Annotated in this window: 51 protein-coding genes, 1 tRNA gene and 1 riboswitch (1 of these 53 cut by a window edge); of the genes, 27 read left to right on the top strand and 25 right to left on the bottom strand. The window is 67.4% G+C overall.

All coding sequences use genetic code 11. The features are described 5' to 3' along the window. Both F615_RS0102030 and F615_RS0102035 read right to left on the bottom strand, forming a co-directional pair. The coding region (locus tag F615_RS0102030; RefSeq protein WP_019559505.1) for an ImmA/IrrE family metallo-endopeptidase at positions 1-353 on the bottom strand (353 nt) is incomplete at its 3' end. After that, entirely contained in the window at positions 350-697 is a 348-nt protein-coding gene (locus F615_RS0102035; protein WP_033370878.1) for a helix-turn-helix domain-containing protein, read from the bottom strand. The genes F615_RS0102035 and F615_RS0102030, both read right to left, overlap by 4 nt. A gap of 245 nt (positions 698-942) precedes the next feature. On the opposite strand from F615_RS0102035, the gene F615_RS0102040 reads away from it, so the two are divergent. Next, positions 943-2178 (top strand): hypothetical protein, encoded by a 1236-nt coding sequence (locus F615_RS0102040; protein ID WP_019559507.1) that lies wholly within the window; start codon positions 943-945, stop codon positions 2176-2178. Between the two features lies 1 nt (position 2179). Continuing rightward, positions 2180-3145 (top strand): hypothetical protein, encoded by a 966-nt coding sequence (locus F615_RS0102045; protein ID WP_019559508.1) that lies wholly within the window; start codon positions 2180-2182, stop codon positions 3143-3145. Between the two features lie 264 nt (positions 3146-3409). Here F615_RS0102045 and F615_RS0102050 read toward each other — a convergent pair. Continuing rightward, positions 3410-3485: transfer RNA gene (locus F615_RS0102050), tRNA-Ala, on the bottom strand. 23 nt (positions 3486-3508) lie between these two features. Continuing rightward, positions 3509-4378: an NAD(P)-dependent oxidoreductase gene (locus F615_RS0102055; protein WP_019559509.1), complete on the bottom strand. Its 870-nt coding sequence runs from the start codon at positions 4376-4378 to the stop codon at positions 3509-3511. A gap of 86 nt (positions 4379-4464) precedes the next feature. Between F615_RS0102055 and F615_RS0102060 the strand changes: the two genes are divergently transcribed. Further along, the gene (locus F615_RS0102060) at positions 4465-5319 is read left to right on the top strand and encodes an alpha/beta hydrolase (protein ID WP_019559510.1); all 855 of its coding nucleotides are present in this window, start codon (positions 4465-4467) and stop codon (positions 5317-5319) included. Here F615_RS0102060 and F615_RS0102065 read toward each other — a convergent pair. Next, complete coding sequence (locus F615_RS0102065) at positions 5283-6098, bottom strand: pseudouridine synthase (RefSeq protein ID WP_019559511.1); 816 nt, start codon at positions 6096-6098, stop codon at positions 5283-5285. The genes F615_RS0102060 and F615_RS0102065 overlap by 37 nt on opposite strands. A 194-nt stretch (positions 6099-6292) precedes the next feature. Here F615_RS0102065 and yaaA point away from each other — a divergent pair, with 194 nt between their 5' ends. The 3 genes from yaaA to F615_RS0102080 all read left to right on the top strand — a co-directional run bounded on the left by yaaA (position 6293) and on the right by F615_RS0102080 (position 9051). Beyond that, positions 6293-7069 (top strand): peroxide stress protein YaaA, encoded by a 777-nt coding sequence (gene yaaA / locus F615_RS0102070; protein ID WP_019559512.1) that lies wholly within the window; start codon positions 6293-6295, stop codon positions 7067-7069. A 78-nt stretch (positions 7070-7147) separates the two neighbouring features. Continuing rightward, entirely contained in the window at positions 7148-8020 is an 873-nt protein-coding gene (locus tag F615_RS0102075; protein ID WP_019559513.1) for a 2OG-Fe(II) oxygenase, read from the top strand. Then, positions 8017-9051 (top strand): CaiB/BaiF CoA transferase family protein, encoded by a 1035-nt coding sequence (locus F615_RS0102080; RefSeq protein WP_019559514.1) that lies wholly within the window; start codon positions 8017-8019, stop codon positions 9049-9051. The genes F615_RS0102075 and F615_RS0102080 overlap by 4 nt, the downstream gene beginning before the upstream one ends. Here the strand turns inward: F615_RS0102080 and F615_RS17575 are convergent. Beyond that, positions 9045-10595: a DEAD/DEAH box helicase gene (locus F615_RS17575; protein WP_019559515.1), complete on the bottom strand. Its 1551-nt coding sequence runs from the start codon at positions 10593-10595 to the stop codon at positions 9045-9047. The genes F615_RS0102080 and F615_RS17575 overlap by 7 nt on opposite strands. Positions 10596-10963: 368 nt before the next feature. Here F615_RS17575 and F615_RS0102090 point away from each other — a divergent pair, with 368 nt between their 5' ends. Continuing rightward, positions 10964-11575 (top strand): LysE family translocator, encoded by a 612-nt coding sequence (locus F615_RS0102090; protein WP_019559516.1) that lies wholly within the window; start codon positions 10964-10966, stop codon positions 11573-11575. A 28-nt stretch (positions 11576-11603) separates the two neighbouring features. Here the strand turns inward: F615_RS0102090 and F615_RS0102095 are convergent, their stop codons facing one another. Continuing rightward, the gene (locus F615_RS0102095; protein WP_019559517.1) at positions 11604-12971 is read right to left on the bottom strand and encodes an MBL fold metallo-hydrolase RNA specificity domain-containing protein; all 1368 of its coding nucleotides are present in this window, start codon (positions 12969-12971) and stop codon (positions 11604-11606) included. 79 nt (positions 12972-13050) lie between these two features. Beyond that, on the bottom strand, positions 13051-14505 hold the full coding sequence (locus F615_RS0102100; protein WP_019559518.1) for a DEAD/DEAH box helicase: 1455 nt from the start codon (positions 14503-14505) through the stop codon (positions 13051-13053). Positions 14506-14826: 321 nt separating this feature from the next. Between F615_RS0102100 and ettA the strand changes: the two genes are divergently transcribed. The 9 genes from ettA to ntrC all read left to right on the top strand — a co-directional run bounded on the left by ettA (position 14827) and on the right by ntrC (position 26556). Next, positions 14827-16494, top strand: a complete 1668-nt coding sequence (ettA, locus tag F615_RS0102105) for an energy-dependent translational throttle protein EttA (protein WP_019559519.1) — start codon at positions 14827-14829, stop codon at positions 16492-16494. A gap of 289 nt (positions 16495-16783) precedes the next feature. Further along, a complete protein-coding gene (locus F615_RS0102110; protein ID WP_019559520.1) occupies positions 16784-19171 on the top strand; it encodes an ATP-binding protein in 2388 nt (795 codons plus the stop codon). Positions 19172-19185: 14 nt separating this feature from the next. Continuing rightward, positions 19186-19746 carry a DUF1415 domain-containing protein gene (locus tag F615_RS0102115; RefSeq protein WP_198150858.1) on the top strand — a complete coding sequence of 187 codons (561 nt, stop codon included), beginning with the start codon at positions 19186-19188 and terminating at the stop codon, positions 19744-19746. Then, positions 19743-20642, top strand: a complete 900-nt coding sequence (locus F615_RS0102120) for an EI24 domain-containing protein (protein WP_019559522.1) — start codon at positions 19743-19745, stop codon at positions 20640-20642. Before F615_RS0102115 ends, F615_RS0102120 begins: the two co-directional genes overlap by 4 nt. A 36-nt stretch (positions 20643-20678) precedes the next feature. After that, a complete protein-coding gene (locus F615_RS0102125) occupies positions 20679-21494 on the top strand; it encodes a competence/damage-inducible protein A (RefSeq protein WP_019559523.1) in 816 nt (271 codons plus the stop codon). Between the two features lie 221 nt (positions 21495-21715). Continuing rightward, positions 21716-23134: a type I glutamate--ammonia ligase gene (gene glnA, locus F615_RS0102130; protein ID WP_019559524.1), complete on the top strand. Its 1419-nt coding sequence runs from the start codon at positions 21716-21718 to the stop codon at positions 23132-23134. 209 nt (positions 23135-23343) lie between these two features. Further along, positions 23344-23859, top strand: coding sequence for a hypothetical protein (locus F615_RS0102135; protein WP_019559525.1), 516 nt, complete (start codon positions 23344-23346; stop codon positions 23857-23859). 11 nt (positions 23860-23870) lie between these two features. Continuing rightward, complete coding sequence (glnL, locus tag F615_RS0102140; RefSeq protein WP_019559526.1) at positions 23871-24992, top strand: nitrogen regulation protein NR(II); 1122 nt, start codon at positions 23871-23873, stop codon at positions 24990-24992. A gap of 61 nt (positions 24993-25053) precedes the next feature. Beyond that, positions 25054-26556 (top strand): nitrogen regulation protein NR(I), encoded by a 1503-nt coding sequence (ntrC, locus tag F615_RS0102145; protein WP_019559527.1) that lies wholly within the window; start codon positions 25054-25056, stop codon positions 26554-26556. Between the two features lie 18 nt (positions 26557-26574). On the opposite strand, the gene F615_RS0102150 is transcribed toward ntrC, so the two are convergent. Further along, positions 26575-27339 (bottom strand): exodeoxyribonuclease III, encoded by a 765-nt coding sequence (locus F615_RS0102150; protein WP_019559528.1) that lies wholly within the window; start codon positions 27337-27339, stop codon positions 26575-26577. A 461-nt stretch (positions 27340-27800) separates the two neighbouring features. Between F615_RS0102150 and F615_RS17580 the strand changes: the two genes are divergently transcribed. From F615_RS17580 to F615_RS19840, 6 genes are all read left to right on the top strand, one after another. Then, positions 27801-28139 (top strand): hypothetical protein, encoded by a 339-nt coding sequence (locus F615_RS17580; protein ID WP_019559530.1) that lies wholly within the window; start codon positions 27801-27803, stop codon positions 28137-28139. Continuing rightward, positions 28137-28393: riboswitch (cobalamin riboswitch) on the top strand. It overlaps the preceding gene by 3 nt. A gap of 72 nt (positions 28394-28465) precedes the next feature. After that, entirely contained in the window at positions 28466-29005 is a 540-nt protein-coding gene (locus tag F615_RS0102165; protein WP_019559531.1) for a ZrgA family zinc uptake protein, read from the top strand. A 9-nt stretch (positions 29006-29014) separates the two neighbouring features. Further along, positions 29015-29479: a hypothetical protein gene (locus F615_RS0102170; protein ID WP_019559532.1), complete on the top strand. Its 465-nt coding sequence runs from the start codon at positions 29015-29017 to the stop codon at positions 29477-29479. Beyond that, positions 29476-29799: a DUF2149 domain-containing protein gene (locus F615_RS17585; protein WP_019559533.1), complete on the top strand. Its 324-nt coding sequence runs from the start codon at positions 29476-29478 to the stop codon at positions 29797-29799. Before F615_RS0102170 ends, F615_RS17585 begins: the two co-directional genes overlap by 4 nt. After that, entirely contained in the window at positions 29796-33860 is a 4065-nt protein-coding gene (cobN, locus tag F615_RS0102180) for a cobaltochelatase subunit CobN (RefSeq protein WP_019559534.1), read from the top strand. Before F615_RS17585 ends, cobN begins: the two co-directional genes overlap by 4 nt. A gap of 80 nt (positions 33861-33940) precedes the next feature. Then, positions 33941-34090, top strand: a complete 150-nt coding sequence (locus tag F615_RS19840; protein WP_211211774.1) for a hypothetical protein — start codon at positions 33941-33943, stop codon at positions 34088-34090. Between the two features lies 1 nt (position 34091). On the opposite strand, the gene F615_RS0102190 is transcribed toward F615_RS19840, so the two are convergent. From F615_RS0102190 to F615_RS0102205, 4 genes are read right to left on the bottom strand one after another with little or no spacing between them, the layout of a single operon-like run. Next, positions 34092-34622 carry a dihydrofolate reductase gene (locus tag F615_RS0102190; RefSeq protein ID WP_019559536.1) on the bottom strand — a complete coding sequence of 177 codons (531 nt, stop codon included), beginning with the start codon at positions 34620-34622 and terminating at the stop codon, positions 34092-34094. A 31-nt stretch (positions 34623-34653) separates the two neighbouring features. After that, positions 34654-35535 carry a DMT family transporter gene (locus tag F615_RS0102195; protein WP_019559537.1) on the bottom strand — a complete coding sequence of 294 codons (882 nt, stop codon included), beginning with the start codon at positions 35533-35535 and terminating at the stop codon, positions 34654-34656. A gap of 12 nt (positions 35536-35547) precedes the next feature. Further along, positions 35548-36363: a thymidylate synthase gene (locus F615_RS0102200; protein WP_019559538.1), complete on the bottom strand. Its 816-nt coding sequence runs from the start codon at positions 36361-36363 to the stop codon at positions 35548-35550. A gap of 30 nt (positions 36364-36393) precedes the next feature. Next, on the bottom strand, positions 36394-38181 hold the full coding sequence (locus F615_RS0102205) for an ABC transporter transmembrane domain-containing protein (protein ID WP_019559539.1): 1788 nt from the start codon (positions 38179-38181) through the stop codon (positions 36394-36396). A gap of 37 nt (positions 38182-38218) precedes the next feature. On the opposite strand from F615_RS0102205, the gene F615_RS0102210 reads away from it, so the two are divergent. The 4 genes from F615_RS0102210 (at position 38219) to F615_RS0102225 (ending at position 43172) form a co-directional block, all read left to right on the top strand. After that, positions 38219-38731 carry a MarR family winged helix-turn-helix transcriptional regulator gene (locus F615_RS0102210; protein WP_245558308.1) on the top strand — a complete coding sequence of 171 codons (513 nt, stop codon included), beginning with the start codon at positions 38219-38221 and terminating at the stop codon, positions 38729-38731. Between the two features lie 63 nt (positions 38732-38794). Beyond that, positions 38795-40282 (top strand): efflux transporter outer membrane subunit, encoded by a 1488-nt coding sequence (locus F615_RS0102215; RefSeq protein ID WP_019559541.1) that lies wholly within the window; start codon positions 38795-38797, stop codon positions 40280-40282. A 50-nt stretch (positions 40283-40332) separates the two neighbouring features. Further along, on the top strand, positions 40333-41586 hold the full coding sequence (locus F615_RS17590) for an HlyD family secretion protein (protein WP_051090167.1): 1254 nt from the start codon (positions 40333-40335) through the stop codon (positions 41584-41586). 17 nt (positions 41587-41603) lie between these two features. Continuing rightward, a complete protein-coding gene (locus F615_RS0102225; protein ID WP_083932370.1) occupies positions 41604-43172 on the top strand; it encodes a DHA2 family efflux MFS transporter permease subunit in 1569 nt (522 codons plus the stop codon). Positions 43173-43206: 34 nt separating this feature from the next. Here the strand turns inward: F615_RS0102225 and F615_RS17595 are convergent, their stop codons facing one another. The 8 genes from F615_RS17595 to F615_RS0102265 form a co-directional block, all read right to left on the bottom strand. Beyond that, positions 43207-43914, bottom strand: coding sequence for a hypothetical protein (locus F615_RS17595; protein ID WP_019559544.1), 708 nt, complete (start codon positions 43912-43914; stop codon positions 43207-43209). A gap of 214 nt (positions 43915-44128) precedes the next feature. Then, positions 44129-44923: a hypothetical protein gene (locus F615_RS0102235; protein ID WP_026329956.1), complete on the bottom strand. Its 795-nt coding sequence runs from the start codon at positions 44921-44923 to the stop codon at positions 44129-44131. 32 nt (positions 44924-44955) lie between these two features. Next, on the bottom strand, positions 44956-45342 hold the full coding sequence (locus F615_RS0102240) for a hypothetical protein (protein WP_019559545.1): 387 nt from the start codon (positions 45340-45342) through the stop codon (positions 44956-44958). Positions 45343-45467: 125 nt separating this feature from the next. Then, the gene (locus tag F615_RS19295; RefSeq protein ID WP_051090168.1) at positions 45468-46715 is read right to left on the bottom strand and encodes a S8 family serine peptidase; all 1248 of its coding nucleotides are present in this window, start codon (positions 46713-46715) and stop codon (positions 45468-45470) included. Then, positions 46712-47266 (bottom strand): hypothetical protein, encoded by a 555-nt coding sequence (locus F615_RS0102250; RefSeq protein WP_019559546.1) that lies wholly within the window; start codon positions 47264-47266, stop codon positions 46712-46714. Before F615_RS0102250 ends, F615_RS19295 begins: the two co-directional genes overlap by 4 nt. Before the next feature lie 31 nt (positions 47267-47297). Further along, positions 47298-47864: an RNA polymerase sigma factor gene (locus F615_RS0102255; protein ID WP_019559547.1), complete on the bottom strand. Its 567-nt coding sequence runs from the start codon at positions 47862-47864 to the stop codon at positions 47298-47300. Positions 47865-48233: 369 nt separating this feature from the next. Further along, entirely contained in the window at positions 48234-49310 is a 1077-nt protein-coding gene (locus tag F615_RS0102260; RefSeq protein ID WP_019559548.1) for a lipocalin-like domain-containing protein, read from the bottom strand. Beyond that, positions 49310-51832: an ABC transporter permease gene (locus tag F615_RS0102265; protein ID WP_019559549.1), complete on the bottom strand. Its 2523-nt coding sequence runs from the start codon at positions 51830-51832 to the stop codon at positions 49310-49312. Before F615_RS0102265 ends, F615_RS0102260 begins: the two co-directional genes overlap by 1 nt. A 212-nt stretch (positions 51833-52044) precedes the next feature. On the opposite strand from F615_RS0102265, the gene F615_RS19300 reads away from it, so the two are divergent. Then, entirely contained in the window at positions 52045-52887 is an 843-nt protein-coding gene (locus F615_RS19300; protein ID WP_019559550.1) for a GGDEF domain-containing protein, read from the top strand. Here the strand turns inward: F615_RS19300 and F615_RS0102275 are convergent. From F615_RS0102275 to F615_RS17610, 4 genes are all read right to left on the bottom strand, one after another. Then, the gene (locus F615_RS0102275) at positions 52860-53636 is read right to left on the bottom strand and encodes an oxygen-binding di-iron domain-containing protein (RefSeq protein WP_019559551.1); all 777 of its coding nucleotides are present in this window, start codon (positions 53634-53636) and stop codon (positions 52860-52862) included. The two genes, F615_RS19300 and F615_RS0102275, sit on opposite strands and share 28 nt — an antisense overlap. Positions 53637-53749: 113 nt before the next feature. Then, positions 53750-54418: an ABC transporter ATP-binding protein gene (locus tag F615_RS0102280; RefSeq protein WP_019559552.1), complete on the bottom strand. Its 669-nt coding sequence runs from the start codon at positions 54416-54418 to the stop codon at positions 53750-53752. Further along, positions 54415-55353 (bottom strand): tRNA (adenosine(37)-N6)-dimethylallyltransferase MiaA, encoded by a 939-nt coding sequence (gene miaA, locus F615_RS0102285; protein ID WP_019559553.1) that lies wholly within the window; start codon positions 55351-55353, stop codon positions 54415-54417. Before miaA ends, F615_RS0102280 begins: the two co-directional genes overlap by 4 nt. Next, a protein-coding gene (locus F615_RS17610) for a multidrug effflux MFS transporter (protein ID WP_019559554.1) crosses the window boundary here: on the bottom strand, positions 55350-56038 show its 3' portion. 574 nt of this gene lie beyond the right edge of the window; only the last 689 of its 1263 coding nucleotides appear in the window; its start codon lies beyond the right edge, outside the window; the stop codon is at positions 55350-55352. The genes miaA and F615_RS17610 overlap by 4 nt, the downstream gene beginning before the upstream one ends.

Genomic DNA, 56038 nt, shown 5'->3' on the forward strand with positions numbered 1-56038 from the left:
CTGTCCTTGTCGCAGTTGAAACGCGACTGCTGGTCGCGGTGCAGGACGAAGTGGCCCAGCTCGTGCGCAATGGTGAATCGCTGGCGCTGCGGGCTGACCGTGCCGTTGTAGGCGATACCCCAGACTTCAGGGTCATCAGGGTCCCGCGCCAGCAGGCCCTCGAAGGCATCGTCGTTGAACTGCACCGGCGGACGAATCTCCCGAACCCCTTTGCCGTAGGGCGTGGTCGGCAGCATCTGCCGCACGACATCGAGATCGACGGTCTCGGGCACGTCTGCGCCATACCAAGCCCGCAACCAGTGGTGGACTTTGTTGGCGGCGATCGCGCCGTTGAGGGCCGGGGGCGTGTTCACCTTTTGCTTTCCGGCAGATCCTTGTCCGGGAAGATGATCTTCAGCGCTTGGCGCACCCGGTCCTTCTCAGCTTCGGTCATGCCGGCGTACGCCCGGAAGAAAGCCACATCTTCAGGGCTGGCCTCGGGAACCTGGGGGATGGGCTCACCCATGATGTCTTCCATCGTCACGCCCAACACCCTGGCCAGCGCCTGCACGCGCTCGGCCGAGGGGCGTTGACCCTCCTTCATCTCCAGTTCCCAGATGTAGGCCTTGGTGCAGCCGACCGCGTCGGCGACTTGCTGCAAGGTCAATTTCTTCGCCTCGCGGAATCGCCGCAGGCGAGATCCAAACGCGGAAGCCATGGCGATGCCCCGTCTCGAATCACGGGAAGTGTTGGAATGCGATCCGACAGTATAGCCCTGTGATACCAAACGCCGCTAGATGTGCCATGCAGTTTGACAAGCGGATCAGGCCGGGACACAATCGCGCTGTATCACGCTGCTTTACTTTGGCGTGACACAAGTTCAGTCAGCCGTCGCCGGCCCGCGTGCCCGAAGCCTCGGTCAGCAGACCTCCGACGTCACCTCAAGGAAAGGACCGAGACGCGATGAAGAAGACCTATGTCGACGTGCTGCAGGCGCTGCCGCCGGATGAGACGCTGCACCAGTTTCTCGCCAGCCATGGGCTGGCGGTGCCGCCAGCGCTCGATGCACAGCCGCACGAGCCGCCGAACCGGGCCGTGATTGAAGCCATCATGACGTGGGGCGACACCTCGGCGCGCGACCGGCTGACGGCCGAGCTGGTGGCCAGCGTCGCGCTGGGTGATGCCGCGGGCGGCCAGGCGATGTTCGAGGCGGCGCTGTCCGATCCCGCCGTGGTGACGGGCCTGGCGTTGTGCCAGAGCGACCTGCATCGCTCGTTCTGGCTGTACGTGCGGCACCGGGCGCTGTTCGAACGCGCCAGCGATCTCGATTTCTGGGCGCACCACAGCGCCCAGGCGCAGCAATACGACTTGGGAGTGCGGCGCCCTGCGATCCCGACGGACGCCGCACTGGCCGGTCTGCGTCGAGCGATCTCGGCCTACTACCAGCGCGAGCGCCAGTGCGGCGAGGGCTGTGTGGCCTATCTCGTGCCCAGGAGCCCCGGCATCCACCTGCTGACGGTGCACGTCAAAGACCTGGCCGAGCTGCGCCTGGAGTTCGAGGGCGTGGTGTTGAAGCAGCGCGTGGGCAACCCGAACATCCACATGGTGTTGGAGTACGCCGAAGCCACGGGCGTGGTGCGCACCCTGGCGCGCGGCGGTCACAAGGTGCAGCAGATGCTGGTGGAGGCCTTCGCCGAGCATGTGCTCGGGGTGAAGGCCACGCCCGAGCGTATCAAGGCCCCGGCGCTGGACTTGTCGGCGCTGCGCACGGGCTTCGATGTGCCGGAGGTGTTCGAGGACGGCTTCTCGCTGGTGCAGCTGAAGTCGCTCACGCTGCTGAGTCCGGAGGGAGATCTGAAAATCGAGTGCACGGCCATGCAGGCCAGTCAGCACCGCTCGGTGCATGAACTGCTGCGCGATCAACTGCCGGGCCCGCTGGAAGGCCGCTGGGCGGTGCTGGCGGCTCAGATCAACCTGTACTACCCTCCCGAGCCAGGGCGCACCCGGGCGCGCGTGGTGCCCATCGAGGTCACGAGCCGCGGGCGGCTCAACCTGCACCAGTTCGATGCCAAGCTGCAAGCGCAGCTGGAGCGCTACCTGGTACGCATCGGCATCCTGCGCCCCGGCCAGACCTTGAGCGCACAGGAGGCACCCTTCGCCGCGGGCACGGTCAGGGCGACGACTCCCGAGGACGCGTGAGATGTCGGCACACGAGGGCTGGCAGTTCGTCTGCCGGCTGTTCGCCGCGGGCATGCCGGTGCTGCGCGCCACCCTGTCGCCGCGCGAGGTGGCGCTGCTGCCGCACCTGGGCCGCGCGATCCAGGCGGCCGTGACTGATCAATCTTGCGTGCTGTGCCCGCATTGTGCGCTGCATCGGGCGCCGGTGTTCGGCGACGGGCGCGGCGGACGCTTGTGCCGCTGCCCGGACTGCGGGCCGGTGCCGGTCTCGCCGCAGGACGGCGCAGCGCTGCGGTTGAACGAGGACTGGCTGCGCCAGAAGCTGCGCCTGGCCCTTGCGATCGACAGCCGCGACGGCATCGACGACCTTGGTGACGGCGTGTGGCGGCTGGGCGAATCCCGGCGCGCGCCGGTGCTGCTCGCACGCGACATCGTGAGGCTGTGGCAAGAACCAGCGCTGCTGGATCGGGTGCGCGTGACCGGTGGCGACGTTCGGGTGATTACACCCAAACCGCGCGAAACGCGCGGTGCGCCCTTCGGGCCGGGCGTGCAGTGGTGGGCGTTGGAAGATCGCTTCACCCTCTACGGTGGCGGCATCGCGCTCATCGGCCTGCCGGGTGAGCCGCCAGACCCGCAGGCCAGCGATCCAACGACGCCAGTGAAGGGGCCTTTCTCGGCGGATTTCCGCTGGGTCACGCTGCCCGACTGGCCGCACGGCCCGATCCGGCTGACCGAGGCTCAGGCAGCAGTGTTCGAGGCCCTGTGGTCGTTCAAGGGGGAGCCCCGCACCGCCGAACAGGTCATGCGGCGTGCCGGGCTCGACAGCGCCAAGCCCATCGACGTGTTCAAGGTCAAGACGCGCGACAAGGGCAAGCCGGAAGCCGAAGGGCCACTCGTTGCATACCGGGCCCTCGTCCAGGTCGTGCAGGGGCGCCCGGGGCTGTACTCGATGCCCTGTGCTGCAGCATTGAGCCCCGTGCAGGCTTGATGCCTTGCTCATCCAAGCACGATGGACAACCGCTGGCCGTGACGCACGCGCAAGTCATTGACGTACGAGGCCGCCTGCGTGCGCTTCCGCCAAGAAGTTGGCGCCGGTTTTGAGAGAAGAGAGAGCAAAAGAGAGTCGAACTGGGCGACTTTCGGGCGGTGCGGCTTCACTGCGTGGCACACGCAGATCGGCCCGCAGCCCCGCGTGGTGTGGCGGAACCCGGAGACGAAAACGCCCAACCGATAGAGGTTGGGCGTTGAAAAGTGGTGGACCGAAGGAGGATCGAACTCCCGACCTCTGCATTGCGAACGCAGCGCTCTCCCAGCTGAGCTATCGGCCCGATGAGCCCAAGATTTTAGCAGATCATTTCATGCCGTTGCGACGGGCGAGTTCGACGAACAGGGCGGAGTGGTCATATTCGGACAGACCATGGTCCACGCCGTCGGCGTACAGCCTTGCGAAGAGTTCGGTGATGGGCGCTTGAAAGTCCAGCGCGCTGGCGGTGTCCAGGGCATTGCGCAGGTCTTTGAGCTGCACGCTCATGGCCGCACGCTTGGCGAAGTCTCGTTCGATCATGCGCTGGCCGTGCACCTCGAGGATACGGCTCTCGGCGAAGCCGCCACGGATGGCCTCGCGCACTTTGGCCATGTCGGCGCCGCCACGGGCGGCCAGCAGCAGGGCCTCGCTGACCGCGCCGATGGTGATGCCCACGATCATTTGATTGGCCAGCTTGGCCAGTTGCCCGGCGCCATGGGGGCCGACGTGGGTGGCGCGTCCCAGTGGGGTAAAGACGGGTTGAGCCCGTTGGAAGTCGGCTTCATGACCGCCGACCATGATGGCCAGGGTGCCTGCCTGTGCGCCGACCGTGCCGCCGGAGACGGGCGCATCGAGGTAGGCGCAGCCGCGCTCGGTGATCCGGCGGGCGTGGTCGCGCGCCTGGGCCGGCTTGATGGAGCTCATGTCGATGACCAAGGTGCCGGGCTTGAGCACCTGGGCCACGCCCTGACCGAAGAGCACCGCCTCGACCGCGTCGCCGTTTTCGAGCATGGTGATGACGATGTCGGCCTCGCGCACGGCCTGCGCCGCGGTGTGGGCCACCCGGGCGCCGTGGGCGGCCAGGCGCATGGCTTTTTCCAGGGTACGGTTCCAGGCCGTGACGGCCAAGCCCGCCTCACGCAGGCGCTGAGCCATGGGCAGGCCCATGAGGCCGATGCCCAGCACGGTGATGTTCATGGCGGCAGGTCCTCTGGTGCAAGGAAGCCAATCAGTATAGAAAGTGGGCCAGTTCTCCACCAGGTCCCTGTCACAGGAGCAAGTGCATGCGTTTTCCGCCGGATCCACAGTGGCTCGAGGGGCAGTACAACAACCGGGCGCGGATTCCGGAGCATGCGCAGATCTTCGCCCGGTGGGCGCAGGATTCCGCGTCGGCGCGCGAGCGCTACGCGCCGGTGTTGGACCTGGCCTACGGCGCCTCGGCGGCCGAGACCCTGGATGTTTTCATGCCTCGGCGCCACGGCGCGCCGGTGCTGGTGTTCATCCATGGCGGCTGGTGGCGGGCCTTGGACAAGGCCGATCATTCCTTCGTCGCCCCGGCGTTCGTGGAGGCCGGAGCATGCGTGGTGGTGCCGAACTATGGGTTGTGCCCGGCGGTGACGATCGAGACCATCACGTGGCAGATGGTGCGTGCGCTGGTGTGGACTTGGCGCCACATTGCAGCCTACGGAGGCGACCCGCATCGCATCGTGGTGGCCGGTCACTCGGCTGGCGGCCATCTGACGGCGATGATGCTGTCGTGCCGTTGGCCGCAGGTGGCCGTCGACCTGCCGGCCGACTTGGTGAAGGCCGGTCTGTCGATCTCGGGGGTGTTCGACCTGGAGCCGATTCGCCTGACGCCGTTTCTGCAGGCCGACTTGCGCCTGCGGCCGCAGGACGTGGCACGCCTGAGCCCGGCGTACTTTCCGCCGCCGGGGAGCCCATTGTGGGCCACCGTGGGGGCTTTGGAGAGCGAGGAGTTCCTGCGCCAGAATCGCCTGATCCGCCAGCGTTGGGGCCGGCGTGCGGTGCCGGTGTGCGAGACCATCGCCGCAGCCCATCACTTGAACATACTGGACTCGCTGGCCCGGCCGGGCCAGCGCCTTCATGCGCTGGCACTGGAGATGCTGGGTCGGGTGTGAGCCGCCAGGGCGCCGCCAAGCAACTCGTGCAGCGCATCGGGGTGTTCGATCTGCCAGCCGGGCTCGGCCAGCAGGGTGGCCCACGCGGGGCCAGCGGGGGCCTGCAAGGTCAAGGGTGTCCCGCTGACGGGGTGGTGCAGCCTCAAGCGGGCCGCGTGCAGCCACAGCCGACTCACGCCCAGGCGGGCGGCCCACCAGCGGTTGTGGTCGCCTTTGCCGTAGGTGGCATCGCCGATGAGCGGATGGCTGATGTGCTTGAAGTGGCGGCGGATCTGATGCTGGCGACCCGTCTGCGGCTCCACGGCCATCAGGGCATAGCGGGCCGTCGGATGCGGGGGGAGGGGGCTGGCGCATTCCAGCCGCGCCAGGCGCTGGTAGCGGGTGAGGGCCGGTTGCGCATCGGTGGATCGACCGCGGTCTATGCGGGGCGCAGCCTCATCGAGGCGTCGCAGCGGGTGATCGACCTCGCCGCAGGTCGCAGGCCAGCCTCGCACCAGCGCGAGATAAGTTTTGCGCACCTGCTGCGCTTCGAATTGCCGGGCCAGGGCGCGGGCGGTGTCGGGATCCAGGGCCATGAGCAGCACCCCTGAGGTGCCGCGATCGAGCCGGTGCACGGGGTAGACCATTCGCTTCAGGTGATGGCGCAGCCACTGCAAGGCGAATTGCGATGCCTCGGCGGCCAGCGCCGAGCGGTGCACCAGCAGTCCGGGCGGCTTGTTCATGGCCACCAGGTACTCGTCGTGATACAGCAGGGTGGGGGTGTCGCACGGGGTGGACATGCGGGCGATTGTGCCGCGGCATCGGCGGCACCAGCGGCTGCAGGGCGTGCCGCACCGGCGCCGTGCGCCGGGGTCTCGGCTCAGGTCGCCGTCCACGCAGTACCAGCGCCCTTGCTCGCACACGGATCGGCGCGGCTCGTGCAGGCTGGTAATCTTGCTGCGTTCATCGTTCACAAGTCTTTCTCGCTCGCCCGATGCTGTTCCTGTTGTCGCCTGCCAAGACGCTCGACTATGAGACTCCCGCGCATGTGACTGCGCACACCCGCCCTATCTTCGTGGACGAAGCCGCCGAGCTGATCGAGGTCTTGCGCCGCAAGACGCCGGCCGAGATCGCCGAGTTGATGTCGCTCAGCGATGCGCTGGCCACGCTCAATGTGGGCCGCTATGCGGCCTGGTCCAAGCGCTTCACGCAGGCCAATGCCAAGCAGGCCGTGCTGGCTTTCGACGGGGACGTGTACGAGGGCTTGCAGGCCCGCAGCTTGAGTGCGCAGGCGCTGGATTGGGCGCAGCAGCACTTGATCATTCTCAGTGGTCTGTATGGCGTGCTGCGTCCGCTGGACCTCATGCAGCCGTACCGCCTGGAAATGGGCACTCGCTTGGCCACCTCGCGCGGCAAGGATTTGTATGCCTTTTGGGGCCCGCGCATTGCCGAATACCTCAATGAACGGCTGAAGGCCGATGCCTCGCCGGTGGTGGTCAACTTGGCCTCCGAGGAGTATTTCAAGGCGGTGGATCTCAACGTGCTCAAGGCCCGCGTGGTGCATTGCGTGTTCCAAGACTGGAAGGGCGGCGCCTGGAAGATCATCAGTTTCCATGCCAAGCGTGCCCGTGGTCTGATGGCGCGCTACGCCATCGAAACCCGCGCGCGCCTGCCCGAGCAGTTGCAAGGCTTCGACCTCGAAGGCTATGCCTATGACGCAGCGGCCTCCGATCGTGATCGCTTGGTCTTCCGGCGGCGCGTGGCCTCGTAGCACAATCGGGCCCAGGGACCACGCGCAAGCGAGTACGCACCCGGGCCGCAGATTCGGGCACGGGTGTCAGGGGACACCATGAGTCAAACCATCACAGCCGAACTTCGCCAGTGGATCACGCAGCAGGTGGCCGCCGGCCATGGGCCCGAGGCGGTGCTTCAGTCGATGATGGCCAGTGGCTGGCAGGAGGACGTGGCCTTGCAGGCGCTGGAGCAAACGCTGGAAACTTTCCTGCGCGAGCGGGGTATCGATCCGCAAGCCGTCTACGAGCGCGGCACCGCGGCGCTGCATGACAAGCCGGTGCCTGGGCCATCGCTGCAAGGCGATCCCACCGAGATCGACCTTGGCGACGCCCAGGTTCAGGTGGTCATGCGCATGGAGTCGCCGAGGGTGGTCGTGTTTGCCAACTTGCTCAGCGCGCAAGAGTGTGACGAGCTCATTGCCCTGGCGGCGCCCCGCTTGGAGCGTTCGCTGACGGTGAAAACCGACACCGGCACCAGTGAAGTCAACCCGGCGCGCACCAGCGATGGCATGTTCTTTCAGCGCGGCGAGTTCCCCTTGTGCGATCGCATCGAGCAGCGCATCGCACGGCTGCTGAATTGGCCGGTCGAAAATGGTGAAGGGCTGCAGGTGTTGCGCTATCGGCCCGGAGCCGAGTACAAGCCCCACTATGACTATTTCGACCCAGCCCAACCCGGCACGCCCACCATCCTCAAGCGTGGCGGCCAGCGCGTGGGCACGCTGGTGATGTACCTCAACACCCCTTTGGGCGGCGGCGCCACGACGTTTCCCGACGTGAAGCTTTCGGTGAACCCGGTCAAGGGGAGCGCGGTGTTCTTCAGCTACGCGCTGCCGCATCCGTCCACCCAAACCCTGCATGGCGGCGCGCCGGTGCTGGCTGGCGAAAAATGGGTGGCCACCAAGTGGTTGCGTGAGAGGCGTTTCGAGTGAGCGCCAGTGACGACGACCTGCCCCTGGCCGGCGTCCGGGTGATCGATCTGACCCGCTTGCTGCCCGGGCCGTTCGCCACCTTGCACCTGCGCCGCCTGGGGGCCGACGTCCTCAAGATCGAGGCCCCTGGGACGGGCGACGAGGCCCGTTGGATGTTGCGCTCGGTCCAGGACGTGGCCCAGGGGCGGCCCAGCCTCTTCTTCCGTTGGCTCCATGAAGGCAAGCGCCTGCATCGCATCGACCTGACCCAGCCGGCGGGCCGCTTCGAGCTGCTGGACCTGGTGCGCCAGGCCGATGTGCTGGTGGAAGGATTTCGTCCGGGCGTGATGGACAAGCTCGGCGTGGGCTGGTCGGTGCTGCGGGACGTCAACCCGCGCTTGGTGATGGCCTCTATCAGCGGGTATGGCCAAACAGGCCCGTTTGCGCGCAAGGCGGGGCACGACCTCAACTACATCGGCTATGCCGGGGTGCTGGATCAGATCGCCACGCGCGAGGGCCAGTTGGCCATTCCGAATTTTCAGATCGGCGATCTCCTGGGCGGCACGCAGGCGGCGGTGTCGGGCATCCTGGCCGCGCTGCTGGCGGCTCAACGCACTGGCCGAGGCCGTCATGTGGACGTCTCGATGACCCATGCCGTGTTCGAACACAACCTGTTGGCGCGCTTGGCGGTGAGTGCCACGGGCCGCACGCCCTTGCCCGGGCGCGACCTGCTCACCGGCGGCGTGCCGTGCTACAACGTCTATCGCACCAGCGACGACCGCTGGATGGCCGTGGGGGCTTTGGAGCTGAAGTTCTGGCGCAAGACCTGCGAGGTGCTGGGGCATCCGGAGTGGGGGGATCGCCACTGGTCGCTGGGCCAAGAGATCGGCGGTGAGGACGCGATGGCCCTGCGCGAAGCCGTGGCGGCCGTGTTTGCCACGCGCAGCCAAGCGCAGTGGACGGCCGCCTTCGAGGCCGCCGACTGTTGCGTGAGCCCGGTGCTGCGCATGGACGAGGCCATGCGTCATCCCTTGTTCATGCAGTCTCAGTAATCGCGGCGCTTGCCGACGGGTTTGCCCGCCCGTGGCTTGATCCCGAAGGGCTTGCCACCGGAGGCGGGCCGGCCGGCCCAGGCCTTTTTCTGGCCCCAGGGCTGCTCGTCACCCGAACCACGGGCTGGCCCCCGCGGCTTGCGGTCGCCCAAGGAGGCGGTGTAGGCCACGCTGCCGCGGCCTGGGCTGTGGCTGCGCGGTTTACTCGGGTGACTTGGGCGGCCATCGTCGCGCCCGGGGCAGGCCGCGGAGGCGCCAGGCTCGCGCTGCGGCGCCTCCCACGGGGCATCCTCACGGCGGCGGTGAGCTCGTGGCTTGAAGCCGGCCTTGCCCATGCCGGGCCTCCAGCCTTCGGGCTTTTTGCGCTCCACGGGCGGCGCGGCTTGAGGTTCCAGTCCGGCGATGGTGGCTGCCTCGATGCGCTGAGTGGTGAAGCGCTCGATGCGGCGGATCATGCCGGCGTCGCGGCGCTCGGCCAGGGTGATGGCCAGGCCGTTGCGGCCGGCACGGCCCGTGCGGCCGATGCGATGCACGTAGTCTTCGGCCTTCATCGGCAAGCCGTAGTTGATCACGTGGGTGATGGTGGGCACGTCGATGCCGCGCGCGGCCACGTCGGTGGCCACCAGCACACGCAGCCGACGCTGACGCAAGCCTTGCAGCACGCGATTGCGGCGGCCCTGCGGCATGCCCCCGTGCAGCGCGGCCACGGCATGGCCCATCTCGCCCAGGCGGTCGGCCAGCAGATCGGCATCGCGCTGCGTGCTGGTGAACACCACGGCCTGGTCCAGTTCGCGCGTGGCCAGAATGTGGTCGAGCAGGGCGTTTTTGTGGCTGAGGCTGTCGGCCCAGTGCAGGCGTTGCTCGATGTGCGCGTGCGTGTCGGTGTGCGAGGCCACATCGATGCGCCGCGGCTCGCGTGTGAGCTGCTGCGCCAGGCCGCCCACATGGCCGGCGAAGGTGGCGCTGAACATCAGGGTCTGGCGCTGGACGGGCAAGGTGTGGGCGATGGCGCGAATGTCGTCGATGAAGCCCATGTCCAGCATGCGGTCGGCTTCGTCCAGCACCAGCATTTGCACATGGTCGAGCACGGCCGCGCCGCTGCCCAGGTGGTCGAGCAAGCGGCCCGGGGTGGCGATCAGCACGTCCAGCTGGCCGCGCAAGGCCTTGAGTTGAGCGGCATAGGGCACGCCGCCCACGACGGTGGCCACACGCAGACCCTGCACATGGCGGCCGTAGCTCGTGCAGGCCTTGGCGACTTGCAGGGCCAGCTCGCGGGTGGGGGCCAGCACGACCACGCGCGGGCCGCGAGCCTTGCCCTGGTCACGCCGTGTCGTGTGGTGGCCGCGCGCGGCCAGGATGCCTTCCAGCGCGGGCAGCACGAAAGCGGCGGTCTTGCCGCTGCCCGTCGAGGACGACACCAGCAAGTCGTGGCCTTCGAGCGCGGCCGGAATGGCGCGGCTTTGCACGTCGGTGGGCTGGGCATAGCCAGCGTCGTCGAGCGCTCGTTGCAGGGCGGGGCTCAGGCCCAGGGAGGAGAAAGTCATGACGGTTCTTTTCAAGGCACAGCCTGCCGCCATGGCGCCAAGCCACGGCCAGACAGGCAAGACGCTGGCACCGACGCCAAGCGTCAAGAAGACATGTCGCAGGTCAGGGGCGGCACCTGCATGGCATACGCAGGTCACGGGCCTCGAGTCGGTGGATTGCGACGGCATCGCCGCCAACCGGGACTCAAGACACCGGGCATGCCGCCCGGGGCGCTGCGCAGGCGCCCTGCCTGAAAAGGTCAGAGGGGATGAACGACGCGCTGCATTGCTGCAACGCACAAGACCCATTATGCCCGAAGTGGCGCCCCCGCGCTCGCGGGCCCTGCAAGCTGTCGTATCCTGCAGTTTGAACGACGCAAGGCACGGTCATGGATTTCCACGTTTGGCTCCTCTACACCCTGGCAGCGCTGGGGCTGTCATTGTCACCGGGCCCCAACGGGCTGCTGGCCCTCACCCATGGGGCGCTGTACGGCCGGCGCCGCACGCTGTACACCGTCGCCGGTGGGTCGCTCGGTTTCGTGGTGATCATTGCGCTGTCGCTGTTTGGCATCGGCGCGCTGCTGCAAACCTCGGTCGTGTGGCTGACCGTGCTCAAGTGGGTGGGGGGCGCTTATTTGGTGTGGTTGGGTGTGCAAGTCTGGCGTGCGCCGCCGATCGGCCTGTCAACGCCGGTGCGTGCCGAGCAGCGCAGCAATGCCTCGCTGTTTCGGCAAGGAGCCCTGTCGGCCCTGACCAATCCCAAGGGCATTCTGTTTTTTGCGGCTTTCCTGCCGCAATTCATCGACCCGCAGCGCAGCTTGTTGATGCAGTTCGTGGTGATGGCGGGCACTTTTGCGGCCATCGAGTTCGTCACCGAGGTGTTCATCGCCAGCGTGGCCCAGCGCGTCAGCCGTTGGCTGGCGCGTGTGGGGCGGGCCTTCAATCAGGCCTGCGGCGGCCTGTTCATGGCCATCGGCGCAGCTTTGCCCTTGCGGTCCTGAGCACCACGGCCCCACGGGCGCGACGCGGTCAGCTTCCACCCCAGGCGACGCAAGCCTGGTGGTCGGGCACGCTCACACGCCAACCAAGATCGTCCTGGATGCGGGTGCGCAAGGCATCGGCGGCCTCGGGCTCGCCGTGCACGACATACGTGTGCGCCGGCGGTGTGCGCAACTGGCGCAGCCAGTGCATCAGTCCTTGCGCATCGGCATGCCCTGAAAAGCCTTCGATGTGGCGCACCTCGGCCTTGATGGGCACGTATGCACCGTGGATCTTGACTTCGGTGGCGCCAGCGATCATCTTCGCGCCGCGGCTGCCACCGACCTGGAAGCCAGGGAAGACGATGAGGTGCTGCGGGTGCGGCGCCATCACTTTGAGATGGTGCAACACGCGCCCGCCGGTGGCCATGCCGCTGGCCGACAGCACGATGCGCGGATAGTGCAACTGCGTGAGGGCTTCGGAATCCTGGGGGCTGGTCACCAGCGTCACGCCTTCGCACATGTGTGCGATGTCCTCCGGCGGCACGCGCAGCAAGGCTTTGTGGCGTTCGTACAGCTGCGTGGCTTCGGCGGCCATGGGGCTGTCGAGGAAGACGGGCACTTGCGCCGGGATTCGTCCGGCGCGCTTGAGGCGGTGCAAGGCCAGCAGCAGCGCCTGCGCGCGCCCCACGGCGAAGGTGGGCATCAAGACCGATCCGCCGCGCCGCAAGGCGCCGCGGATCGCTTCGCCCAAGACTTCGAGGACATCCCCTGCAGGATGCAGCCGGTTGCCGTAAGTGGATTCGATCAGCAGCACGTCGGCTTCGTGCACGGGCTGCGGCGGGGGCATCAGCAGGTCATCGTCGCGTCCCAAGTCGCCAGAGTAGACCAGGCTGCGGCCCCGACACCGCAGCGTGACGGCTGCAGCCCCCAACAAGTGGCCGGCGGGGGTGAATTGCACCGTCACCCCCGGATGCAGCTCGACCTCTTGCCCGAAGGGCAGGGGATGAAGCCGGCTGACGGCGCGGCGCGCGTCGTCCACGGTGTACAGGGGCTGGGCCGGGCGGTGTTTCGAGTCGCCGTGGAGATTGGCGCGACGTGCGTCTTCTTCTTGCAAATGGGCGCTGTCCAGCAGCAGCACCTCGGCCAGATCGCAGGTGGCCGGCGTGGCGAACACGCGGCCACGAAAACCCTGCTTGACCAGGGCCGGCAAATAGCCGCTGTGGTCCAAATGCGCATGGCTGAGCACCACCGTGTCGATGTGGCTTGCTGGCACCGGCAGCGGCGACCAGTTGCGCTCACGCAGGTTCTTGTAGCCCTGGAACAGGCCGCAATCCAGCAAGATGCGGTGTGAGCCGGTATCGACGAGGTGCTTGGAGCCGGTGACCGTGTCGGCGGCGCCGAGGAAGTGGATGTGCATGCAGACCCCCTTGGTGAGGGCATGCTAGCGGCTCTCGGCACACTTCGGGCTTGACCTGCGTCAAGCCTGGGCTCGGCCCTCAGCGGCGCGGCTTGCCACTCAAGAGGGCTGCTGACTGAGTCGGGCGGCGGGCTTGACCGGCGGCGGCCTGGGGCGAGCCCGATGGCAGCGCTGCGGCTGGTTTCACGGCGGCAGCCCCATGGGGGCTTGGGCGCGCCGCCTGGGCCCGCAGCGGGCCGCTGGCCGGTCGGGCTCGCGCCTCATGGTGCGGGGGGCGGGTCGCGTCCGATCGGGCCGGGCCTTCGCTGCGGCTACGGTCTCGACGGCCGGCGCCCAGACCCCCATGCAAAGTCATGCGGCCGAGTTTGATCGGCTGGGGCCGGGCGTTGGGGTCGGGTTCGAAGCCTGGCACCAGCTCGCGCGGGATGGGGCGCTTGATGAGCCTTTCGATGTCACGCAGAAAGCCTTCCTCGTCGACACACACCAGGGAGATCGCCTCGCCCTGCGCGCCGGCACGGCCGGTGCGCCCGATGCGGTGTACGTAGTCTTCAGGGACGTTGGGCAACTCGTAGTTCACCACATGGGGCAGCTGGTCGATGTCGATGCCGCGTGCGGCGATGTCGGTGGCCACCAGCACTTGCAGCTCGCCGCGCTTGAACTCGGTCAGCGCCTTGGTGCGCGCGCCCTGGCTCTTGTTGCCGTGGATGGCCATGGCGGTGATGCCTTCCTTCACCAGAAACTCGACCAGCCGGTTGGCCCCGTGCTTCATGCGGGTGAAGACCAGCACCTGATGCCAATCGTTCTGCTGGATGAGGTGGGCCAGCAGCTCCTTTTTCTTGTCGCGATCGACCGGATGGACCTTCTGTTCGATGGTCTCGGCCGTGGTGTTGCGCCGCGCCACTTCGATCACCTGGGGCTGGTTGAGCAGCCGCTCGGCCAGGGCCTTGATCTCGTCGGAAAAGGTGGCCGAGAAGAGCAGACTCTGCTTGTGCTTCGGCACGATGGCCAGCACCTTCTTGATGTCGTGGATGAAGCCCATGTCGAGCATGCGGTCGGCTTCGTCCAACACGAAATACTCGACCCGGCTCAGATCGAGCGTGCCTTGTTGGTGGTGGTCGAGCAGGCGGCCCGGGGTGGCCACGAGGATGTCCACGCCGCGCTTGATCGCATCGATTTGCGGCTGCATGCCCACGCCGCCGAACATCACCATGCTCTTGACGCTGAGGTACTTGCCATAGGTGCGCACGCTTTCTTCCACCTGGGCTGCCAGTTCGCGGGTGGGCGTGAGGATGAGTGCACGGATGGCCCGGCGGCCCTTGTCGTCAAGCGGGGCAGGGTCTTGAGAGAGTTTGTGCAGCAGCGGCAATGTGAAGCCGGCGGTTTTGCCGGTGCCGGTTTGGGCGCCGGCCAGCAAGTCGCCGCCGGCCAGGATGGCAGGAATGGCTTGTTGCTGGATCGGCGTGGGGTGGACATAGCCCTGCTCGCGCACGGCACGCACAAGAGGCTCGGCCAGGCCGAGATCGTCGAATCGCATGTGAAGTGAGGCTCCCTCGGGGGAGCGGGGATCGGCCTGTCACCACTCTGGAGGAGGGCGCCAGTCGGCAAGGCAGATGGAAAGAAAACGTCGGAAGCGACCGCAACGCCTGGACTGGAATCGACGTTGCAGCGCCGCATTGTAGCGGCAAGCGTCCCGCACGGGCGCCTGGAGGCGCGGGTCGAGGCGCCGCCCATGACCTCGGGTCGATGGGCTTGTCACCGGTGCTGCCGCCGGCCGTGCCAGTTGCGGCGACAATAGCGCAGTTGCGCGGCTGCTCCGCGCTTTGCTTTTTTCGCATCCACAGCCTCAGGACAGACCATGGCCCAATACGTCTTTACGATGAACCGCGTCGGGAAAATCGTGCCTCCGAAGCGGCAGATCCTGAAGGACATTTCCCTGTCCTTTTTTCCGGGCGCCAAGATCGGTGTGCTTGGCCTGAATGGTTCGGGCAAGTCCACGTTGCTGAAGATCATGGCCGGCCTGGACAAGGACATCGAAGGCGAAGCCGTGCCCATGCCGGGCATCAAGATCGGCTACTTGCCTCAAGAGCCCGAGCTCAACCCGCAGCACACCGTGCGGCAGGCGGTCGAGGAAGGCATCGGCGGCGTGCTGGCGGCCAAGAAGCGGCTGGAGGAGGTCTATGCCGCCTATGCCGAGCCGGATGCCGATTTCGACAAGCTCGCGGCCGAGCAGGCCGAACTCGAAGCCATCATCGCCGCAGCCGGCGCAGAAAACACCGATCTGCAGCTCGAGCTGGCGGCCGATGCGCTGCGCCTGCCGCCCTGGGATGCCCAAATCAGCACCTTGTCCGGCGGCGAGAAGCGCCGCGTGGCGCTGTGCCGCTTGCTGCTGAGCCAGCCCGACATGCTGCTGCTGGACGAGCCCACCAACCACCTCGATGCCGAATCGGTGGAATGGCTGGAGCAGTTCCTCCAGCGCTTTCCTGGCACCGTGGTGGCCATCACCCACGACCGCTACTTCCTCGACAACGCGGCCGAGTGGATCCTCGAACTCGACCGAGGCATGGGCATTCCCTACAAAGGCAACTACTCCGAGTGGTTGGAACAAAAAGAACGTCGCCTGGAGCTCGAACAGAAACAGGAAGACGCTCGCATCAAAGCGATGAAAGAGGAGCTCAAGTGGGTGCGCTCCAATGCCAAGGGCCGGCAGGCCAAGAGCAAGGCGCGTCTGGCCCGCTTCGAGGAGCTGAGCGACGTCGAATACCAAAAGCGCAACGAGACCAACGAGATCTTCATCCCGGTGGCCGAGCGCCTGGGCAATGAGGTGATCGAGTTCAAGAATGTCTCCAAGAGCTTCGGCGACCGACTGCTGATCGACAACCTCAGCTTCAAGGTGCCGCCGGGGGCCATCGTGGGCATCATCGGCCCCAACGGCGCGGGCAAGTCCACGCTGTTTCGCATGATCCAAGGCACGGAGAAGCCCGACTCCGGCGAGGTGCTCATCGGTCAGACCGTCAAGATGGCCTACGTGGACCAAAGCCGTGAGACCCTGGACGGCGACAAGACCGTCTGGGAGGACGTCTCCGGCGGGCTGGACAACATCGTGGTGGGCAAGTTCGTGATGCCCTCGCGTGCCTACCTCGGCCGCTTCAACTTCAAGGGCAACGACCAGCAAAAGCTGGTGAAGAACCTCTCCGGCGGTGAGCGCGGCCGCTTGCACTTGGCCAAGACGCTGGCCAAAGGCGGCAACGTGTTGCTGCTGGACGAGCCCTCCAACGACCTGGACGTCGAAACCCTGCGCGCGCTCGAAGAGGCCCTGTTGGAGTTCGCCGGCTCGGCGCTCGTGATCAGCCACGACCGCTGGTTCCTCGATCGCATTTGCACCCACATCCTGGCGGCCGAAGGCGACTCCCAGTGGTACTTCTACACCGGCAACTACCGGGAATACGAGGAAGACAAGAAACGGCGTCTGGGGGAGGAAGGGGCCCGCCCGCACCGCCTGCGCTACAAGCCCATCACCCGCTGAGCCGCCGCGCTGTGGCCGCGGCTGCGGGCTGGCGTGGTCGCCTGGCCGCCTGAACACTGCGTGGCGCGATCTTCGCACCGATGGCTCGGTGACCCCGTTCGGGGTGTCGCGCAACTCAAACGCGGGGCGCCACGCAGCGCCAGACGGTGCTACAAGCATGTTTGGACATGAGCATTTCCCGTGCGGGCCCGCGCCCGCCTGTCCCAAAGCCGTGACAGAGTTTCGCCAGCCGTCTGAGCCCCAGCGGCCGTCTCCAGCAGCGGTCGCAGGACTGCCGCCGCAGCTGCTGGTGGCCGCTTTGCAGCGCAGCCGCTGCCTGGCCTTGGTGGCCGACGCCAGCGGCCAGGTGGTGTGGTTCAACGACGCCTGGGCGGCGTCGCCGGCGATCGAGCGGTTGCGTGGGCGCCCTTGGGCTGAGTGGCTCACCTCGCATGGCCATGCCGAGCCCTCGCCGCAAGTGCAGTCGGCGCTGGCCGCCCATGAAGCCTTCACGGCCGAGGTCGAATGGCGTTTGCCCGACGGGCGAGCGTGGTGGCAGCGGGTGGAGGCCACGCCCTTGGACGAGGGCGGGCGCTTCCTGGGCTACCTCGCCGTGGCCTCGGACATCACCGATTTGAAGTTGGCCGAGCACGATCAGCGCGCCATGGCCGCGCGCTATCGCCGGGTGATGGAGAGCACCCATGACGGCATCTGGGAGCGCGATCTGCGCACCAACCAGAGTTGGTACTCCCCGCGCTACAAAGAGATCATGGGCTTTGCCGATCACGAGCTGCCCAATGACCGCAACGTGATGAATGCGCGCATCCATCCCGACGACATGGAGGCCTTCACCGTGCCTTACGAGCGCGCTTTGCGCGAAGGCGGGCAATGGCACTACAGCGTGCGGGTGCTGCATCGCAACGGCAGTTGGCGCTGGCTGCGTTGCCGAGCCCGGGCCTGGCCTGACGAGACCGGCAAGCCCGCGATCCTGGCCGGTGCCGTGACCGACGTGACCGACGAAATGGAGGCCGTGGAAGCCTTGCGCCGGCACCGCGGCCAGCTCGAGGCCGTGGTGCGCGAAAGGACGGCTCGACTGGAAGCCGCACGCGCGGAAGCCGAACGGGCCAACCGCGCCAAATCGATCTTCCTGGCCAACATGAGCCACGAGATCCGCACCCCGCTCAACGGGATGCTGGGGATGACCGAACTGGCCTTGCGGGTGGCCACCACCGAGACTCAGCGGCGCTACCTGGAACTGGCTCGTTCCTCGGGCACCAGCCTGCGGGCCATCATCGATGACATCCTCGACTTTGCCAAGATCGAAGCCGGCAAACTCAGCCTCGACGAGGTGGAGTTCGACCCTGGCGAGCTGATGGCCGTGACGCTGCGCTCGATGTGGCCACAGGCGCATGACAAGGGCTTGGCGGTGCATTTCGACTGCCGCGGGCCGGCTTTGCGTTTGCTTGGCGATCCGGTGCGGGTGCGGCAAATCGCCACCAATCTGCTGTCCAACGCCCTGAAGTTCACGGTTGCCGGGCAGGTGCGCTTCGTGGTCGAGGTGGAAGGCTCGCCGGGGGCCTCGTGCAGCCTGCGTCTGGAGGTGACCGACACCGGCATGGGCATGGACGAGGCCACCCTGGAACGCGTGTTCCATCCCTTCGAGCAAGCCGATGCCTCGGTGTCGCGCACGGTCGGGGGCACGGGGTTGGGGCTGTCCATCGTGCGCAGCCTGTGCGAGCTGATGGGCGGGCGTATCCAGGCACGCAGCCAGTTGGGGGTGGGCTCGACCTTCGAGGTATGGCTGCCATTGAAAGCCGTGCCGGCCGATGCGGCCGAGCCGATCGACGAACCCTCGGCCGCGGGCGCCTGGGCCTGGGTGATCGGCTGTGCGCCGGACGATCCGTTGGGCGATCGTTTGGGCCGTTTGGGCTGGCAGGTCCGATGGCTGGACGACCTGGCGCAGGCGCTTGCGCCATCCGACCCCGTCGTGGCGCCTGAGTTGGTGATCGTGGTGCACGAAGCGCGCGAGCCCCTGTGCGAGACGGCTTTGGTGGACTTGCGTGCGCGCCTGCGCGACAGCGAGATCGTGGTGCTGGTGCCGCCCCACGGCAGCCAGGACATCGGCAGCTTGGAGCCCGAGCGTGGACAGGCGTTGGGCGTGAAGGTCTACATCGCCCCGCTGAGCCCGGCCGACTTGCGCCAGCTCACGCGCAACCATCCAGCAGCGGCCACGTTGGCGCCTGCGGCGGCGCCGTCCACCCCCTTGCCGCTGGCGCGTTGGCGCGGCGCGCGCTTTCTCGTGGTCGAGGACAATGCCGTCAACCAAGTGCTGGCCGCCGAGATGCTGCGGCTGTTGGGCTTCGAGGTCGAGGTGGTGTCTGGCGGGCAAGAAGCACTGGAGCACTGCGAGCGCCACCCCCCCGATGCCGTGTTGATGGACGTGCAAATGCCTGGGCTGGACGGGCTGGAGACCACCCGCCGCCTGCGCCGGGCGCAGGCCGAAGGCCGCTTGCCACCCTTTCCCATCATCGCTGCCACCGCGCATGCCAGCGATGCGGACCGCCGGGCTTGCCTGCTGGCGGGCATGGACGGGTATATTGCCAAGCCGCTGGATCTGCGCCTGATGCGTTCGGAGATCCGCCGCGTGCTGCTGCACGCCGCCGGCGACGATGGCAACAGCCCCGAAACCCGTTACTGAACCCGTGACTGAGCATGACCGACCCGATGACCGAGGAGCAGGTGATCGCCCGCACCCGCCACTGGCTGGAGCGGGCCGTGATCGGGCTGAATCTGTGCCCCTTTGCCAAGGCGGTGCATGTTCGTGGCCAGATCCGCTGGGTGGTGAGTGCGGCCACCACGACCGAGGCGCTGTTGCAAAACCTGCGTGCCGAATTGCAGTGGCTTGCGCAAGCCGATCCGGCGGCGGTGGACACGACCCTGCTGATCCACCCGCATGTGTTGACCGATTTCCTCGACTTCAACGATTTCCTCGACGATGCCGAGGCCGCCGTGGCCGAGCTGGGGCTCGAAGGGGTGCTGCAAGTGGCCAGTTTCCACCCCGACTATCGTTTTGCCGGCACCGAGGCCGAGGACATCGCCAATGCCACCAACCGCTCGCCCTATCCCACCTTGCACCTGCTGCGCGAAGCCAGCATCGAGCGGGCGGTGGCCGCGTTTCCCGCGCCGGAAGCCATTTACGAAGCCAACATAGCCACGCTGCGACGGCTGGGCCCACAGGGCTGGGCCCGGCTGATGGACGATACCGACTCATGAGCCTGATCCTGGACGCATTCTGGCGCGCGCTGGCCTACTGCCTGCACCCGCGCGTCATCCTGTTGTCACTGGCGCCGCTGCTGCTGACGGCCGGTCTGTGTTTCGTGCTGGGCTGGTTCTACTGGGAGGCCGCGGTCGATGCGGTGGATGCCTGGCTGCGAGGCTGGGCCCTGGTGAACAGCTTCACGCTGTGGTTGGAATCGATGGGCGCCACCGGCCTGCGTGCGGTGATGGCGCCATTGATCGTGGTGGCGCTGGCCGTGCCGGTGATCGTCGTGGTGTCGCTGATGGCCGTCTCGGCCCTGATGACGCCGGCCTTGGTGCGCCTGGTGGGCGCTCGACGCTTCCCGCAGCTGCAGCGTCGCCAAGGCGACTCGTTCTGGCGGTCCCTCCTGTGGATGCTGGGGCACACCCTGGTGGCACTGGTCGCCTTGGTGATCAGCCTGCCGCTGTGGCTCATCCCACCGCTGGCGCTGGTGTTGCCGCCGCTGATTTGGGGCTGGCTCACCTACCGTGTGTTGGCCTTCGATGCCTTGGCCGACCATGCCGAGCGCGCCGAGCGCCGCGCCCTCATGCGCGAACACCGCTGGCCCTTGCTGGGCATGGGCTTGCTCAGCGGCTACCTTGGGGCTGCCCCGGCCTTGCTGTGGGCGCTGGGCGCCTTGGCCTTCATCCTGGCGCCGCTGCTGGTGGTGGTGTCGGTGTGGCTTTACACCTTGGTGTTTGCGTTTTCCTCGCTATGGTTCATCCACTACGCCTTGGCGGCGTTGGAGCGCCGGCGCCACCAGGCCGATCCCTGCGTTGCGTCCGTCGAGGCCCCCGCGGTGTCGCCTCCCGAGGCCGTGCCTGGGGCGGGCCGGCTCGAGCCCCCCGCAGGGCCGGGGACGCCGGACTGAGCCCCCAGCCACCCCCATCGATCCACGAGGGTTTTCATGGACTTCGGACTGATCATCGTTGGCGACGAGATCCTCTCGGGCAAGCGCCAGGACCAGCACCTGCCGCGGCTGTTGGCGCTGCTGTCGCAGCGCGGGCTGGCGCTGCGCTGGGCCCGGTACGTGGGTGACGACCCGCCGCGCCTGGAGGCCGCGCTCAAAGACGCCTTTGCCAGCGGTGATGTGGTGTTCAGCTGTGGGGGCATTGGCGCGACGCCCGATGACCACACCCGCCAATGCGCCGCGCGTGCGCTGGGCGTGCCGCTGGCGTTGCATCCCCAGGCCAAAGCGCTCATCGAAGAGCGCATGCGCGACCTGGCGCGCGAACAAGGGCAGCCCTTCGAACCCGATCGGCCCGACAACGTCCACCGCCTCAACATGGGCGTCTTTCCCGAGGGGGCGACGATCATTCCCAACCCCTACAACAAGATTCCCGGCTTCTCCGTGGGGCATGTGCATTTCTTGCCGGGTTTCCCGGTCATGGCCTGGCCGATGATGGAATGGGTGCTGGACCATCGGTACCGGCATCTCTTCCATGCCCGCCCCCGATCGGAGCGCTCGGTCATCGTCTACGGCAGCATGGAGGCCACCCTCACCCCGTTGATGGAGTCCATCGAAGGGCGGCATCCCCAGGTGCGGGTGTTCAGCCTGCCCAGCGTCGATCATCCCGAGCACGGTCGGCACATCGAACTCGGGGTCAAAGGGCCGCCCGATGCGGTGAATCCAGCCTATGCCGACTTGCTGGCCGGCCTGCGGGCACTGGGCGTGTCATTGGGCCCCGAATTGGTGCGAGACGCGGCCGCGACCAGCCCTTGATTGGTGCATCTCATTGCACTATTGTGGTGCCTTGAGGGCGCCATGCCCCGTGGCGGTCGAGGGAGGTCGCGGGGGGGCGGTCAGGGAGAGGGCTGCGACCCGTTGTCGTGCCGACGATGCACCGGAATGCGTCGGTCTTGGCATGCTTTCTGCTAAATTGCCCGCGCGGGCCGTGCTTCGGCCTCCCCTTTCCCCTCACACACATCCGCTAGGAGCATTTGATGGCCAACAAGACGGTCGCCGACGTGATGAAGATGGTGAAGGACCACGAAGTCAAATTCGTCGACTTCCGCTTCACCGATACCCGTGGCAAGGAGCAGCACGTCACCGTGCCCATCTCGGCCTTCGACGAAGACAAGTTCACGTCGGGTCACGCCTTCGACGGTTCCTCGATCGCCGGCTGGAAAGGCATCGAGGCCTCGGACATGCTGCTGATGCCTGACCCCAACACTGCCAACATCGATCCGTTCTACGAAGAGCCTACGCTTTTCATGACCTGCGACGTGATCGAGCCGGGCGACGGCAAGCCCTATGAGCGCGATCCGCGCTCGCTGGCCAAGCGGGCCGAGGCCTATCTGAAGTCCTCTGGCATCGGCGATGCGGCCTACTTCGGTCCGGAGCCCGAATTCTTCGTGTTCGACAGCATTCGCTGGAACGTGGACATGTCCGGCTGCTTCGTGAAGATCGAGTCCGAAGAAGCGGCTTGGAACACCGGCAAGGAGTACGAGCACGGCAATACCGGCTACCGTCCCACCGTCAAGGGCGGCTACTTCCCGGTGCCCCCGGTCGACTCCGGTCAGGACCTGCGCTCGGAGATGTGCCTGATCCTGGAGCAGCTGGGTGTTCCGGTGGAAGTGCATCACCACGAAGTGGCCAACGCCGGCCAAATGGAGATCGGCACCAAGTTCAGCACCCTGGTGCAACGTGCCGACTGGCTGCAGCTGCAGAAGTACGTGATCCAAAACGTGGCCCATGCCTATGGCAAGACGGCCACCTTCATGCCCAAGCCCATCGTGGGTGACAACGGCTCGGGCATGCACGTGCACCAGTCGGTGTGGAAAGACGGCAAGAACCTGTTTGCGGGCGATGGCTATGCCGGCCTGTCGGACTTCGCGCTGTACTACATCGGCGGCATCATCAAGCACGCCCGTGCCCTCAATGCCATCACCAACCCGACCACCAACAGCTACAAGCGTCTGGTGCCGGGCTTCGAAGCGCCGGTCAAGCTGGCCTACTCCAGCCGCAACCGTTCGGCGTCCATCCGCATCCCCTACGTGGCCAATCCGAAGGGGCGCCGCATCGAGGCCCGCTTCCCGGACCCCATGGCCAACCCGTACCTGTGCTTCGCGGCGCTGCTGATGGCCGGCCTGGACGGCGTGGAAAACAAGATCCACCCCGGCGAAGCCGCCACCAAGGACCTGTACCACCTGCCGCCCGAGGAAGACGCGAAGATCCCGACCGTCTGCCACAGCCTCGACCAAGCGCTGGAGTACCTGGACAAAGACCGTGCCTTCCTGACCAAGGGTGGGGTGTTCACCGATGCCTTCATCGATGCCTACATCGAACTGAAGATGCAAGAAGTGACGCGCTTCCGCATGACCACCCACCCGGTGGAATTCGACATGTACTACAGCCTGTAAGGCCAACCGACGGCTCTTGCGAGGGAGCCGCTTGCGTGACGAAGGGTGGCATTTGCCACCCTTTGTCGCTTTCCAAGGCAGGCATGGCTGGACCCTGATGCCGCAGATGCCCGATACTGCAGGTTTGGCGACGCCGCAGACGAGCCGTGAACCCGGCGGCCGAGCCCAGGTCTATTCAGACGACAGAACAGCCCGTTCGCACTGACCTCATGCCACGAATCGACTTCTGCCGCTTGCTGGTGATGGCCGCCTGCATCACGTCTGCTGCGCCAGCCTGGTCGCAGACGGTCTACCGTTGCCCAGGCAACCATTTCACCAATGCCCTCACGCCCAAAGAGGCCGAGGCCAAAGGCTGTCGCGTGGTCGAAGGTGGCAATGTGACCATCGTGGAGTCGCGCCGGCCGCCCCCCGCGGCGGCCCGGCCCTCAGGCGGTGGCACGAGTTCGGCTGCGGCTTCGCCCGGCCCGCGCATCGACCCCAACGAGCAGCGGGCCCGTGACAGCGATGCCCGGCGCATCCTGGAGGCCGAACTGCGCCGTGAGGAGGAAGCCTTGGCTGCATTGCGCAAGGAGTACAACAACGGCGAGCCCGAGCGTCGCGGCGACGAGCGCAACTATCAGAAGTATCTCGACCGTGTGGCGGCTTTGCAGGCCGACATCGCTCGCAAGGAGGCCGACATCGCCTCCATCCGCCGTGAGTTGGCCCGGCTGCCGGCTGCGCCTTGAGGTCCAGGTCCTTGGCGGAGTCCTCTGCCCGCGTTGCCTCGCCTGATGGCGCCGATGTTGCCCAGGCACTGTCGGCCCATGTGGCGGCGTTCGACCAATTGGCCACCATGGTGGCCTTGGTGCGCACCGATGGCAGTTGCCGCTTCGTCAATGCGGCCTTCGAAACCGTGCTGGGCTTGTCCCGACGCAGCATGCTGCGTGGTTCGCTGTTCGACTGGTTTGTCGAGCCCGATATCGTGCGCGAGACCGTCGCGGCCGTGGCCCGCAATGAGTTTTCCATCAGCCGCTTCGAGACCCAGTTGCGGCGCCCACCGGGTGCGGCGACCACCGAATGGCTGCCGGTGCACGTGATCGTCACCCAAACCGACGAGCCCGAGCAGGTGTTGGTCGAATTGGTGGAGATCGAGCAGCAAACCCGGCAGGACCGCGAGGAACGTGCGCTGGACCAGGCTCAAGCCACCAAGGAGCTGATTCGCAACCTCGCTCATGAGATCAAGAACCCCTTGGGGGGCATCCGTGGGGCCGCCCAGTTGCTGCAAATGGAGGTCGAATCCAAGGGCTTGGCCGAATACACCCAGGTCATCATCCACGAGGCCGACCGCTTGCAAGCCCTGGTCGATCGCCTGCTCGCGCCGCACCGCAAACCCCATGTCGTGGGCGATGTGAACGTGCATGAAGTCTGCGAGCGGGTGCGGTCGCTGATCCTGGCGGAGTTCCCGCGGGGCCTGACCGTGCGGCGCGACTACGACATTTCCATCCCGGAGTTCCGGGGCGACCGTGAGCAGCTCATCCAGGCGGTGCTCAACATTGCCCACAACGCCGCCCAGGCGCTCAGCCAGCGCATCGCCGCGGGGGATGCCTGCATCACCTTGCGCACCCGTATCGCGCGCCAAGTCACGATTGGCAAGCAGCGCTATCGTCTGGCATTGGAATTGCATGTCCAAGACAACGGCCCGGGCGTGCCCGAGTCGATCCGTGATCGCATCTTCTTCCCATTGGTGTCGGGGCGCGAAGGCGGATCGGGTTTGGGGCTGACGCTGGCGCAGACTTTCGTGCAGCAACATCAAGGCACGATCGAATGCGAAAGCGAGCCTGGGCACACGGTGTTCAAGATCCTGATTCCTCTGCCCTGAGCACAATCCGGGAGGGGCTCAGGCCCACAGACCACAGGCGAGGAGCGCAGGCGGCAGCCCTATGAAACCCATCTGGATCGTTGACGACGACCAATCCATTCGCTTCGTGCTGGAAAAGGCCCTGGCACGCGAGGCCCTCCCGGTGCGCAGCTTCACCAACGCGCGCGACGTGCTGGCCGCGCTGGAAGACGATGAGCCGCAAGTGTTGGTGTCGGACATCCGCATGCCCGGCGGCTCGGGGATCGACTTGCTGGCACGGGTCAAGGAGCGTCATCCGGGGCTGCCGGTCATCATCATGACGGCCTTCTCCGATTTGGACAGCGCCGTCTCCGCCTTCCAAGGCGGGGCGTTCGAATACCTGCCCAAGCCTTTCGATCTGCCCAAGGCCGTGGAGCTGATCCGCCGCGCGGTGGACGAAAGCTTGCGTGAGGAGGTGCGCGACGAGCGCTTGGCGCAGGTGCCCGAGATGCTGGGCCAAGCCCCAGCGATGCAAGACGTCTTTCGCGCCATTGGTCGCCTCAGCCAGAGCAATGTCACCGTCTTGATCACGGGCGAAAGCGGTTCGGGCAAGGAACTGGTGGCGCGTGCGCTGCACAAGCACAGCCCGCGCGCCAGCGGGCCCTTCATCGCCATCAACACTGCGGCCATTCCGAAGGATTTGCTCGAAAGCGAGCTGTTCGGCCACGAGCGTGGGGCGTTCACCGGCGCGCAGACGACACGGCGCGGCCGCTTCGAGCAGGCCGATGGCGGCACGCTCTTCCTCGACGAAATCGGCGACATGCCCTTCGACCTGCAAACACGCCTGTTGCGCGTGCTCAGCGATGGGCAGTTTTATCGGGTCGGGGGTCACAACCCGCTGCGCAGCAATGTGCGGGTGATCGCCGCCACGCATCAAAACTTGGAAGAGCGTGTCCGGCAGGGGGTGTTCCGTGAGGACTTGTTCCATCGTCTCAACGTCATTCGCCTGCGCCTGCCGCCACTGCGTGAGCGGCGCGAAGACATTCCCACGCTGGCACGCTACTTCTTGCAAAAAAGCGCCAAGGAATTGGGGGTGGAGGCCAAGCGCATTTCCGATGCGGCGCTGGAGCGTTTGCTCAGCTTCGACTTTCCGGGCAACGTGCGTCAGCTCGAAAACATCTGCCACTGGCTCACCGTAATGGCGCCGGCGCAGGTCATCGAGGCCAAGGACTTGCCGCCTGAACTGCTGGGCGAGGCCACGCTGTCGCCCAAGCCGGCGGTGTCGGTGCTGCCGCCGGTGCCGCCCAGCGCGACGGCCGTGGTGGGCGCTGGGGCCACTGCCGCAGTGCAGCCCCCAGCGCCTGGCGAGGCGGCCAGCGCCCCGGCCGGTGACTGGCTGCGCGATTTGGAGCGCGAAGCCCGCGATCTGCTGTTGGCCGGGCAGCCCAATGTGTGGGATACCTTGAGCCGCCGCTTCGAGGCTCGGCTCATCCACACGGCGCTGGAGCTGACGCGCGGACGGCGTATCGAGGCGGCTCAGAAGCTGGGCATCGGGCGCAACACCATCACCCGCAAGATCCAGGAACTCGGTCTGGACGAGTCATGAGGGGCTGACCGCGAGCCGTCAGTCCAGGTGGGCCAGCACCGGGGCGTGGTCGCTGGGGCGCTCGTTTTTCCGCGGGGTTTTGTCGATGGTGCAAGCCCTCACCCTGGGCTTGAGCGCTTCGCTGACCAGAATGTGGTCGATGCGCAGGCCCTGGTTCTTGCGAAACGCCAAGTTGCGGTAGTCCCACCACGACCAGCTCTTGGGCGGCTGCTCGAAGAGCCGGAAGGCATCGTGCAAGCCCAGGGCCAGTAGTTGGCGAAACTGCTCGCGTTCTTCGGGCGTGCAATGGATCTGTCCGGCCCAGGCGACCGGGTCGTACACATCGCGGTCTTCGGGGGCGATGTTGTAGTCGCCCATCAGCACCAGCCGCGGGTGGCGGCTCAATTCCTCGCGCACCCAGTCGCGCAAGGCGCGCATCCACTGCATTTTGTAGTCGAACTTGTCGGTGCCCGGGGCCTGTCCGTTGGGGACATAGGCCCCGATCACGCGCAGCTCGCCCACCGTGCCGGCGATGACGCGGGCCTGCTCGTCGGCAAAGCCAGGGATGTTGCGCACCACGTCTTGGGCGGGCGTTTTGCTCAGCAAGGCCACGCCGTTGTAGGTCTTTTGGCCGAAACACTGCGCGCAGTAGCCGGCCTGTGCAAATTCGGCGTGCGGAAACTTGTCATCGGTCAGCTTGGTTTCCTGCAGCACCAACACGTCGGGCTGCTGCTGACGCAGCCAGTCCAGCACCTGGGGCAGGCGCACGGCCAGGGAGTTGACATTCCAGGTGGCAAGTTGCATCGGGTGTGGGGTGCAAGAGGTGGGACGAGGAGTTTAGACGCTGCACACCGAACCGCAACCGGCCTCGATGGCCGCACTGCAGCGCCCAAGACGTGGACGGTCTGGCCGCGCCGTCCGAGCCAGCACCCGGCGCTGGCCCCCATGCAAAGCGAGCCCATGCCCCAGTCATGACCGAGGCCAGTGGCGCCGGCCCACGATGAGGGGATCAAAAAGAAGCCTGATCAAAAAGAAGCCTGGCTACCAGACGGGTGTGCACCCGCCTTTGGCTGGCCAAAACGATCAAGGGCTTGCAGCCCCGGATCGCCCCACGATGACCGGCGTCGGGGCCCTGCTGAGGGCAGGGCGATGACTTGACGTGCAGTATAAACACAAATGAGAATCGTTCGCAAGTTATCTGGGGTTCTGCGATGGCCTCTTGGACGCCGAGGGTGTCCGCGGCCTCATGAATGGGAGAGTCAGCCATGGTCGACGTGGGAACGCTGGCGCAAGAGCATCGCGCCTTGGTGGCCTTGTATGGGCAGGTTCAAACCCGCTGCAGTGCGCAACTGCGGGAGCAGTCGCGGCGGATCCAATGTTTGGAGGCCGAGGTGATGCGCTTGCGCGCTGCCGTGATCGTGCAGCAAACGGCCTTGGCCATCGCGCAAGAAGAGCGCCGTCAGTGGGAAGCCGCGCTGCCAGGCTTGCCGCGGCGCATGGAGCTGAGCCGGCGCATCGAAGGCCTGGTCCAGCACCTGCAGTCTTTGTTGCGCGAACGCTCGCGCGCGGCATGGATGGTCATCGATCGACCCGGTCCGGGCTGATAGGATACGACGGTCGGTGCTCGCAGTGCAGTTCATGCGCTGCAGTTCAACGGGAAGCTGGGGGGTGCCGTCCCATGCCGGTCGCACCTAACCAGCGCTGCCCCCGCAACGGTAAGTGGACGGAGACCGTGTCCTTGCTGGCACGCTCCAGCTTTCATCTGGCAAGCCACTGGTGATGCGCCTAGCGCATCGCCGGGAAGGCGATGAAGGTTGCATCCACCAGCCCGGATACCGGCCAACAGGGTGGCCCGGCCAATGTGCTGGGCCGTGAGGCTCATGCACCGTCGGGGAAGGCGGTGAGAGCGGATCTCTTTGCAGCGACCGTCATGTTCGAGTCGTTTCGTCGCGCGCGTCGGGTGTCGCGCACCGGAGCCCGTCTTTGCGCGGGGCTGTCTTTGGTGCTTGCCTCCACCGTCTGGGCGCATGGCAGTCACAGCCACGGCCATGGTACGGTGCGTCTGGTGATAGAAGGCCACCACCTGACGGCCAGTTTCGATGTGCCGTTGGAGAGCTTTCTTGGCTATGACTACCCGCCGCAGGGCGCCGAGCAGGAGCAGGTGTGGCGGGCCTTCAAGGCCCGACTGCAGGACCCGACCCAGTTCATTCAACCCGCTGCCGAAGCCGACTGCCGCGTTCTGGGCCATGACCTCATGCCCGAGCTGACGCAGGCCGACCCGATGGGCGACATTCCCAACATCGTGTACCGCGTGCAGTTTCGCTGCCACCGTCCCGAGGCGCTGCAAGCGGTGGTGTTCACCGCGTTTGCCGATCATCCCGGCTTGAAGCAGTTGCGTGTGCAGCTCATCACGCCGCAGGGGCGCAAGACGGTCACGGTGCGCCCGCGCTTTCCGGCGCTGACGTTCTGAGGGGGACACATGCTGGAGCTGGGTTTCCTGCACATCGTGCAGTGGTTGCTGACGCCGGTGCTGGTGTTGTTGGCTTGTGCCTTGGCCTATGCCTTGTGGATGACCGGGGTGGTGGCGATGGAGGCTTGGCAGCGCCGCGTGCGGGGCTTTGCCTTGTTGCGCGGTGTCGATGCCTTGACGCTGGAGGAATTGGAACTGCAGGCCTTGGCCCGTGTGGAGCCTTTGCGGCTGCTCAGTCGGGTCACGCCCATGCTGGGGCTGATCGCCACCATGATCCCCTTGGGCCCGGCCTTGCAGAGCGTGGCGCATGGGGATGGACGTGCGGCCTTGTCGGTGTTCAGTGGAGCATTTGCGGGCGTGGTGTTGGCGTTGACGGCCGCCTCTTTGGGCTTGGTGCTGCATTCGGTGCGCCGGCGCTGGCTGCTGGCCGAGCTGCTGGCGGTGAAGCGGGCGCGCGCGCAGGAGGGGGCATGAGCCTGCGCCATTTCGAGGTCTTCGACGAGGACGACGATCCGATGTCGTCGGCCATCAACCTGGTGGACGTGTTCTTGGTCTTGGTGGTGGCCTTGCTGATTGCCGTGAGCATGGCTCGGCAGCATGAGGCCATGGCCGAGGGCGACGCAGCGCCGGACCTCGTGGTGCGAGAGCCGGGCCGGGAGGTGCGCTATCGCGGCAGCGGCTCGACCGGCGAAGGCCAGGGGGTACGCGCCGGCGTGGCTTATCGGCTGCGCGATGGCAGCATCGTCTATGTCCCTGAAGTCGCGTCCGCCCCGGACGCGTCAGCGTCCCGATGAGCGTCTGGCACCGTTGGCTGCACGTGGTCGCGCTGGGATGGGTCTGTGGGCTTGGGCTTGGCAGCGCGGTGCAGGCGCGTACCTTGCTGTGGGTGACGATGGAGGTGACGCCGGCGTCTCGCACCGCGCAGGTCGAGCGTGTTGCGGCCGAGCGCGGCTGGCAGGTGCTGCACCTGGACCATCCCTTGCGGGACGACCCGGCCCGCGAGCCGGCGCAACGGCAGGCCATGGCCGAAGCGCTGGAGCGCGCCGACCTGGTGTGGGTCGATGCGCCGCATGCCACGGTGCTGGGGCGGCTGCAGCGCTCGTTCGGTGCGCTGTTCGATGCGCATGCGCGCCAGCACCCAGGTCGTCTGGTGTGGATCCTCGCGCACGAGCCCGCCGCCACCGTCGCCGAGGACGTGGGCGGCCGCATGGCGGCTTATTTGCGCGCTGGCGGGAGGGCGAACCTGCGTCATGCCTTGCAGTTGGGTGAGGCTTGGTTGGACTGCGGTGGCTGTGATGTGGCGGCGCTCGCGTCGGATCTGCCCGCGCCGCAGGCTTGGCCCTTGCGGGGCCTTTATCACCCGCAGGCGACGGGCTTTTTCGCCGATGTCCAGGAGTGGCGCCGCTGGCGGGGCGAGCGCGGGCATCGAAGCGAGGTGGCCGTGCTGGTGCATCGTCATCACTTCATCGACGGGGACACCGTCTGGCTGGACCGCTGGTTAAAGCTCTTCGAGGCCCAAGGCCTGGATGCCTATGCCGTCTTTGGTCAGCAGCTCGATGCCGGCGGGCTGCGCGATGTGCTGGGCGCCGCACCGCCGCGCTTGGTGGTCTTGCATCAGATCAGTTCGCAGTCGGCGGCCCTGCAGTCCTTGTTTCAAACCTGGGACGTGCCGGTGCTGGCCACGCAGCCTTATCGGCATGGCCCCACCGGTGCCTGGGAGCGCGACCCGACGGGTCTGAAATTGTCGGATGCCCCGTTCTATCTGGTGCAACCCGAGGCGGCCGGCGCGATCGACCCGGTGGTGGTGACGGCCCATGCCGATGGGGGGCGGCAGGTCGAGTTGATCGAGCGCCAGGCTCAGGCGGTGGTGGACAAGGCGCGGCGCCTGCTGGCGCTGCGCGACACCCCGGCAGCGCACAAGCAGCTCGTGGCCATGGTCTACAACTATCCGCCCGGTGGCAGCCACTTCGGGGCGTCGTTTCTCAATGTGCCGCGCAGCTTGGAAGTGGTGAGCACCGCGCTGGCCGAGGCGGGCTACGCGGTGCGGCCGACCCGCGAGGCCGAGTGGATCGAGGGGCTGCGTCCGCTGTTGCGGGCCTACTATCCAGAGGCGGATCTGATCGACTTGCTGCGCAAGGACCAAGCCGCCGCCTTGCCGCTGCGCGAGTATCTCGCCTGGTGGCGCACGCTGCCCGAGCCGGTGCGTGCGCGCATCGCGGCCCGCTGGGGCGAACCTGCGGCCAGTCGTTATGTGGTGTCCTGGCGGGGCGAGCCGGTGTTCGTGATTCCCCGCATGCGGGCCGGACACTTGTCGGTGCTGCCGCAGCCGCCGCGCGAAGAAACCTTGCGTCATGGTCAAAACCCCTTCATGCATCGCAGCCGCGAGCCCGTCTCACACCATTACCTGGCGGTTTACCTATGGGCTCGACAAGCCCATGCGGTGATCCACTTCGGCACCCACGGCACGCAGGAATGGGCCAATGGCAAGGCGCGCGGGCTGGACGTGCATGACGATGCGCTTTTGCCACTGGGGGACGTGCCCGTGGTGTATCCCTACATCGTCGACAACCTCGGCGAGGCGCTCACCGCCAAGCGCCGGGGCCGCTCGTTGTTGGTCAGTCACCGCACGCCGGTGCTGTCCACCACCGCCTTGTCGCCGCCGATGGCACAACTGCATGAGCTGATGCACGACTGGGCCATGGCCGATGCCGGTCCGACGAAACAGCACATCGGCCAGCGCCTGGTGGACTCGATCGTCGAGCATCGTTTACACCTCGACTTGAAGTGGACGGTCGATCAGCTGCATGCTCGCTTGGATGAATTCCTCGAAGTGCTGCACCCGTGGTTGGACCAGCTGGCCCATGCCAGCCAACCGCAGGGCTTGGCCGTGTTCGGACGCGCGCCTGAGGAGTCCGCGCGGCGCGCGATGGTGCTGCAGGCGCTGCGCACCCCGCTGCTGGATGCGCTGGGCGAGGACGTGGACGAAACCTTCCTGATCGATCATCGGCAGCTGGCCCAGTCGCGCCCGATGCGCTGGCTGGATGTGGCGCTGCGCGATGCGCAGGCCGCCAGCCAGCTCGATCTGCGGCCAACGGCTCCGCCCAGCACCGTGCCCAACCGGGCGGCCGTGCATGCCATCGACCGCGAGGCATTGCGCGCGCTGGCCGAGCAGGCGCAGGCGTTGGACCGGCTCTATGCCACCGAGAATGAACTCAACGGCCTGCTGGCCGCGCTGGAAGGGCGCTTCGTGCCAGCCGCCTATGGAGGCGATCCGCTGCGCAACCCCGACAGCCTGCCCACCGGGCGCAACCTCACCGGGTTGGACCCCAGCCGCTTGCCCACACGCCAGGCCTACACGGTGGCGCAAGTGCTCTTTGAGCAATGGCTGGCCCAGTGGCGCCAGGCCCATGCGGGGCGTGCGCCCCGGCGGCTCGTGTTGTCCCTGTGGGCCGGCGAAACCCTGCGCCATCATGGGATCATGGAGGCGCAGGCCCTGGTGGCCTTGGGTGTGCGGCCGGTGTGGGATGCCGCAGGGCGCCCCACGCGCGTGGAGGTGATTCCCGATGAGCAACTGGGGCGGCCTCGGGTCGATGTCCTGCTCAGCGTCACGGGGTCTTATCGCGATCAGTTTCCGGCGCTGATGGCCCTGATCGATGCCGCGGTGGCGCAGGTCGGCGCGGCCGACCCGGGCGGTGTGGTGGCGCAGCACAGCCAAGCCGTGGCCGATGAGCTGCAGCGCCAGGGCGTGCCGGCGGAACGAGCACAGCGGCTGGGGCAGGCGCGCGTGTTTGGCAATGCGATGGGCGACTACGGCACGGGGCTGAGCGAGGCCGTCCAGGACGACCGGTTGCAAGCGCGGGACGATCGGCTGGGTGAGCTGTTTTTGCAACGCATGGGGCAGCCTTACCTCGGCGGAGAGCCCGTGCCGGACATCGACGCGATGCAGGCTGCGCGCGCCTTTGGGGCGCAGTTGAAGCGGGCCGATGCCGCGATACTGTCGCGCAGCTCGCATCTGTACGGCATGGTCACCTCCGACGACCCGTTCCAGTACCTCGGTGGACTGGCCGCGGCGGCCCGTCGGGCGGGCCGATCGGAGCCCTTGCCCTTGTTCGTGCACCAATTGCACAACGCCGATGAGCCCCATGCCCAGACGGCCGCGCAGAGCGTGGCGCTGGAGATGCAATCGCGCTACCTGCATCCTGGATGGGTGAGGGCGCAGAAGGACGAGGGCTACGCGGGTACCTTGCAGGTGCTCAAGGCCGTGCAGTTCCTCTGGGGCTGGCAAAGCGTGACCGAAGGCGTGGTGCGCCCCGACCATTGGCAAAGCCTGCACGAGGTGTATGTGAAGGACCGGCTGGGGCTGGGCGTGGCCAGTTGGCTGCGCAGCCATCCACAGGCCTATGCCCAGGTGATCGAACGGTTGATCCAGGCGCAGCGGCATGGTCACTGGACGCCCGATGCGGCCACCAGCCGCGCACTGGCCGAGCTTTATCGTGAGCTGACGCGCCAAGCGCCCTTGTACCAGGAGCTCGCCGGCGTGCGCGCCTGGGTGGACCGTGCCCTGACGGCTGCGGCCGCGCATGGCGCGCGAGGCGTCTCCCGCGGGGCCGAAGCCGCCTCGGTGCAGCCCATGTTGCAGCCCATGTCGGCGCCGCCGCAGGCTGCACCGGCCGCGGCGGATGCCACCGCCACGTGGGTGCCGGTCAAGGGTGAGAGGCTGGAACCCGTGTCAGGGCCATCGCAGAGCCCGGCCGAAGCGCTGACGGCTTGGCTGGCACTGATGCTCATGCTCGGCCTGGTCTTGGGTGGCGCTGTGCAGCAGTGGCAACGCGCAAGGCGGACCTACGCCGTCTGACGTATTCCGAAGCTCTTGGTCCTTCATCACGCTGGGGTTGCTGGCGTGCCACGCCGCTGGATCGTGGGGGGCGCCAGTTGGTGCAGCTGAATACGGCGCTGGTGCTGGTGACGCACGATGACGACATCGCGACTGCGGTGTCGTCGCGGGTGTTGCGCTTCGGCGAATCCGGCTGGGCCGAAGTCCCTGCAGCGAAGGCCGCCGCGGCCGAACCCGTGGGCGCCATCTGAATCAGGGCTCGTCGGGCACGGGGGGCGGGCGGCGCTGGTAGGTCACGAAGTGGTAGCGCCAGCCTTCGGGCGAGGTATGGGTTTCGCGTGCGACTTCGGTGAAGGCTGCGCGGTCCCAGACGGGAAAGTAGGTGTCGCCCTCGAAGTCGTGGTCGATCTCGGTGAGGACCAGCTCGTCGGCCCAGGGCAGGGCTTCGGCATAGACCTGGGCGCCGCCGATCACGTAGATCTTGGTGGCGTGCTTGAGGAGCTCCAGCGCAGCTTCGAAGGAGGGGGCTTCCTCGATGCCTGGGGCTTCCCAATGGATGTTGCGGGTGATGACCACGTTGCGCCGGCCTGGCAGTGGCCGACCGATGGACTCGTAGGTTTTGCGCCCCATCAGCACGGGGCAGCCCATCGTGACCCGCTTGAAGTGCTGCAGGTCTTCGGGCAGATGCCACGCGAGCTGGTTGTTGCGACCGATCACGCCGTTGCGCGCCACGGCGGCGATGAGGGCGATCTGCGGGCGGTCCGATGGAAGAGCTTGGCTCATGCCTGCATTGTGACCTGAGCCGGGCCGGACGTCATCGCATGCGCGTGCGAGCTGGTAACAAGGCACTGCCGATGGCCACCATGATCAGCCCGGCGGCGGCCAGGTCGGGCCAGTGCGGCACTTCGCCCACGATGAGAGTGGCCGAGCCGGTGCCGATCAGCGGCACGGCCATGATGGAAAACGCACTGGCCGCCGGCGGCAGGCGGCGTGCCATGCCGAACCAGATGATTTGCGCAAAGCCGTAGTTGATGGTGGCGCCCCAGACGAGCGACCACCACATCGGCGTGCTGAAGCGCCAGTGCGGCGCGGGCTCCATCACCGGCGCGAGGATCCAGAAGGCCACGGAGCCCATCCCCATCATCCACACCGTGAGGGCCTCGGTGGGCATGGTGCTGGTCGTGCGGCGCATCAGCACGGTGCCCAGGGCCCAGCTGAAGGCGGCGATTTGCATCCACACGATGCCCACCGGCCGGCCCGCCAACACGGTGAACTCTTGCGCCACCAGCAGGCCCACGGCTGCCGCGCCACAGACCACGCTGAGAAAGATCCGGCGGCCGAGGCGTTCGCCAAAGAGCAGGGCGGCGATGAGCACCGTCCAGATCGGCATCGTGAAGCCCAGAATGGCCGCGCGGCCCGAGGCCAGCTCCTGCACCCCCAGGATGGAGAACAGGTGCCAGCCCAGGATGTTGGGCAACGCCAGCCAGGCGATGCGGGTGAATTCGCCGGGCGGCAGCGCGAAGCGCACGCCGCGCCAGCGGTAGAAGGCCAGCAGCATCAAGGCCCCGCCGGTCATCGTGACGGCGCGAAAGTACAGGGGCGAGAGTTCCCGCAGCGAGAACTTCATCATCGGCCAGTTCAGCCCCCACATCAGCGTGAGCAGCACCAGCGCGCCGAGCTGGCGACGGGTCAGCATGACCGCGGGGGCTCAGACGGCCACCGGCGCCTTGATGGCCGGATGGTGTTGGTAGTCCAGCACCTCGAAGTCCTCGTACTCGTAGTCGAAGATCGATGCCGGTCGGCGCTTGAGGCGCAGCACCGGATAGGGATAGGGCGTGCGCGACAGTTGCAGCTCGACCTGCTCGAAATGGTTGTTGTAGATGTGGCAGTCGCCGCCGGTCCAGATGAACTCGCCCACCCCCAGGTCGCACTGCTGGGCCAGCATGTGGGTCAGCAAGGCATAGCTGGCGATGTTGAAAGGCACGCCCAGGAAGATGTCGGCGCTGCGTTGGTAGAGCTGGCAGCTCAGGCGGCCTTGGGCCACGTAGAACTGAAAGAAGGCATGGCACGGTGCCAGCGCCATTTTCGGCAGATCGGCCACGTTCCAGGCGCTGACGATGATGCGGCGCGAGTCGGGGTCGGTCTTGAGCTGCCGAACCACCTCGGCGATCTGGTCGATGTGGCCACCGTCGGGCGTGGGCCAGGAGCGCCACTGCACGCCATAGATGGGGCCGAGATCCCCATCGGCGCGCGCCCATTCGTCCCAGATGGTCACGCCGCGCTCTTGCAGCCAGCGCACGTTGCTGTCGCCACGCAGGAACCACAGCAGTTCCAGGATGACGCTTTTCAGGTGCACTTTTTTGGTGGTCACCAGCGGGAAGCCTTCGTTCAGGTCGAAGCGCATTTGGTAGCCGAAGACGCTGCGTGTGCCGGTGCCGGTGCGGTCGGTCTTGGCCACGCCGTGGGTGTAGACGTGGCGCATGAAGTCTTCGTACTGGGTGCGGATGGGGCGAGCGGGGGTCATGGGCGGCTGGGTGGGGGGCGAAACCACCGATTATCCAGGGTTCGCATTGGCCAGTTGCAGGGCGGCCAGCTGCGCGTACAGGCCGCCGCGTGCGATCAGTTCGGCATGCGTGCCGACCTCGACGATGCGCCCCTGGTCCAGCACCACGATGCGATCGGCACGTTGCACGGTGGATAGGCGATGAGCGATCACCAGCGTCGTGCGGCCACGCATGAGTTCGTCCAAGGCGGCTTGCACCAGGCGCTCGCTTTCGGCGTCGAGGGCGCTGGTGGCCTCATCCAGCAACAGCAGGGGCGGGTTCTTCAATAGGGCTCGCGCGATGGCCAGGCGCTGGCGCTGTCCGCCGGACAAGCGCACGCCGCGCTCGCCCAAGAACGTGAGATATCCCTGCGGCAGCGCGCGCAGGAACTCGTCGGCATGGGCGGCACGGGCGGCCGCCATCACTTCCTCATCGCTGGCCTGGGGCCGTCCATAGCGGATGTTTTCCAGGGCATTGGCGGAAAAGACCACGCTGTCTTGCGGCACCCAACCGATGCGCGCGCGCAGTTCGTGCAAGGCGATGTCGGTGATGGGCACACCGTCGATCTCGATGCGTCCCTGCTGGGCATCGTAAAAGCGCAGCAGCAGCTGAAACAGCGTGCTCTTGCCTGCCCCACTGGGCCCCACCAGGGCCACGGTTTCCCCGGGGTGCACCACGAGGCTCACGTCCTGCAGGGCGGGCGTCTGCGGGCGCGACGGGTAGGCGAAGCGCAGATGCTCCAGCCGGATCGAGGAGCCGCCGCGCACGGCAGGCAGGCCGCGCGGGGCTGCCGGGTCCTGGATCGGTGAGCGGGTGGCCAGCAGCTCCATGAGGCGCTCGGTCGCGCCGGCGGCGCGCAGCAAGTCGCCCCAGACCTCGGCCAGCACGGCCACCGAACTGACCAGCAGCACCACGTAGACCACCGTCTGCCCCAAGTGGCCCGGGGTGATTTGGCCGGTGAGCACTGCCTCGGTGCCTTGGTACAGCCCCCAAAGCAAGGCGCCGAAGGTGCCAATGATGATGAAGGCCACCAGCACGGATCGTGCCTGGGTGCGCCGCACCGCCGTGTGGAAGGCCTGCTCGGCCGCATGGCCGAAGCGACGGGCTTCATGCGCTTCCTGCGTGAAACTCTGCACCACGGTGACCGCGTTGAGCGTTTCGGCGGCGATGGCGCTGAAGTCGGCCACCCGGTCTTGGCTGGCGCGAGACAGCTTGCGCACGTGCCGGCCGATCGCCAGCGCAGGCAGCACCAGCAGCAGCAACAGGCCCAGCACCTGGGACATCACGTGAGGGTTGGTGACGATCAGCATCACCAGCGCCCCGCATCCCATCAGCAAGTTGCGCAAGCCCATGGACAGGCTGGAGCCCACCACGGTTTGCACCAGCGTGGTGTCGGTGCTCAGGCGCGAGAGCACTTCGCCGCTGCGCGTCGTCTCGAAGAATTCGGGGCTTTGGCCGATCACGTGCCGATACACCGCGGCACGCAGATCGGCCGTGATGCGTTCACCCAACCAGCTGACCAGGTAGTAGCGTGCGGCCGAGAACAGGCCCAAGGCCGCGCCGACGGCGAACAGTTCGGCGAAATGACTTTGCAGCGCCAACAAGCGCTGCGGCCCCGGGGTGTCCACCAGCCCTTGGTCGATCAGGCCGCGCAGGGCCATAGGCAACACCAGGGTGGTCAGCGCTGCCAGCACCAGAAAGCACGCTGCGGCGGCCACACGTCGGCGGTAGGGGCGCACGAACGGTGCCAGCTGGCGCAAGGTGGACAGGCGGCGTACGGCCGGGGTGGGGGTGTTCATCGGAGGAGGGGATGCCGCGGGCCGGCAAATACTTGCCTTGACATTGATTGCTTATGCAAATATTATAGTGATCATGACGGACGGTTCGCCTTCCGAGGCCAATTTTTACAGTGTCGAGCGGTACAGCGCGCAAGACAGCATCGGCTATTTGATGCGCATGGTGCTGGCTCGCGCCGGTCAGGCGATCGACCGCCGCTTGGCCCAGCATGGTTTGACCCATGCGCAATGGGTGCCCTTGATTCGCATCCGCACATGCCAGACGCCCACGCTGGCCGAGTTGGCGCGGTCGATGGACGTGGATCCCGGGGCCATGACGCGGATGATCGATCGGCTCGAAGCCAAAGGTTTGTGCCGTCGCGTGCGCTCCACCGAGGATCGGCGCGTGGTGCACTTGCAGCTCACGGCCGAGGGTGAGCGTCTGGCCGACGCAGTTCGGCCGGTGTTGGTGGAGGTGATGAATCGCTTGCTGGCCGGCTTTTCGCCGCAGGAATTCGAGACGCTGAAGCGGTTGTTGAACCGTATGCTCGCCAACGCGCAAGCCCTGCAGTAGGGGCCGGTGGCGCAGGGTGAGGCCTTTTGTTCGCCGATATAGTTGCCTATGCAAACAAAGCCCATGCAAGTTTTGAAGCGGCCCCGGGCTCGCCCCTGGGGGGCCGGGGCGGCGCTGTGGAGTGCCGCCGTCTTGGTGGCATGCGCCAGCCCGGCCGGGATCGAGCCCAGCGCTCGGCTGGTGCAGGCCGAGGCCTTGGGGGTGCCTGAGGAGGGCGCGAGGGCGGCGCTGTCGGATCGCTGGTGGCAGGACCTGGGCGATGCGGCGCTGGACGGCTTGGTGGCCCGTGCGATCGAGGGCCACCCGAGCCTGGGCATGGCGCGCGCCCGTCTGCGCGGCGCCTGGGCGGCGGCCCAAGCGGCGGATGCGGCTGGCGAGCCGCAGCTGCAAGCCGGCTTGGAGGCAACGCGCCAGCGGTATACCGACCATGGCATGGTGCCGCCACCGCTGGCCGGCTCGATGGCCACCAGCGCCACGCTGCAGCTCAGCGGCGCGTGGGAGATCGATTTCTTCGGCCGACACCGTGCAGCGCTGCAAGCGGCATTGGGGCAGGTGCGTGCGGCGCAGGCCGAAGCAGCGGCCGCGCAGCTGTTGCTGACCTCGCAGGTGGCGCAGACCTATGTGCAGCTGGCCCGTTTGCTGGCGCAGCAGGAGGTGGCACAACGGGCCTTGGCGCAGCGAGAGACGGTGTTGCAGCTGATTCGGCAGCGTGTGGCGGTGGGGCTGGACAGCCAGGTCGAATTGGCTCAGGGCGAAGCGGCCTTGCCCGAGATGCGGCAGCAGATCGAAGCCTTGGACGAGCAGATCGCCCAGACGCGCCATGCCTTGGCGGCGCTGACGGTGCAGCCGCCCGAGGCGCTGGCCCGGCTGGCCCCGCGTCTGCAGGCGTTGCGAGAGCCGGTCGTGCCCAGCGTGATTCCTGCGGACTGGCTGGGGCGCCGGCCCGATCTGCAGGCCGCGCGCGAGCGGGTGGAGGCGGCCGTGCAGGAGGTGGCCGTGGCGCGGGCGCAGTTCTATCCCAATGTCAATTTGGTGGCCTTTGCCGGGGTGGCGTCGCTGGGGCTGGACCGCTTGCTGCAAGCCGGCAGCGCGCAGTACGGCATCGGTCCGGCCGTTCGATTGCCGATCCTGGACGGCGGGCGCTTGCGGGCACAGTTGCGCGGCAAGACCGCCGAGCTGGATGCCGCCGTCGAGGCGTACAACGCGGCCTTGCTGGAAGCGCTGCGCGAGACGGCCGACCAGATCACGGCGCTGGGCGCGATCCAGCGGCAACAGGCCCAGCAGCGCCAGGCACAACTGGCCGCCGAGACGGCATTCGAGCTGGCTGTGCAGCGCTACCGCGCCGGGCTGGGCACCTTGCTGACGGTGCTGTCTGCCGAAACCCATGTGTTGACGCAGCGCCGGCTTGCGGCCGATCTGCAAGCGCGAGCACTGAGCGCGCGCATTGCTTTGGCTCGCGCCCTGGGCGGAGGCTATCACGCCCCTGCGGCCGCACGATCAGCCGACGCATCCGGCGGCGCCGAGGCGCCGCCGCCGGGGGCCTCACGCTGAAACGGGCGTGTTCTTCCTCGCTGCAACTCTTTCATTCAGGACTCATCTCGATGAACGCGACACACGAAGAAGCACCTGCCGCACCGGTGGGTCGTGGCCCAGCCCGCCGGCGTGGGCTGATGGCGGTGGCCCTGGCGGTGGCGCTGGCCGGCGTGGCCTGGGCCGGCTACGACATGGCCGTGGCCAGCCGCTACGAAAGCACCGACAACGCTTATGTGCAAGGCGATCTGGTGCAGATCACGCCGCAAGTGGCCGGCACCGTGCTGGCCATCCATGCGGAGGACACCGAGATGGTGCGTGCAGGCCAGCCGCTGGTGGACTTGGATCCGGCGGACATGCGGGTGGCGCTGGAGCAGGCCGAAGCCCAGCTGGCGCAGACGGTGCGTGAAGTGCGCATGCTCTTTGCCAACGATGCGGCGCTGCAAGCGCAGATGGCTTTGCGCGAGGCCGAACTGGCGCGTGCTCGCACAGAGCTGGCCCGTGTCCAGCAGGACATGGACCGCCGCATGCCGCTGGTGGTCACCGGCGCCGTGGGCAAGGAGGAATTCGAGCATGCCCAGGCGCAGGCCCAGGCCGCACACAGTGCGATGCTGGCGGCGCAGGCCGCGCTGAACGCGGCGCGCCAGCAGTGGCAGGCCAATCGGGCCTTGACCGAAGGCACCGACGTGGCCTCGCATCCCACGGTGCAACGCGCCGCTGCCCGTGTCCGCGAGGCCTATCTCGCCTACAAACGGACGCAGCTGGTCTCGCCGGTGGACGGATATGTCGCCAAGCGCAGCGTGCAACCGGGGCAACGGGTGCAGCCGGGGGCTGCCTTGATGACCGTGGTGCCGCTGGCTCGGGTGTGGGTGGAGGCGAATTTCAAGGAAGGCCAGCTGCGGCGGCTGCGTCTGGGCCAGCCCGTCACGTTGGTGTCCGACGTGTATGGCAGCCAGGTGTCGTATCACGGCAGGATTGCCGGTCTGGGGGCGGGCACCGGGGCGGCGTTTTCGCTGCTGCCGGCTCAAAACGCGACGGGCAACTGGATCAAGGTGGTCCAGCGGGTGCCGGTGCGCATCGTGCTCGACCCGCAGGAGCTGGCCCAGCACCCCTTGCGCGTGGGTCTGTCGATGGAGGCCACGGTGGATGTCTCCAAGCAGGACGGCCCCATGCTCGCACAGGCCGTGCGCCGTGAGCCGGTGGCTCGCACCGCGGTGTTCGACGAGGTGGAGGCGCAGGCGCAGGCCGAGGTGGAGCGCATCATCGGCCAGCAGCTCGGATCGGCCCGCCGCAGCGCAGGCCACACCTCCGGGGCGCATTCCTGATGCCTGGCCAAGCCCCCATGGATCGAGCGTCCCCCACCCCACCAGCTGCGCCTGCGCCGCTGTCTGGCGGCGCGCTGGTGCTGGGCACGGTCGCGCTGTCGCTGGCGACCTTCATGAATGTGCTGGATTCCTCGATCGCCAACGTCTCTTTGCCGGCCATTGCCGGCGATCTGGGCGTCAGCCCCAGTCAGGGCACGTGGGTGATCACCAGCTTTGGTGTGGCCAATGCGATTTCGGTGCCGTTGACGGGCTGGCTCACGCAGCGTTTGGGCGCGGTGCGCCTGTTCACCGCCAGCGTGTTGCTGTTCGTGCTGGCCTCGTGGTTGTGCGGCTTTGCGCCGTCATTGGAATGGTTGATCGCCTGTCGGGTGCTGCAAGGGCTGGTGGCCGGGCCCATGATTCCTTTGTCGCAGACGCTGCTGCTGTCGAGCTACCCTGCGGCGCGCTCGGGCATGGCCTTGGCGATGTGGTCCATGACCACCTTGGTGGCACCGGTGATGGGACCGCTGCTGGGCGGATGGATCACCGACAACCTGTCCTGGCCCTGGATTTTCTACATCAACGTGCCGGTGGGGCTGGCTGCTGCGGCGGTGACGTGGCGCTTGTACGCCCGCCGCGAAACGCCCACGCGCAAGCTGCCCATCGACGGCATCGGTCTGGCGCTCATCGTGCTATGGGTCGGGGCCCTGCAATTGATGCTGGACAAAGGCAAGGAGTTGGATTGGTTTGCCTCGCCGCAGATCGTCTGGCTGGCTGCAGTGTCGGTCGTCGGGTTGGCGGTGTTTCTGGTGTGGGAGCTCACCGCCGAGCATCCCGTGGTGGATTTGCGCCTGTTCGCGCGGCGCAACTTCATGTTGGGGTCGATCACCTTGGCCGTGGCCTACGCGCTGTTCTTCGGCAATGTGGTGCTGCTGCCATTGTGGTTGCAGCAATTCATGGGCTACACCGCCACGGCCGCCGGGATGGCGCTGGCCCCGGTGGGGGTGCTGGCGATCGTCTTGTCGCCCTGGGTGGGCCGCAACGTGGGCAAGATCGACCCGCGCCGGCTGGCCAGCGTGTCCTTCTTGCTGTTCGGCTTGGTGCTGTGGATGCGTTCGCATTTCACCACGCAGACGGACCCGTGGCACATCATCGTGCCCACCCTCATCCAAGGTGCGGCCGTGGCGTTCTTCTTCATTCCGCTCAATGCCATCGTGCTGTCCGGGCTCGGGCCGGATCGCATTCCGTCGGCGTCGGGCCTGAGCAATTTCGCGCGCATCACCGCCGGCGCGATGGGCACCTCCATCGCAACGACTTTGTGGGACCACCGCGCCGCGCTGCATCATGCCCATTTGGTCGAGCAGCTCACGCCGGACCATCCTGCCTATATCGAGGCCGTGGGCCGGATGAGCGAGGCCGGGCTCAGCCCGGCACAGATCGCGCTGCAGCTGAACCGATGGGTCGACCAGCAGGCCTACACCCGCGCCGCCGATGACATCTTCTACGGCTCGGCGTTGCTCTTTCTGGGGCTGCTGGCGCTGCTGTGGTGGACGCGGCCGGTGCGACGCTCGGGTGGCACGGCGCCCGTGGGCGATGCGGCGCATTGAGCCGCGCGCGCGGCAGGAGACGCCACCTTGGGCATCAAGGTCCCTGGAGTCTGCCGCCTCGACCCACCGGCCCTTGGGCTTTTTGCGGCACATACTGCCGTGCGGCGATCACGAGCTTGTTGTAGGCGTCCAGAAAAGCGGCTGCGACGATCTTGCCCTGTGGCGTTGCGGCATAAGCGTTGATGCCGCCGATGAGGCCACCCAACAAGCCCACGCCCATGCCCAGATCGTAGTTTTTCGCGCTGCCTTGGGCCGCGATGATTTGTGCGCCACTGGCGTTGTCCAGCAACAGCAGGGTTGTCGATGCGCCCAGCGCCTGGACTTGGGCGGAGGTGTCCACCTTGTTGGAACCCCGGCCGAACAAGCCTCCCAACCCGGTGCTCAACGCAAAGCCTGAGGGTTCGGCAAACGTCACCGAAGGCACGAGGGTGTAATCGGCGGCCAGCAAGGTGCCACCGGCCTGTGGCGGCGGCTCGGCCTGGCCGCTGTGCGGTGGCCTGGACCCGTCGGACCGACGGGTCAGGCCTGCCTGGTTGAGCTGCCGCTCGAAGTCCACGTTGTTGTAGGCGCGCCCGCGCTCGACGACGATGAAGCAGTTGGACTGTTGCACGATCATGCGCACGATGGGCACATAGGGGTCGCCGGTGTCGGTCAAGCCCACGGTGCCCAGCGGCTCGGCACAGCGTTGCAGTGGCTCGGCCGCGGCGATCGCCTTTGCACCGCCAGCGGCGCCTTGGGTCATGGGATCGTCGCCACCCAGGACGGGGGAGGTCGAGCATCCGGTCGCAAGCATTGCGAGGGTCAGCGCGATGACCGCCCGCCGCGCGCTGGCTGCCACAGGGCGGCAGCCCCGGTCCGTGAGATTGGGCGATTCCTTCATGGATGCGTACTCGAGTGGATGCGTACCTGAGCAGGCCTCCCCTCTGGACGCCGTCGAGGCGCCCAGAGGAGGGGGATCACGGCTTGAAGTTGGGCTTCACACAGCAGCCGCTGACCACCAGTTTGGCATCGAGCACCGCCGAATCATCCTGAACCTGGAAGCTCAATCGGCAGCCATCGAGCCAAGAGGGTTGCACGGGAATCGTCAGTGTCTTGACGCTGCCTGCTGCCACCGGGAAGGTGGTGTAGATGGGCTGTGAATACAGCACGGTCCCGTTCTTCCAGATCGAAATGGCATCGTTGCCAGCGTCTGCACTGCTGTTCGATAGACCATTGAGCAGCGCCTTGACCTTGACTTCCAGCTTGGCCTTGTACACCTCGCAGCACTTGTTTTGCTTGCACCCATCCCATTGGAAGGTGTGCCGAACATGCCGGTTGGGCGTGGTGCCGTTGAAGTTGGGCTCGATCCACTGCGCCCCCGGCGTGCTGGGAAAGTCTGGGGCGTAGGGCGTGGCTGCATTGGGAGGCGGTGCCTTGAGCACGATGGTCTTCGGGCACGGTTTCTTGGCGTCACCGTGAAGATCGGGCCCGGCTTGGCGCTCCTCGATCTCATCGGGCATGGGCAGCGGCTGATCGCCCGGTGCGGCCAAGCGCTGCGCGGGCGCCGGCGGATGTTCCACCTCGGCCGGGACGTTGCGCTCCTCGATGGGGGCTTTGCCTGGCATCGGCGCGGCCATGGGCCCCGGCATGGGGCGAGTGCCGGGCAGCTGCGGCGCAGTCGGGGCTTGCCCATGTGCGACGGTTGCGCTGCCCAGCGCGAAGAAAACGGCCCAAGCCAAGCGGTTGTTCGCGTTCAGCAAGCGTGTCACCATGGCGGCGGTTCTCCTCGATCGTGGCGTGTCGCTCAGCACGTGCTGGTCTTCGGGTCACCGGGTTTGGTCGGCCCGCATCCGCCGGGTGGGACCGGCTGGCCCGGTTGGGTGCCGACCACGCCGCGCCGGATATCCTTTTTCTCAATGCCGCGCAAATGCTCGCCACCGGAAGGCTGTCCGGGATTGGCGCTGCGCTCTTCGATCTGCTCGGGGTTCTGAGGGACCACTGCCGGGCTCGATTTGGTCTTGATGGTGATGTGGCTCGGCTGTGCACCGGGCGCCGTCCAGGTGGGCGTCGACGTCGGCGTTCCGGAGGGCTGCCCCGGATTGGTGGGCATGGGTTTCTGCTCGGCCCAGGTGCTGCCCGCAGCCAGGGCGAAAGCGATGGCACTGGCGAGGAGGGATGGCTGAATACGCATGATGGATCTCCTTCAGTCTCGTGGTGGATGGAAGTGACCTCGTGGCAGCTGCGCGTTCGGTCACTCTTTTGTCGTGGGCCGCGAGATGATTTTTCAATCCTCGTCCATCCGGCCCGAGCCAGGCGTCAATGCCGATGGGTCGCGGGCCACTGGAGCAAGCCGCAGCCGCTGGCGTCATCCCGCCCGGCCGGCGGCAAGTCGATCGCCTCGGCGCACAGATCCGATGCGTGGGTGCTTTGTCCCCGTGCGGCGCGCATGGCCAGCGCCGCCGTCACGAACGGCGCGGCAAAGGACGTGCCGGTGAAATAGCGGCCGCCCCCCACGGGCAGCCACAGGTCCACGCCGGGGGCGGCCATCGCAATGTGAGGGCCGCGGGTGCCGCCGCGCCAGGGCTTGGCATCGGCATCGACCGCTGCAACGGCCACCACGCCGGGGTGGCTGGCCGGAAACGGCGCTGGCCCCTCGGGCCCGCGGTTGCCGCCGGCGGCAACGAAACCCCGCACCTTGGGCAATACGCGCTGCACGACGCGGCCGAGCACGGCATCGGCCGTGGTGCCCAGGCTCATGTGCACCAGATCCACCCGTCGGCTGACCAACACATCCAGCGCTCGCGCGACGGTGTAGGTGTTGCTCACCGTGCGGCCGGCGCGGTCGGTGGCCAGCACGGCGGCAAACAGCAGATGCGCGCCGCGCGCCAATCCTGGAGCCCCGGTCTCGGGGGCGCAGGCCAGCAGACACGCCACGGCGGTGGCGTGTTCGGCTCCCGACGGGGTTTCGGCCATCGGAAATAGGGTGAGACTGGCGACATCCAGGCCGAGCGTGGGATCGGGAATGCCGTCGACGATGCCGATACGCACTGCGGCCTCGAGCCGCGGCGGCTCATCCGGCGCGGCGATGAGCCGTGTGGCATAGCGCACGGGCTGGCGGCCGCTTGCGGTCGGCGCTTCTTGGGCCGTGTACTGGCGGTGGCGGTCGAATACCGCATCAGGATAGCGTTCGCGCAGCTGTTGCAGCACCGTCTGCGTTCGATCGGGCGCGACCTCCAGGAGGAGCAGCGCCAAATCCAGCGTCTCCAGGCGCTGGGCGAGGACCCGCTCGGCCCTGACCATGGCAGCCACGGTGTTCGGATCGGGCATGGCATCGGCATCGAAAACGCCGACGATCTGGCCGGGCAGGCTGGATTCGTCCTGCGCCGCGGCTGAGCGCGCGCTGAGCGTGCGCCACAAGGCCCCGATGTCCAGCTGGATGCCGATGCCGCCATGGGAGCCACTGCGAGGCCCGGGCTCGGGCATGCCGGGCTGTGCCCCGGCCGCCGTGGCCAGCAAAACCACCGAGGCCGCGGCGATGCGACGCAACGAGCGCACGGCCTTCATGGCGCGGGCTGCACGTCGAGCACGATGGGGTTGGAGGCCAAGCGATCGAGCTTGCTGGGGGTCGGGTCGGTCATGCGGATGCGCCACAGCCCCAAGGCGCCCGGGCCGCCGATGACTTCGCCGTCCACCGCTTGCAGGGCCGCGCGCATGGCCGACAACGTGGCGTCATCGCGAAAGCGCACGTGCCACTGCGTTGGCGACCCCGGTTCGGAGGAGGCCGCTTGACCCAGCGGCTCGACCACCGTGGGGGGCTCGAGCCATTGAGGAGCCCAGACCAGCATCAGGAGGGCCGCCACAGCCGCGCCCAGGCCAAAAGAGCTCGCGGGCATCCAAGCGCGCTGCCATGCCTGCCGCAGGCGTGCCCAGCGCTGGGGCTGGCCTTGCGCGCGCGCTTGCTTCAGGCGGCGCTCGATACCCCGGAAATGGGCCTCGGGGTCGAACCCAGGGGGATCGACGTCGAGCACCGAGCGCAGCGCCGCATCGAGGGTGTCGTGGCCCTCATGAGGGTCTGGGGTGCTGCGCTGCGTGGAAGGAAGGGGATGCTCGCTCATGCCTTTGAGTCGTGGGCAGCTGGCGCGGATTTCATTCGCCTTGCGCACATTCACGCAGTTTGCGCCGCCCGTGGTGGATGCGGGTGGCGACCGTTCCCGGCGCCACCGCTTGGATACACGCGATTTCCGCGACCGTCAAACCTTCGACCACGGCCAAGTAGAGGGCTTCTCGTTGATCGGGATTGAGCTTTTCGAAGCACGCCAGCAATCGTTCGACGTCTTGCCGACGCATGGCGAGATCCTCGGGGTCGGCAGCGATGCCGAGGTTTTGCGCGTCCGGCCCCTCGTCCTCCAGGGACACGGTCGGGCTGCTATGCCGCCGCCGCAGCCGATCCAAGGCCTTGTGCCGCACGATCCCCAACATCCAGGTGCGCACGCGTGAGGCCCCACCGAAGCGGTGCGCTTGCTGCCACACATCGCAAAAGGCATCGGCGACCGCCTCCTCGGCCTCGGCCACGTCATTCAGCATGCGCCAGGCAAAGCGAACGGCTGCTGCGGCATGGCGGCGGTGCAATTCTCGCAAGGCCGCATGATCGCCGCGGGCCACGGCAGCCAGCAATTGCTCGTCGGTGAGGGCAGAACCGTCGCGTTCGGGCATGTCCGATGCGTACAACGCTGTCGATCAGCGCTGGGCCTCGTCCAGGAGGCGGCGGATCACGCCTCCTCGGCCAGCGGCACGAGGCATCTCCAACGGGTGATGTCGACGATCGGTCGCGGCGATCGTGGTCACGCCGAATCGGCTCGATCGGGGGAACCCAAGGGGCCAGGAGCGCGTAGGCGCCGCCCCATCGGCGATGCGTTCATCCATCGTTGCCATGCGCGAGGCTGAGGCCGGCTTGGTCGAGCCAGCTGGGTGCAATCCGGGCGGATTCTACAGTCCACGGCCGCGCTTGGGGCCGGCCGACTGGCCCCATGGCCTCGCTGGCCCCGACGGGCCGATGGGCCGGCGCACTCACAGCCCGCGCCACTACAGTTTCACTGGCCGGACATATCCGGTCATTTCCAGGTAGCCTTGACCGAGACGGCGGCCGTGCATGTCGCGCAGTTCGCTGAGGCCCTCCCAATAGATGGTGCCGGTGGTGGCGCGGCTGTCGAGCTCTTGGGCGTCGAGCCGGCTGAGGATCAGGAAGCGGCCCACCGGCGTCTGCAGCGTCCATTCCACCGGGTAGCGGGCCTGGGTGGCGGGGCTCACCCAGAGGCGCCCGGGCTGGAAGCCCACTTCATCCGGCCCGAAGCTGCGCACCGCCTGGCCGGGCGCGCGCCAACTGCCCCCTGCCCACAGCGGGCGGCCGTCGCGTCGGCGCAGCTGGAAGGCCGTGAGCGCGGCCCCATCGTCCAGGTTCATGCCCACCCAGTCCCAGCCGACCGCGTCCGGGGGCATCAAGGCCTCGCTCCATTCATGATCCAGCCAGGCGCGGCCGCGCACCACATGCTCGCGCTGTAGCAGCCGCAGCCGGCCCTGCACGGCCATCTGCGGATGGCTGTAGTAATGACTGGCTTGCGCCGGATCGGGGCCCTTGCGCGAGTAGCCGGCCTGGCCTTGGAGCAACACGGGCTGGGTTTGGGCGATGTCCAGCCTCAGGGCAAAGTCGCGCGAGGCCAACCGTGCACGGTACACACTGGCGTGGATCGGCCCGTCACGCTGCAAGGTCCAGTCGCGCAGGCGCAGGTCGGTGTCGGCCGTGGCGGCTTGTGCCACGCCGAAGCCTTCCCGGGCGATGCGCTGGTCGTGTCGCAGCCGCCCGTGGGCCAGATCGGTGAGCGCCACATGGGCGAAGATGAGCTGGCGCGGGGTGAAGGCGCTGGGGTTGTCGTCTGCGCGGTCATTGCGGCTGCGGAAAAAGGTGATCTGGAATCCCCAGGGCAGGGCCTGAGTTTCGTCCTCCAGGGCGCCGGTGATGTACCACCATTCCGTGCGGTACTGGGGATGGGCGCCATGGTCGCGCGGGAAGTGCAGCCGGGTGTGTGGGTGGACCGTTGCGTGGGCTGCGGCCAAGATGGGGGGCAGCCCGAGCCCGGCGGCCAGCAGGGTGCGGCGTCGCATCACCAGTCCTCCTTGACTGCCAACACCGCATCGTGCCGGGTGGCCGCTTGGCCGCTGAGGGCGGCCGTCAGCGCGCCGGCGGCCGTCATCGCGGCGGCCAGCATGAGCAGTCGTTCCCACGGGGGTTGCAGCTCCATGGTCCAGTGGAAGCTTTGTGGGTTGACCACATAGACCAAGATCACACTGACGGCCAGCCCCAGCGCCAGACCCAGCAAGGCCCCGGCGCCGCTCCAGACCAGGCCTTCACCGGCGACGATGCCCAACACCTGCCTGCGGGTGAACCCCAGATGTCGTAACACACCGAATTCCTTGCGCCGCGCCAGCACCTGGGCCGAGAAGCTGGCGGCCACCCCGGACAGGCCAATGACGATGGCCACGGTCTGCAGCCACGAGGTCACGGCAAAGCTGCGATCGAAGATGCGCAGCGAGGCTGCCCGAATCTCATGCGGTTGCGCGAATTCGATCAGCGACGGGTCGGGCGCCAGCCTGCGGATGGCGGCCTGCACCTCAGCGACCGAGGCGCCGTCCTCCAGCCACAGGGCCAGGTCGTTGACGCGAGCATCGCCGCTGATGCGCTGGAACTCGGCGCCGTCGATCACCACGCTGCCATGCTGCCGGGCGTAATCGCGCCAGACGCCGCGCACCCAGGTGGGCAGGGGCGCTTGGCCATCGATCAGCGGCAAGGCCAGCACCTGGCCGGGCCGCATGTCGTACAGCGCCACGATCGCTTCGCTGACGTAGCTGGAGACCATGCCTGGACGCGGCGGCAGCAAGGCGCCAGTCAGTGGCAGGGCGGGCACCGGCTCGGACAGAGGGCGGGCGATCAAGGCCACGGGCGGGCGCGCGGGATCGAGCTGCAGCCTCAGCACCCGCAAGGTGTCGAGCTGGCGGATGCCCGGCAGGCGGCGTACCGCGGCCACGAAGTCCGGTTCCAGAAAGGCCGTGTCGGCCGCGGCAGCGCTGACGGCGGTGCGGACATAGAGATCGGCCGGCAGGACCGCATCGAGCCAGTCCGACACCGAGGCGCGAAAACTGGCCACCATGGTGGTCAAGGCCACGGCCAGGCTGAGGCTGGCCACCACGCCGGCCACGGCGACGGTGGCTGCGTGGCCTTGGTGATGCGCCCGTCGCAAGACCAACAGCAGCCCGGGGTGACGCCAGCGACCTGTCGGCACGGCAAGGGCCAGTGCGCGGATCACCGTCGGAATGCAGACGATCCCACCCATCAGCACGGCCGCCACGGCCAGGTAGGCCATCAGCGGCAAGCCGTCCACCGGGGGCAGCAGCGCAAGCAGCGCCCCCAGGGCCAGCAGCCCCAGTCCCACCAGGGGGTGGGCATGCATGCGAGTGCTGGGCCCCAGACCTTTGAGGGCCTCGGCCGGCGCCAGGCGCTGCGCCAGGCGCGCCGGCCGCCAGCCGCCGATCAAGGCCGCGGCCATGCCCAGGCTGGCATAGACCAGGGCGGCAGGCGTGGACCAGCGCAGCCGAGGGGCCACGCCAGGGAAAAATCCGCCGCCCAAGTCACCTGCCAGCCAGGTCAACGCACCTTGCGCCAGCGCGGTCCCCAGGGCCAGTCCGAGCACGCTGCCCAGGCCGCCCAGCACGGCGGCTTCGGTCAGCACCAGGCGCAGCCGCTGGCCTGCATCCAGCCCCAGCACACCCAGCAGCGCCAATTGCGGCACGCGCTGGGCCACCGACAGCGACATCACCGAAAACACCAGGAAGGCCCCGGTGAACAGAGCCACCAGGGCCAGCACGGTGAGATTGACCCGATAGGCCCGTGAGACATTGGACAGGCGCTGCGAGGCCTGCTCGGGGGTGTGCACCAAGATGTCCGGCGGCAGGTCGAGCTTGCTTCGCACCAGGTCCCAGGTGACGCCGGGCTGCAAGCGCAGGTCGATGCGGTTGAGCCGGCCGAGCAGCCCGAAATGCCATTGGACGGCCGCGATGTCGGCCACGGCCAGCGGTGGCCCCGGCGCCGCGATCTCGCCTACCACCGTGTAGCGACGCCAGTTCAACCCGCTTTGGATCTCGACGCTGTCGCCGATGCTCACGCCCAAGGCTTCACGCGCGCGGGCATTGAGCGATAGGCTGTCGGGGGCCAGCAGCGCCAAGCGGTCCACACCGTCGGCCAGCTGCACGGCCAGCGCGGGGGCGAGCTCGGGCGCGACCAGCGGGTCCAGACCGATCAGCCGCAACTCCATGCGACGGCCGTGGCGGTCGCGGGCATGCGCGGACAGCTCGATCGCCGCGCTGGCGCGGGCCACGCCGGGAAGGTGCACGAGCGTTTCGTACACGGACTCCTCGAACCCGCCACGCACGGCGCGCAATTCCACATCAGGCTCGCCCTGGATCGAGCGCACGGCCGCGCTGAACTCGCTCAGGGCGGACTCATGGATCAGGTGCACCGCAAAAGCCAAGGCCACGCCCAGCATGACCGCCACGGCGGCCATGCCATGGCGCCACGGATGGTGACGCCACTGCGGCCAGGACCAGCGGGCCCACCAACGCAAGCAGCTCATGGGGGTGGGATCGGCAAGGGGCATGTCGCGTTCGGGGTGCCATCGACGGAGGCGCGGGCCGGCGCACGCGCATCATGCACCGGCTCGACTGGGCATGGCCCCGACGGGGGGCCCAAGTCCCCCCTCATTTCAGGGGGGTGATCCTAGGGGGCTTCCCGAATGTCCGTAAAGCATGCGAGGATAAAAATCTTTCGTTTCAGGGGGGGCTGGCCATGACCTCTCCTCGCCATGAGGCGTCGGGCAGCGAAGCTGCGGATTGGCAATGGGATCGGTGGCATCGAGTTTTGCTGTCGTGGGGTCTGTGGCCTTCGGTGGCCGTGCTGGTGTCGCTGGCCTGGTTGTTGGCCGCCCTGATCACCGTGGCGGTGATCGGCTTGCTGGGGCAGGGCTCGTGGCGCTTGGGTTTGGTCATCGCCACGGCCTGCGTGTGGGTGTCGGCCCCGCCCATGGTGTATGTGATATTGCGCCAGGTGTTCCGTTTGGAGCAATTGCGTCAACGTCTGCAGGCCCTGGCCGTCACCGATGATCTGACCGGCTGCTACAACCGTCGGTACTTCTGGGACCGTATCGAGCAGGAGTGGGCGCGTGCGCATCGGCACGGACTGCCGCTGGCGGTGTTGCTGATCGATGTGGACGATTTCAAGCGCATCAACGATGCCCACGGCCATCATGCGGGCGACTTGATGCTGCAGGCGCTGGTGCGGGCATGCGGCGCGTCCTTGCGCAGCACCGATGTGCTGGCGCGTTACGGTGGCGAGGAGCTTGCGGTCTTGCTCCCGCAAACGAATTTGTCGGGGGCTTTGGCCATGGCCGAGCGCATCCGCGCTGCATTGCAGCAGGTGCGTATCGATTGGCAGGGCCAATCGGTGGGGGCCACGGTCAGCGTCGGCGTGGCCGCCTTGCATGACTCGCATGCGAATGTCCAAGCCATGGTCCACGATGCCGATGTGGCGCTTTACGAGGCCAAGCGTGCCGGGCGCAACCGTGTGCACGGCGCCCCGATGCCCGGGGCCTGCGCTGCGCTGACTCAGTCGGCGGCGATCGGCACGCTGTAATGCGCATCGCCCAGCAGGTCGATGCCGCAAGACAGGTCCTGCACCCATTCGATGAATTCACGCACCGCCGCCCCGGCCATGGGCGCGCCATGTTGCGGCACGATCATCTCGATGTCCAGCGTGCGCGCCATGCGGGCCCACAAGCGCAACACCTTGTTCGACACCATGTAGCGGCGGTGGAAACTTTCCATGGCCGGGATGTGGCCGCTCAGCGAGGTGACCGGGCGGCGCGGGTCGACTTGGCGCCCCATCGAGGCGCCCAAGTCGCCAGAGAACAGAATGCGGCTGACCGGGTCGTAAAACTGGAAGTTGCCCTCGGCGTGCAGGAAGTGCGCCGGCAGGGCCCACAGTTCGCTGCGTCCGACCCGGATGCGCAGCCCCGCATCCGGAATGCCGATCACCCGGCCGGCTGTTTTGCCGGGCTTGCAAAAGTGCGGCACGAAGCGCTCCCACACGCGCGAGATGTACACCGGCGCGGTGGTGGCCGTCATCCAGCGGTCCAAGGAGGCGATGATGTCCGGATCGGCATGCGAGGCCAGAATGGCCGACAGCTGGTGGGGGGGAAAGTGCCGCGTCATGCCCAAGTAAAGCTCGCTGTAGGCCAGGTTACCGCCCGGGTCGATGATCGCGCCGGTGTCGTCATCGACGATCAAGAACTGGTTGGCCTGCACCGCCTCGCCGTGTTCGACGGAGGTGTCGCAGAACATCAGGCACTGATGGCCCTTGTGGTGGTATAGCTCGAAGGACATGGTTCGGCTCGCAGCGGCACGGGAGGCGATGAGCGCGAACTCTAGGGGGCTTGCCTGTCAGCGGGCTTGATGTGAATCAACCCGTGCGGGGGCGGCCCGCCTGGCGGGCAGGCTCAGCGCACACTGCGCAGCCCCTGGGGGGTGAGCTGGTAGACCGCGTCGGCGTGGGCTGCGGCCGCCTGGGAATGGGTCACCATCACACAGGCCGCGCCATGCCGGCGCACCTGAGCGGCCAGGGCCTGCAACACGCGCTCGGCGGTGTCGGGGTCGAGATTGCCCGAGGGCTCGTCGGCCAGCAACAGCGCCGGCCGATGCACCAGCGCGCGAGCGATGGCCACGCGCTGCAACTGGCCGCCGGACAGCTGCTCGGGCAAACGCTGCGCCACGGCCAGCAAACCGACCTCGGCCAAGACCTCCTGCACGCGCGCCGGATCGTCACGGCCAAGCAGCAGCAGGGGCAAGGCCACGTTGTCGGCCACGCTCAAGTGCGGCAGCACGTGGAACGCCTGGAAGACGAAGCCCAGATGCGCTCGCCGCAGCCTGGCGCGGGCCGCCTCGTCCAGCCCGGCCAAGTCCTGCCCGAGCAGCTCGACGCGACCGGCCGTGGGCTCATCGAGCCCGGCCAGGCAGTTCAGCAGCGTGGACTTGCCCACGCCGGACTCTCCCAGCAAGGCGATGAAGCGGCCGCGCGGCAGTTCCAGATCCACGCCTTCGAAGACACCCGTCTGGCCGAAGCGCTTGGCCAGCCCTTGCACCCGCAGCACGGGCCCGGGGGGGCTCATGCCCACTCCTGGGCCCAGGCCTGGGCTCGCCGCACCACGTGGTCCAGGGCATCGGTGCGATCGCAGGCCACGGTCTCGCGCCAAGGCATGCTGCGCAGCCAGGTGAGTTGGCGCTTGGCCAGTTGCCGGGTGGCGGCGATGCCGCGCTCGGCCAGCGTGTCGGGGGGATGCAAGCCGTCGAGCATTTCCCACACTTGCCGGTAGCCGACGCAGCGCATCGATGGCTGGGCCAGGCTCAGATCGCCGCGCGCACGCAAGGCGCGCACTTCGTCGATGAAGCCGGCGGCCAGCATGGCATGGAAGCGCTCGGCGATACGCCGGTGCAGCCAGGTGCGGTCCGTGGGCTCCAGGGCGATGAGTCGGGGGCGCTCTCGTGCAGCCGGGCTGGTGCGGCCGGTGTGCCACTGCGACAACGGCCGGCCGCTCAGCTCCCACACCTCCAGCGCGCGCTGGATGCGCTGGCTGTCGTTGGGCGACAGCCGCGCGGCGGTGACCGGATCGACCCGGGCCAACTCGGCATGCAGGGCCGGCCAGCCGCACTGCGCCGCACGCGCGTCGATGCGCGCGCGCACCTGCGCATCGGCCGCCGGCAGCGCATCCATCCCGTCGAACAGGGCCTTGAAATAAAGCAAGGTGCCGCCGACCAACACCGGCAGCCGCCCGCGTGATCGGATCTCGTTCACCAGTCGGGTCGCGTCGGCGACGAACTGCGCGGCGCTATAGGCTTCGGTGGGGTCGATCAGGTCGATCAGATGGTGCGGCACCGCAGCGCGCTCGGCCGCGCTGGGTTTGGCCGTGCCGATGTCCATGCCGCGGTAAACCAGGGCCGAGTCCACACTGATGATCTCGATCGGCAAGACCCGCGCCAGTGCGAGTGCGGCGGCGGTTTTGCCCGAGGCGGTTGGCCCGGCCAGGCACAAATAGGGAACACTCATCGGACCGTATTGTCCAAGGCTGGCGAACGCGCGGTGGGCTTCGCCTGCCCCCACCGGCCCACTCCCAGCCAGGCCGCAGCGGCCAGCGCGAAACACCACGCGGCCATGGTCAGTGCCAGAGGATAGACCGTGCCATTGTGGCTCCAACCCATCCAGTAGCCCATGCCGAAGGCCAAGGCCATGCTGAGAAAACCCGACAAGGCCGTGGCTGCCCCGGCACGGGTGGGGAACGGCCCGACCGCGCCCATCTGAGCGCAGGGCTGGTGGATGCCATGCGCAAAGGTGTAGACGAAGGCTGGCATCATCAAGGCCAACGGGTGATGCACCCCGGCCAGCGCCAAAGCGGCCATCGCCGTTCCTGCGGCCACGGAGATGAAAGCGGCCCAGCGGATCGATCCCACCAAGCCGAGCCGCGGCACGAGGCGGCGGCAGGTGGCCGAGCCGATCAGGAAACCCGAGGTCACGATGGCGAAGGCGACCCCATATTCGCGTCGCGACAGGCCCAAGACATCGACCATCACGAACGACGACCCCGCAATGAAGCAAAACAGCCCGGCATAGGTGAAGCTGGACACCGCGGTGTAGGCCCAAAAGCTGGGGTGGCTCAGCACCACGCGCCAGCTGTGCCACATCGGGCGCCAGCGCAGGGCATGCGGATTGGGGTGCCGCAGGGTTTCGGGCAGCC

Origin of the sequence: Caldimonas manganoxidans ATCC BAA-369 (assembly GCF_000381125.1) — a bacterium.
GTDB lineage: Bacteria > Pseudomonadota > Gammaproteobacteria > Burkholderiales > Burkholderiaceae_C > Caldimonas > Caldimonas manganoxidans.

What these genes read in the sequence shown, in the direction of transcription:
- F615_RS0102035 (WP_033370878.1), bottom strand. Translation starts at nt 697, where the DNA reads ATGGCTTCCGCGTTTGGATCTCGCCTGCGGCGATTCCGCGAGGCGAAG.
- F615_RS0102040 (WP_019559507.1), top strand. Translation starts at nt 943, where the DNA reads ATGAAGAAGACCTATGTCGACGTGCTGCAGGCGCTGCCGCCGGATGAG.
- F615_RS0102045 (WP_019559508.1), top strand. Translation starts at nt 2,180, where the DNA reads ATGTCGGCACACGAGGGCTGGCAGTTCGTCTGCCGGCTGTTCGCCGCG.
- F615_RS0102055 (WP_019559509.1), bottom strand. Translation starts at nt 4,378, where the DNA reads ATGAACATCACCGTGCTGGGCATCGGCCTCATGGGCCTGCCCATGGCT.
- F615_RS0102060 (WP_019559510.1), top strand. Translation starts at nt 4,465, where the DNA reads ATGCGTTTTCCGCCGGATCCACAGTGGCTCGAGGGGCAGTACAACAAC.
- F615_RS0102065 (WP_019559511.1), bottom strand. Translation starts at nt 6,098, where the DNA reads ATGTCCACCCCGTGCGACACCCCCACCCTGCTGTATCACGACGAGTAC.
- yaaA (WP_019559512.1), top strand. Translation starts at nt 6,293, where the DNA reads ATGCTGTTCCTGTTGTCGCCTGCCAAGACGCTCGACTATGAGACTCCC.
- F615_RS0102075 (WP_019559513.1), top strand. Translation starts at nt 7,148, where the DNA reads ATGAGTCAAACCATCACAGCCGAACTTCGCCAGTGGATCACGCAGCAG.
- F615_RS17575 (WP_019559515.1), bottom strand. Translation starts at nt 10,595, where the DNA reads ATGACTTTCTCCTCCCTGGGCCTGAGCCCCGCCCTGCAACGAGCGCTC.
- F615_RS0102090 (WP_019559516.1), top strand. Translation starts at nt 10,964, where the DNA reads ATGGATTTCCACGTTTGGCTCCTCTACACCCTGGCAGCGCTGGGGCTG.
- F615_RS0102095 (WP_019559517.1), bottom strand. Translation starts at nt 12,971, where the DNA reads ATGCACATCCACTTCCTCGGCGCCGCCGACACGGTCACCGGCTCCAAG.
- F615_RS0102100 (WP_019559518.1), bottom strand. Translation starts at nt 14,505, where the DNA reads ATGCGATTCGACGATCTCGGCCTGGCCGAGCCTCTTGTGCGTGCCGTG.
- ettA (WP_019559519.1), top strand. Translation starts at nt 14,827, where the DNA reads ATGGCCCAATACGTCTTTACGATGAACCGCGTCGGGAAAATCGTGCCT.
- F615_RS0102115 (WP_198150858.1), top strand. Translation starts at nt 19,186, where the DNA reads ATGACCGACCCGATGACCGAGGAGCAGGTGATCGCCCGCACCCGCCAC.
- F615_RS0102120 (WP_019559522.1), top strand. Translation starts at nt 19,743, where the DNA reads ATGAGCCTGATCCTGGACGCATTCTGGCGCGCGCTGGCCTACTGCCTG.
- F615_RS0102125 (WP_019559523.1), top strand. Translation starts at nt 20,679, where the DNA reads ATGGACTTCGGACTGATCATCGTTGGCGACGAGATCCTCTCGGGCAAG.
- glnA (WP_019559524.1), top strand. Translation starts at nt 21,716, where the DNA reads ATGGCCAACAAGACGGTCGCCGACGTGATGAAGATGGTGAAGGACCAC.
- F615_RS0102135 (WP_019559525.1), top strand. Translation starts at nt 23,344, where the DNA reads ATGCCACGAATCGACTTCTGCCGCTTGCTGGTGATGGCCGCCTGCATC.
- ntrC (WP_019559527.1), top strand. Translation starts at nt 25,054, where the DNA reads ATGAAACCCATCTGGATCGTTGACGACGACCAATCCATTCGCTTCGTG.
- F615_RS0102150 (WP_019559528.1), bottom strand. Translation starts at nt 27,339, where the DNA reads ATGCAACTTGCCACCTGGAATGTCAACTCCCTGGCCGTGCGCCTGCCC.
- F615_RS17580 (WP_019559530.1), top strand. Translation starts at nt 27,801, where the DNA reads ATGGTCGACGTGGGAACGCTGGCGCAAGAGCATCGCGCCTTGGTGGCC.
- F615_RS0102165 (WP_019559531.1), top strand. Translation starts at nt 28,466, where the DNA reads ATGTTCGAGTCGTTTCGTCGCGCGCGTCGGGTGTCGCGCACCGGAGCC.
- F615_RS0102170 (WP_019559532.1), top strand. Translation starts at nt 29,015, where the DNA reads ATGCTGGAGCTGGGTTTCCTGCACATCGTGCAGTGGTTGCTGACGCCG.
- F615_RS17585 (WP_019559533.1), top strand. Translation starts at nt 29,476, where the DNA reads ATGAGCCTGCGCCATTTCGAGGTCTTCGACGAGGACGACGATCCGATG.
- cobN (WP_019559534.1), top strand. Translation starts at nt 29,796, where the DNA reads ATGAGCGTCTGGCACCGTTGGCTGCACGTGGTCGCGCTGGGATGGGTC.
- F615_RS0102190 (WP_019559536.1), bottom strand. Translation starts at nt 34,622, where the DNA reads ATGAGCCAAGCTCTTCCATCGGACCGCCCGCAGATCGCCCTCATCGCC.
- F615_RS0102195 (WP_019559537.1), bottom strand. Translation starts at nt 35,535, where the DNA reads ATGCTGACCCGTCGCCAGCTCGGCGCGCTGGTGCTGCTCACGCTGATG.
- F615_RS0102200 (WP_019559538.1), bottom strand. Translation starts at nt 36,363, where the DNA reads ATGACCCCCGCTCGCCCCATCCGCACCCAGTACGAAGACTTCATGCGC.
- F615_RS0102205 (WP_019559539.1), bottom strand. Translation starts at nt 38,181, where the DNA reads ATGAACACCCCCACCCCGGCCGTACGCCGCCTGTCCACCTTGCGCCAG.
- F615_RS0102215 (WP_019559541.1), top strand. Translation starts at nt 38,795, where the DNA reads ATGCAAGTTTTGAAGCGGCCCCGGGCTCGCCCCTGGGGGGCCGGGGCG.
- F615_RS17590 (WP_051090167.1), top strand. Translation starts at nt 40,333, where the DNA reads ATGAACGCGACACACGAAGAAGCACCTGCCGCACCGGTGGGTCGTGGC.
- F615_RS0102225 (WP_083932370.1), top strand. Translation starts at nt 41,604, where the DNA reads ATGGATCGAGCGTCCCCCACCCCACCAGCTGCGCCTGCGCCGCTGTCT.
- F615_RS17595 (WP_019559544.1), bottom strand. Translation starts at nt 43,914, where the DNA reads ATGACCCAAGGCGCCGCTGGCGGTGCAAAGGCGATCGCCGCGGCCGAG.
- F615_RS0102235 (WP_026329956.1), bottom strand. Translation starts at nt 44,923, where the DNA reads ATGGTGACACGCTTGCTGAACGCGAACAACCGCTTGGCTTGGGCCGTT.
- F615_RS0102240 (WP_019559545.1), bottom strand. Translation starts at nt 45,342, where the DNA reads ATGCGTATTCAGCCATCCCTCCTCGCCAGTGCCATCGCTTTCGCCCTG.
- F615_RS19295 (WP_051090168.1), bottom strand. Translation starts at nt 46,715, where the DNA reads ATGAAGGCCGTGCGCTCGTTGCGTCGCATCGCCGCGGCCTCGGTGGTT.
- F615_RS0102250 (WP_019559546.1), bottom strand. Translation starts at nt 47,266, where the DNA reads ATGAGCGAGCATCCCCTTCCTTCCACGCAGCGCAGCACCCCAGACCCT.
- F615_RS0102255 (WP_019559547.1), bottom strand. Translation starts at nt 47,864, where the DNA reads ATGCCCGAACGCGACGGTTCTGCCCTCACCGACGAGCAATTGCTGGCT.
- F615_RS0102260 (WP_019559548.1), bottom strand. Translation starts at nt 49,310, where the DNA reads ATGCGACGCCGCACCCTGCTGGCCGCCGGGCTCGGGCTGCCCCCCATC.
- F615_RS0102265 (WP_019559549.1), bottom strand. Translation starts at nt 51,832, where the DNA reads ATGAGCTGCTTGCGTTGGTGGGCCCGCTGGTCCTGGCCGCAGTGGCGT.
- F615_RS19300 (WP_019559550.1), top strand. Translation starts at nt 52,045, where the DNA reads ATGACCTCTCCTCGCCATGAGGCGTCGGGCAGCGAAGCTGCGGATTGG.
- F615_RS0102275 (WP_019559551.1), bottom strand. Translation starts at nt 53,636, where the DNA reads ATGTCCTTCGAGCTATACCACCACAAGGGCCATCAGTGCCTGATGTTC.
- F615_RS0102280 (WP_019559552.1), bottom strand. Translation starts at nt 54,418, where the DNA reads ATGAGCCCCCCCGGGCCCGTGCTGCGGGTGCAAGGGCTGGCCAAGCGC.
- miaA (WP_019559553.1), bottom strand. Translation starts at nt 55,353, where the DNA reads ATGAGTGTTCCCTATTTGTGCCTGGCCGGGCCAACCGCCTCGGGCAAA.